The 48,124-nt window shown below is 36.3% G+C and carries 48 protein-coding genes, 1 riboswitch and 1 other annotated feature; of the genes, 18 read left to right on the forward strand and 30 right to left on the reverse strand.

Annotation, left to right across the window (positions count from 1 at the left end; all coding sequences use genetic code 11):
• Positions 1-141: 141 nt before the first annotated feature.
• The 3 genes from argS to speB all read right to left on the reverse strand — a co-directional run bounded on the left by argS (position 142) and on the right by speB (position 3,286).
• A complete protein-coding gene (gene argS / locus EC501_RS11365) occupies positions 142-1,809 on the reverse strand; it encodes an arginine--tRNA ligase (protein WP_122972418.1) in 1,668 nt (555 codons plus the stop codon).
• The gene (locus EC501_RS11370; protein ID WP_122972419.1) at positions 1,806-2,246 is read right to left on the reverse strand and encodes a YwiB family protein; all 441 of its coding nucleotides are present in this window, start codon (positions 2,244-2,246) and stop codon (positions 1,806-1,808) included. The genes argS and EC501_RS11370 overlap by 4 nt, the downstream gene beginning before the upstream one ends.
• A 167-nt stretch (positions 2,247-2,413) precedes the next feature.
• A complete protein-coding gene (gene speB / locus EC501_RS11375; protein ID WP_122972420.1) occupies positions 2,414-3,286 on the reverse strand; it encodes an agmatinase in 873 nt (290 codons plus the stop codon).
• A gap of 330 nt (positions 3,287-3,616) precedes the next feature.
• On the opposite strand from speB, the gene EC501_RS11380 reads away from it, so the two are divergent.
• Positions 3,617-5,674, forward strand: a complete 2,058-nt coding sequence (locus EC501_RS11380) for a transglycosylase domain-containing protein (protein WP_122972421.1) — start codon at positions 3,617-3,619, stop codon at positions 5,672-5,674.
• Between the two features lie 360 nt (positions 5,675-6,034).
• Here the strand turns inward: EC501_RS11380 and EC501_RS11385 are convergent, their stop codons facing one another.
• Positions 6,035-6,550, reverse strand: a complete 516-nt coding sequence (locus EC501_RS11385; protein WP_122972422.1) for a YwhD family protein — start codon at positions 6,548-6,550, stop codon at positions 6,035-6,037.
• Positions 6,551-6,619: 69 nt separating this feature from the next.
• Between EC501_RS11385 and EC501_RS11390 the strand changes: the two genes are divergently transcribed.
• Entirely contained in the window at positions 6,620-6,805 is a 186-nt protein-coding gene (locus EC501_RS11390; RefSeq protein WP_122972423.1) for a 2-hydroxymuconate tautomerase, read from the forward strand.
• Positions 6,806-6,868: 63 nt separating this feature from the next.
• On the opposite strand, the gene EC501_RS11395 is transcribed toward EC501_RS11390, so the two are convergent.
• Both EC501_RS11395 and EC501_RS11400 read right to left on the reverse strand, forming a co-directional pair.
• Positions 6,869-8,170 carry an HD domain-containing protein gene (locus EC501_RS11395; protein ID WP_122972424.1) on the reverse strand — a complete coding sequence of 434 codons (1,302 nt, stop codon included), beginning with the start codon at positions 8,168-8,170 and terminating at the stop codon, positions 6,869-6,871.
• Between the two features lie 138 nt (positions 8,171-8,308).
• A complete protein-coding gene (locus EC501_RS11400; protein ID WP_122972425.1) occupies positions 8,309-8,530 on the reverse strand; it encodes a YuzB family protein in 222 nt (73 codons plus the stop codon).
• 327 nt (positions 8,531-8,857) lie between these two features.
• Between EC501_RS11400 and EC501_RS11405 the strand changes: the two genes are divergently transcribed.
• On the forward strand, positions 8,858-9,520 hold the full coding sequence (locus EC501_RS11405) for an RsfA family transcriptional regulator (RefSeq protein ID WP_122972426.1): 663 nt from the start codon (positions 8,858-8,860) through the stop codon (positions 9,518-9,520).
• An 18-nt stretch (positions 9,521-9,538) separates the two neighbouring features.
• Here the strand turns inward: EC501_RS11405 and lipL are convergent, their stop codons facing one another.
• Positions 9,539-10,372 carry an octanoyl-[GcvH]:protein N-octanoyltransferase gene (gene lipL, locus EC501_RS11410; RefSeq protein WP_122972427.1) on the reverse strand — a complete coding sequence of 278 codons (834 nt, stop codon included), beginning with the start codon at positions 10,370-10,372 and terminating at the stop codon, positions 9,539-9,541.
• Positions 10,373-10,629: 257 nt separating this feature from the next.
• Here lipL and hemQ point away from each other — a divergent pair, with 257 nt between their 5' ends.
• On the forward strand, positions 10,630-11,385 hold the full coding sequence (gene hemQ, locus EC501_RS11415) for a hydrogen peroxide-dependent heme synthase (RefSeq protein WP_122972428.1): 756 nt from the start codon (positions 10,630-10,632) through the stop codon (positions 11,383-11,385).
• Between the two features lie 58 nt (positions 11,386-11,443).
• Here the strand turns inward: hemQ and EC501_RS11420 are convergent, their stop codons facing one another.
• On the reverse strand, positions 11,444-11,623 hold the full coding sequence (locus EC501_RS11420) for a hypothetical protein (protein ID WP_122972429.1): 180 nt from the start codon (positions 11,621-11,623) through the stop codon (positions 11,444-11,446).
• A 562-nt stretch (positions 11,624-12,185) separates the two neighbouring features.
• On the opposite strand from EC501_RS11420, the gene EC501_RS18485 reads away from it, so the two are divergent.
• Positions 12,186-12,644, forward strand: a complete 459-nt coding sequence (locus EC501_RS18485; protein WP_241559325.1) for a spore coat protein GerQ — start codon at positions 12,186-12,188, stop codon at positions 12,642-12,644.
• A 57-nt stretch (positions 12,645-12,701) separates the two neighbouring features.
• Here EC501_RS18485 and EC501_RS11430 read toward each other — a convergent pair whose 3' ends face one another.
• The 4 genes from EC501_RS11430 to EC501_RS11450 form a co-directional block, all read right to left on the reverse strand.
• Positions 12,702-13,880 carry a M20 family metallopeptidase gene (locus EC501_RS11430; RefSeq protein ID WP_122972430.1) on the reverse strand — a complete coding sequence of 393 codons (1,179 nt, stop codon included), beginning with the start codon at positions 13,878-13,880 and terminating at the stop codon, positions 12,702-12,704.
• 178 nt (positions 13,881-14,058) lie between these two features.
• Positions 14,059-14,442 (reverse strand): DUF423 domain-containing protein, encoded by a 384-nt coding sequence (locus tag EC501_RS11435; protein WP_122972431.1) that lies wholly within the window; start codon positions 14,440-14,442, stop codon positions 14,059-14,061.
• A 53-nt stretch (positions 14,443-14,495) separates the two neighbouring features.
• The gene (locus EC501_RS11440) at positions 14,496-14,792 is read right to left on the reverse strand and encodes a DUF5327 family protein (RefSeq protein ID WP_122972432.1); all 297 of its coding nucleotides are present in this window, start codon (positions 14,790-14,792) and stop codon (positions 14,496-14,498) included.
• Between the two features lie 307 nt (positions 14,793-15,099).
• Positions 15,100-15,780, reverse strand: a complete 681-nt coding sequence (locus EC501_RS11450) for a uracil-DNA glycosylase (RefSeq protein ID WP_421930390.1) — start codon at positions 15,778-15,780, stop codon at positions 15,100-15,102.
• A gap of 223 nt (positions 15,781-16,003) precedes the next feature.
• On the opposite strand from EC501_RS11450, the gene thiD reads away from it, so the two are divergent.
• The 5 genes from thiD (at position 16,004) to ilvA (ending at position 21,060) form a co-directional block, all read left to right on the forward strand.
• Positions 16,004-16,837, forward strand: a complete 834-nt coding sequence (gene thiD / locus EC501_RS11455) for a bifunctional hydroxymethylpyrimidine kinase/phosphomethylpyrimidine kinase (RefSeq protein WP_122972434.1) — start codon at positions 16,004-16,006, stop codon at positions 16,835-16,837.
• Between the two features lie 126 nt (positions 16,838-16,963).
• Positions 16,964-17,314, forward strand: coding sequence for a YojF family protein (locus EC501_RS11460; RefSeq protein WP_122972435.1), 351 nt, complete (start codon positions 16,964-16,966; stop codon positions 17,312-17,314).
• Positions 17,315-17,328: 14 nt separating this feature from the next.
• The gene (bshB2, locus tag EC501_RS11465; protein ID WP_122972436.1) at positions 17,329-17,994 is read left to right on the forward strand and encodes a bacillithiol biosynthesis deacetylase BshB2; all 666 of its coding nucleotides are present in this window, start codon (positions 17,329-17,331) and stop codon (positions 17,992-17,994) included.
• A gap of 254 nt (positions 17,995-18,248) precedes the next feature.
• Positions 18,249-19,601, forward strand: coding sequence for a YjiH family protein (locus EC501_RS11470; protein ID WP_122972437.1), 1,353 nt, complete (start codon positions 18,249-18,251; stop codon positions 19,599-19,601).
• 196 nt (positions 19,602-19,797) lie between these two features.
• On the forward strand, positions 19,798-21,060 hold the full coding sequence (gene ilvA, locus EC501_RS11475) for a threonine ammonia-lyase IlvA (RefSeq protein WP_122972438.1): 1,263 nt from the start codon (positions 19,798-19,800) through the stop codon (positions 21,058-21,060).
• Positions 21,061-21,163: 103 nt separating this feature from the next.
• On the opposite strand, the gene EC501_RS11480 is transcribed toward ilvA, so the two are convergent.
• From EC501_RS11480 to EC501_RS11490, 3 genes are read right to left on the reverse strand one after another with little or no spacing between them, the layout of a single operon-like run.
• Positions 21,164-21,958 carry an ABC transporter ATP-binding protein gene (locus EC501_RS11480; RefSeq protein ID WP_122972439.1) on the reverse strand — a complete coding sequence of 265 codons (795 nt, stop codon included), beginning with the start codon at positions 21,956-21,958 and terminating at the stop codon, positions 21,164-21,166.
• Positions 21,951-22,985, reverse strand: coding sequence for an ABC transporter permease (locus tag EC501_RS11485; protein WP_122972440.1), 1,035 nt, complete (start codon positions 22,983-22,985; stop codon positions 21,951-21,953). Before EC501_RS11485 ends, EC501_RS11480 begins: the two co-directional genes overlap by 8 nt.
• Positions 22,986-23,015: 30 nt before the next feature.
• Positions 23,016-24,023, reverse strand: coding sequence for an ABC transporter substrate-binding protein (locus EC501_RS11490; protein WP_122972441.1), 1,008 nt, complete (start codon positions 24,021-24,023; stop codon positions 23,016-23,018).
• Between the two features lie 364 nt (positions 24,024-24,387).
• Positions 24,388-24,431: riboswitch (PreQ1 riboswitch) on the forward strand.
• Positions 24,432-24,436: 5 nt separating this feature from the next.
• Here EC501_RS11490 and EC501_RS11495 point away from each other — a divergent pair.
• The 6 genes from EC501_RS11495 (at position 24,437) to trpA (ending at position 29,888) form a co-directional block, all read left to right on the forward strand.
• Complete coding sequence (locus EC501_RS11495; protein WP_122972442.1) at positions 24,437-24,919, forward strand: QueT transporter family protein; 483 nt, start codon at positions 24,437-24,439, stop codon at positions 24,917-24,919.
• Positions 24,920-25,107: 188 nt separating this feature from the next.
• Positions 25,108-25,346, forward strand: a binding site (T-box leader).
• Positions 25,347-25,422: 76 nt separating this feature from the next.
• Entirely contained in the window at positions 25,423-26,460 is a 1,038-nt protein-coding gene (gene trpD / locus EC501_RS11500) for an anthranilate phosphoribosyltransferase (protein WP_122972443.1), read from the forward strand.
• Positions 26,457-27,254: an indole-3-glycerol phosphate synthase TrpC gene (trpC, locus tag EC501_RS11505; protein ID WP_122972444.1), complete on the forward strand. Its 798-nt coding sequence runs from the start codon at positions 26,457-26,459 to the stop codon at positions 27,252-27,254. Before trpD ends, trpC begins: the two co-directional genes overlap by 4 nt.
• Positions 27,254-27,880: a phosphoribosylanthranilate isomerase gene (locus tag EC501_RS11510; protein WP_122972445.1), complete on the forward strand. Its 627-nt coding sequence runs from the start codon at positions 27,254-27,256 to the stop codon at positions 27,878-27,880. The genes trpC and EC501_RS11510 overlap by 1 nt, the downstream gene beginning before the upstream one ends.
• Before the next feature lie 38 nt (positions 27,881-27,918).
• The gene (gene trpB / locus EC501_RS11515) at positions 27,919-29,109 is read left to right on the forward strand and encodes a tryptophan synthase subunit beta (RefSeq protein ID WP_122972446.1); all 1,191 of its coding nucleotides are present in this window, start codon (positions 27,919-27,921) and stop codon (positions 29,107-29,109) included.
• The gene (gene trpA, locus EC501_RS11520) at positions 29,106-29,888 is read left to right on the forward strand and encodes a tryptophan synthase subunit alpha (protein WP_122972447.1); all 783 of its coding nucleotides are present in this window, start codon (positions 29,106-29,108) and stop codon (positions 29,886-29,888) included. The genes trpB and trpA overlap by 4 nt, the downstream gene beginning before the upstream one ends.
• 105 nt (positions 29,889-29,993) lie before the next feature.
• Here the strand turns inward: trpA and EC501_RS11525 are convergent, their stop codons facing one another.
• From EC501_RS11525 to EC501_RS11545, 5 genes are all read right to left on the reverse strand, one after another.
• Entirely contained in the window at positions 29,994-30,203 is a 210-nt protein-coding gene (locus tag EC501_RS11525; RefSeq protein ID WP_122972448.1) for a hypothetical protein, read from the reverse strand.
• Between the two features lie 86 nt (positions 30,204-30,289).
• Positions 30,290-30,667: an SET domain-containing protein gene (locus EC501_RS11530; protein WP_122972449.1), complete on the reverse strand. Its 378-nt coding sequence runs from the start codon at positions 30,665-30,667 to the stop codon at positions 30,290-30,292.
• A 248-nt stretch (positions 30,668-30,915) separates the two neighbouring features.
• A complete protein-coding gene (locus EC501_RS11535) occupies positions 30,916-31,863 on the reverse strand; it encodes an L-threonine 3-dehydrogenase (RefSeq protein WP_122972450.1) in 948 nt (315 codons plus the stop codon).
• A 263-nt stretch (positions 31,864-32,126) separates the two neighbouring features.
• Positions 32,127-32,453: a YolD-like family protein gene (locus EC501_RS11540; protein ID WP_122972451.1), complete on the reverse strand. Its 327-nt coding sequence runs from the start codon at positions 32,451-32,453 to the stop codon at positions 32,127-32,129.
• A gap of 51 nt (positions 32,454-32,504) precedes the next feature.
• Positions 32,505-33,806: a Y-family DNA polymerase gene (locus EC501_RS11545; protein WP_122972452.1), complete on the reverse strand. Its 1,302-nt coding sequence runs from the start codon at positions 33,804-33,806 to the stop codon at positions 32,505-32,507.
• Between the two features lie 630 nt (positions 33,807-34,436).
• On the opposite strand from EC501_RS11545, the gene EC501_RS11550 reads away from it, so the two are divergent.
• On the forward strand, positions 34,437-35,969 hold the full coding sequence (locus EC501_RS11550) for a glycine betaine uptake BCCT transporter (RefSeq protein WP_122972453.1): 1,533 nt from the start codon (positions 34,437-34,439) through the stop codon (positions 35,967-35,969).
• Between the two features lie 182 nt (positions 35,970-36,151).
• Here the strand turns inward: EC501_RS11550 and EC501_RS11555 are convergent, their stop codons facing one another.
• The 3 genes from EC501_RS11555 to EC501_RS11565 form a co-directional block, all read right to left on the reverse strand.
• Entirely contained in the window at positions 36,152-36,691 is a 540-nt protein-coding gene (locus EC501_RS11555; protein WP_122972454.1) for a cysteine hydrolase family protein, read from the reverse strand.
• A gap of 136 nt (positions 36,692-36,827) precedes the next feature.
• Positions 36,828-38,825 (reverse strand): penicillin-binding protein PBP4(5), encoded by a 1,998-nt coding sequence (gene pbp4, locus EC501_RS11560; protein ID WP_122972455.1) that lies wholly within the window; start codon positions 38,823-38,825, stop codon positions 36,828-36,830.
• A gap of 249 nt (positions 38,826-39,074) precedes the next feature.
• Positions 39,075-39,866 carry a carbon-nitrogen family hydrolase gene (locus EC501_RS11565; protein WP_122972456.1) on the reverse strand — a complete coding sequence of 264 codons (792 nt, stop codon included), beginning with the start codon at positions 39,864-39,866 and terminating at the stop codon, positions 39,075-39,077.
• 151 nt (positions 39,867-40,017) lie between these two features.
• Here EC501_RS11565 and EC501_RS11570 point away from each other — a divergent pair, with 151 nt between their 5' ends.
• Positions 40,018-41,214 (forward strand): pyridoxal phosphate-dependent aminotransferase, encoded by a 1,197-nt coding sequence (locus EC501_RS11570; RefSeq protein ID WP_158599706.1) that lies wholly within the window; start codon positions 40,018-40,020, stop codon positions 41,212-41,214.
• 64 nt (positions 41,215-41,278) lie between these two features.
• Here EC501_RS11570 and EC501_RS11575 read toward each other — a convergent pair whose 3' ends face one another.
• The 7 genes from EC501_RS11575 to ybaK all read right to left on the reverse strand — a co-directional run bounded on the left by EC501_RS11575 (position 41,279) and on the right by ybaK (position 47,698).
• Positions 41,279-42,115: a MetQ/NlpA family ABC transporter substrate-binding protein gene (locus EC501_RS11575; protein WP_122972458.1), complete on the reverse strand. Its 837-nt coding sequence runs from the start codon at positions 42,113-42,115 to the stop codon at positions 41,279-41,281.
• Positions 42,116-42,127: 12 nt separating this feature from the next.
• Positions 42,128-42,796 carry a methionine ABC transporter permease gene (locus EC501_RS11580; RefSeq protein ID WP_122972459.1) on the reverse strand — a complete coding sequence of 223 codons (669 nt, stop codon included), beginning with the start codon at positions 42,794-42,796 and terminating at the stop codon, positions 42,128-42,130.
• Complete coding sequence (locus tag EC501_RS11585; protein ID WP_122972460.1) at positions 42,789-43,799, reverse strand: methionine ABC transporter ATP-binding protein; 1,011 nt, start codon at positions 43,797-43,799, stop codon at positions 42,789-42,791. The genes EC501_RS11580 and EC501_RS11585 overlap by 8 nt, the downstream gene beginning before the upstream one ends.
• Before the next feature lie 217 nt (positions 43,800-44,016).
• Positions 44,017-45,087 (reverse strand): nucleotide kinase, encoded by a 1,071-nt coding sequence (locus tag EC501_RS11590; RefSeq protein WP_241559326.1) that lies wholly within the window; start codon positions 45,085-45,087, stop codon positions 44,017-44,019.
• A 91-nt stretch (positions 45,088-45,178) separates the two neighbouring features.
• Positions 45,179-46,366 (reverse strand): glycine C-acetyltransferase, encoded by a 1,188-nt coding sequence (locus EC501_RS11595; RefSeq protein WP_122972461.1) that lies wholly within the window; start codon positions 46,364-46,366, stop codon positions 45,179-45,181.
• Positions 46,367-46,514: 148 nt separating this feature from the next.
• The gene (locus EC501_RS11600; protein WP_122972462.1) at positions 46,515-47,183 is read right to left on the reverse strand and encodes a YczE/YyaS/YitT family protein; all 669 of its coding nucleotides are present in this window, start codon (positions 47,181-47,183) and stop codon (positions 46,515-46,517) included.
• Positions 47,184-47,212: 29 nt separating this feature from the next.
• Positions 47,213-47,698: a Cys-tRNA(Pro) deacylase gene (gene ybaK, locus EC501_RS11605; RefSeq protein WP_122972463.1), complete on the reverse strand. Its 486-nt coding sequence runs from the start codon at positions 47,696-47,698 to the stop codon at positions 47,213-47,215.
• Between the last annotated feature and the right edge of the window lie 426 nt (positions 47,699-48,124).

Raw genomic sequence — 48,124 nt, forward strand, 5'->3', positions numbered from 1 at the left:
CACTTTCTTGTCCATTTACATAACGTAATAATATTCGTATTTTTTCATCTTTTGTAATTTTAGTCATAAAAAACACCCCGTAAAAGTTAGATTGGTGTCTAACTTTTACGGGGCATATCATTTTGAGACTGGTTAATGATTTTACATTTTTTCAGGAGCGGCTACACCAATTAATTTTAATGCATTAGCCAATGTTACACGAACAGTGTTAATTAAAGAAAGACGTGCTTCTGTTAATTCTTTATTATCTGGATTTAGAACTTTTTCCGCATTATAGAAGCTGTGGAATGAAGCCGCTAAATCTTGTATAAAGTTTGCAATACGGTGAGGAGTACGATGTTTCGCAGCCTCTGCTACGATTTGTGGGAATGACCCAACTTTTTTCAATACCTCTTCTTCTTTTTCAGCAGTTAATAAGTTTAAGTAATCCAATGATGCAGCAAATCCTTGTTCTTGTGCAGAACGAAGAATCGAACAAATTCGAGCATGGGCATATTGAGCATAGTAAACTGGATTTTCATTTGATTGGGAAACAGCTAAATCTAAGTCAAAGTCCATATGGGAATCGCAGGCAGTTTTTACAAAGTAGTAACGTACTGCATCGATTCCTACTTCTTCAACTAATTCACGCATCGTTACTGCGTTACCTGTACGTTTACTCATTTTATATTTTTCGCCATTTTTATAAAGTTGAACCATTTGAATAACTTCAACTTCTAATTTCTCACGGTCATATCCAAGGGCTTGAATAGCTGCTTTCATACGTGGGATATAACCATGATGATCAGCACCCCAAATGTTTATTAATTTTTCGAAACCACGTTGAATTTTATCTTCATGATAAGCAATATCCGGCGTTAAATAAGTATAAGAACCATCTGATTTAATTAAAACACGGTCTTTATCATCTCCGAATGTTGTAGAACGGAACCAAGTAGCCCCTTCTTCTTCAAATACATGGCCGTTTTCTTTTAATTTATTTAATGCCACATCGATTTTGCCATTTTTGTATAAAGAAGTTTCAGAATACCAAACGTCAAAGTTTACACGGAAGTTTGCTAAATCATTTTTTAATTTATCTAATTCTAGTTTTAAGCCGTGCTCACGGAAAAATTCAAAACGTTCTTCATCGGATTTATCTAAAATAGTACGACCGAATTCATTTACTAATTTACCTGCAATATCAATAATATCTTGGCCATGGTAACCATCTTCTGGCATTTGAGCATCCATGCCTAACGCTTGTTTATAGCGAGCTTCTAAAGAATAGGCCAAGTTGTTAATTTGATTCCCTGCATCATTAATATAGTACTCACGGGAAACATCGTAGCCTGCAAAATCTAACACATTACATAATGAGTCACCAAATGCTGCTCCGCGGGCATGACCTAAATGAAGATCTCCTGTTGGGTTAGCAGATACAAACTCTACTTGAATTTTTTGTCCGTTTCCAGTGGTAGTGCGACCGTAATTTTCCCCTTGCTCTTTTACGGCTTTTACTACATCTGCAAGAAAATCTTTACGAACTGTAATGTTGATAAACCCTGGTCCAGCAATTTCCACCTTTTCAATGTCTGTACCTTCTGTTACAAGGTTTTCTAAAATCGCTTCAGCAATAGCGCGAGGTGGTTTTTTTGCTAATTTTGTTAATTGCATCGCTAAGTTAGTGGCAAAATCACCATTTGCCTTATCTTTAGGCGTCTCAAGATGAATAGCATATTGTGCCCCTTCTTCAACTAAGCCTGATTTTTCCACAGCTACTTTTAAAACTTCTTTAATTGACTGTTGCAATTGTTCTACTGCATTCATTTTTGTCCCTCCGAATATTGAATTTCCAACGTATATTTTCCAACGGATTGCCCGCTAATGATGAGATCATATTGAACATTAAATGTTCCACTAATTAAACTTTCTTCATGATATTCATGGGCCAATTGATGGGTTCTAGTAATGATAGGTAATGTCCCAAATTGGGTATCATAATGGCCTCTTTCATCTTGACTAGCATTAAAGGGTAGTCTCATTTTTACTCCACCACTACGTAAAATAAGAGCTTGCTTATCGCCAAGTTTAACCGTTGTACGAATCTTTTTTTCTTCCAATTCTTCCACATAACGTAAATAGGTCTTACCTGATTTTTTTATAAAAGTTCCACTTAACCACATTTCATATTTTTCAGACTCTCCATCTGTCGGTATAATAGTGGAATTTAGTTTAATTTTAACATCTGTTTCTACTACACTCATTTCTGAGGTCAGCTCCTCGGGCTTTCATTTACTTATATAGATAACCTTTTTATTATAGGATGAATTAATGATTTTTATCAAGATGAAACTCGTGAATATGGAAAAAAGCATGGAAAACGTAATCGTCCCCCATGCCCTCTTCATAATTAGCATTTCCTAATTATTCCTTACTTTATCCAACCTAAAATCATTTCCCGCAATAGCTTCGAAGCAGTGTTAGCAGTCATTTCTGATGAATCGTAAATTGGTGCCACTTCAACTAAATCACAACCAACTACATTAACTTCACTACCAGCAATTGCATGAATGGAAGCTAACAATTCTTTTGATGTTATACCACCACAATCCACCGTTCCAGTACCTGGTGCGTGGGCCGGATCTAAAACATCAATATCAATCGTTACATATACGTTGCGTCCAGCTAAAGTAGGTAACACTTCTTTTAATGGCTCTAACACTTCAAATTTAGAAATGTGCATACCATTTTCTTTTGCCCACTCAAACTCTTCTTTTAAACCTGAGCGAATTCCAAAGGAATAAACATTTTTCGGACCAATTTGTTCTGCGATTTTTCGAATAGGTGTCGCATGGGAATAAGGCTCCCCTTCATAATCAGTACGAAGATCCGTATGGGCATCAAAATGAATAATTGCTAAATCGTTATATTTTTCATAAACAGCTTCCATAACCGGTAGAGATACTAAATGTTCCCCTCCCATACCGATTGGAACTTTTCCATCAGCTAACACTTTTCTTACGAAATCTTTAATTTCTTTTAAAGATTTTTCAGCATTTCCGAATGGTAAAGGAATGTCCCCAGCATCGAAGAATTTTACTTCATCTAACTCTCGATCTAAATATAAACTATACTCCTCTAATCCAATAGATACTTCTCGAATACGAGCCGGACCAAAACGCGAACCTGGACGATAACTTACAGTCCAGTCCATTGGCATTCCATAAAGGACTGCTTTCGACTCTTCATAATTTGGATGACTTTTAATAAATACATTTCCTGAATATGTTTCATCAAATCTCATTTATAATCACCTTCATATAGTTATTTTCAATGACAAAATTGAATTTATCATATTTTGTTTACTAATGTTAACTCTAGCTTCCTATTAAATCATTTTTACTATAAATTACCTTCATTAAACGAAGTTTTGATTTTTAAAAACTACCAGAAAATTCCGATTAACGTACTGTTCGAAACTTTATTCGACTTTTTTCGTATAATTTTTACATACAGAAAAAAAGTATAGATGTTTTTCGATAACTTGCAACAGTTTTTTTATGTATAAATTCGATTAAAGGTAAATAATCACGTCCATACTAACTTTAGCTAAAAGATTTGAGGTGAAATACGGATGAAAAGACAAAGCTATAGACGAAAGTTAAAACGTCAAAAATGGGTGAAGTATTCTGCTTTTTCTATTGTAGCGCTCATATGTGCGGTAGGTATATCTCTGCTTACATTACGAATTTATGCTCAAATCGCTGGTGCTCCCCCACTAACCGTTCCTAAAACATCCGTGTTTTTAGATAGTAATGGTAACAAAATTGGAGACTATTTAACTGCTGAAAGACGCTATTGGGTTGAATTAGATGAAATTTCACCCTATTTAATCGATGCGACCATAGCAGTTGAAGATAAAGATTTTTATGAACATAACGGGTTTGATTATTCTCGAATTGCTAGTGCGTTACTAAAAGATTTAAAGACCCAAAGTATGGCAGAAGGTGCTAGTACCCTTACAATGCAATTGGCCCGTAATTTATATTTAACCCTCGATAAGACATGGACAAGAAAACTACAAGAAGCTCTTTATGCATATAGATTAGAAATTTTCTATGACAAAGATGAAATTTTAGAGGGCTATTTAAATACCGTAAACTATGGCCACGGTATGTATGGCATAGAAGCAGCCAGCAAATATTATTTTGGAAAATCTGCAAGTGAATTAACTTTAGCTGAAGCTTCTTTATTAGCAGGTATTCCTAAAGGACCAAGCATTTACTCCCCAATTAATGATTATGAAAAAGCGATGGATCGCCAACAAATCATTTTAAAATTAATGGAAGATCAACAATACATTACAGCGGATGAAAGAAAACGGGCAAATTCAGAGGAAATTGTCTTAAAAAATGATCAATGGACTGCTTCTAATTCTGTCGCTCCTTACTTTTTGGATACGGTTTGGCAAGAAGCTAGTGAAATATTAGAAAAAGAAAATCTCAACATCGTTGAAGGCGGTTGGACTATTAAAACAACGTTGAATCAAGCCCACCAAAAGGCTGCTGAAGAAGCAATCGCCGACAACATGCCTGACAGTGATTTACAAGTTGGTTTTGTCAGCATGGATGTTGAGACAGGACACGTTACTGCTTTAGTAGGTGGAAGAAATTATGAAGAAAGTTCCTTTAATCGAGTTACTCAAGCAGTACGTCAGCCTGGTTCTTCCATTAAACCAATTTTATATGCAGCTGCATTAGAAAATGGATTTACTCCTTTAACCTTTTTAGATGTAGGAGAGACGGTTTTCACTTATGATAATGGTCGGGCAACTTATAAACCGCAAAATGTTAATGGTGAATTTGCAGATGGTGAAATGACGTTAGCCCAAGCTATTGCTATTTCTGATAATATTTACGCTGTTAAAACATTAGAGAAAATTGGCTATGAAAAGTACGAGGATATGTTAAAACGTTTCAATTTAAACTATTCCAATGCTAACAATCCATCCATTGCCCTTGGAACGATTGAAACATCTCTATATGATTTAACAAATGCCTATAACACGATTGCAAATCAAGGTAAACAAACGAAGCCTACAACGATCTTAGAAATTAAAAATTCAAAAGGTGAAACGGTTTATAAATATAAAAAACCAAAAGCGGAACAAGTCATTTCCGAAGAGGATGCTTATTTATTAACCGATATGATGACAGGGATTTTTGATCCTGTTTATAGTGACTACTCTCCAGCTACCGGTGTTTCTTTACGGCCGCGTATGACACATACTTACGCAGCAAAATCAGGTACAACTGTCAGCGATCAATGGTTAGTCGGTTATACACCAAGTTATACTGCAGGTGTATGGAATGGGTACGATCAAGGAAAAACCCTTTCTGTCCAACAAGATATGGCTGCTTCGAAGCAAGTTTGGATAGACTTTATGGAAACAATCAATAAAGATAAACAAAATGAAAATTTCGAAGCGCCAGAAGGTGTAGAAGGAGTTCTCATTGATATTGAGACTGGGAAATTAGCAACGGATGCTTGTCCAAAACAAAGAATGGTCTACTTAAAGAAAGAAGATGTGCCAACGGAAAAATGTTCATCGTCGGATTTCTTTGATGATGATTCTTGGAATAACTTTTTAGATCTATTCCCATTCGAAGCATTTAAAGATTTCTTTAACTAAAATATTATATTCAACAAAAAAGCTCTCTCTTATTCGGAATGATTTCCGACACTAAGAGAGAGCTTTTTTTTTGGCAAATCGAAAGCTTGAGATTCATGGGGCATTCGGCTTGGGATTGTACAAATGCCGCATAAGTCTCAAGCAAATCGGGTTGCCAAGTGTCCTAGCTTACTATTGCAAGCTTAGTTTCAGTGTACTTTTTTTCAAACTTACTTTCAATAACGGATTAAAACAGAAAACTATTTTTCACAAATTGTTCAAATTCTTTTATGGCGTATTTCAAAAAAGTATTGACATTTTAAATGATTCGTTTTAATTCTGAAATATTTTCTCAAAAAAATATACTATATAAAATTATTCTTAAACCGTTAAATCCTTTCGAAGTTGTTCTTCACTATTTTCCCACATTTCAATGTTATGGGACTTTAAAAATTCAGCAAGAACTTTTTTCGATTCATCATCCATATGATCCACAATAATTTTACGTTTCATCGATTTATCCATTTTATTTACGTGATCAGCTAATATTTTATAACCTCGTCTTTTTTCACGGTTTACAACCATTTCACAGGCAGTTACTCCTGCAAAATAAGGGCCAACTTCTCTAAAATCAATCGTTACCCAAACTAACCAATAAGGTTTACCGCCAGCAGAGTCCTCACGATTCGTTGTGAATTTAATACCACGCTCTACATCGCTCTTCGCATGCATCGCACCAATATCAATAAATGCTTGTTTTTCTTCTATATCAATAATCACTGGCGATACATTTTCTAAAGACAACGATCCGATACCAAACCCTTTATGACCGTCTGTTGGATCATTTTTAATAATTGTAAAGCCTAATTTTTGCTTTGGTGTTTCTCCATTTGCCATTGTAAATCCCTCCGTATAAGCCTATTATAATGAATATACACTACTTTTATCCACTTGGGAGGATGTAATATGCCAATTGTAACTGTAAAATTATTAGAAGGTCGTACTGACGAACAAAAAAAAGCTTTAGTAGAAAAAGTAACGGAAGCTATTGTTGAAACAGTAAACGCGAAACCAGAAGCTGTCACAATCGTGCTTGAAGAAATGTCTAAAAACCACTACGCTACTGGTGGCGTAAGAGCTATTGATAAATAAAATAAACGAACAAAAAGCATCTTAAAGTCATTAGGAACCTCAACTTTAAGATGCTTTTCATTTTTAACTAAATAACACTTTCTGCAACTCTTTTTTAAGCTCCGAATCAACCGATGGGTTCTGTAAAATTTCTTTTGGATAGTACACTTTATGATCCGTTTTAATACGACCAGCAATTGAATCCACGATTAAAGACTCTTGAGATAACTCACGAATCTCACCATTAGGCATCAATAAGAAAATTGGAAGTCTTGTAGTTTCTTTACCTGGACGATAGAAATCATAAGGTAAATCTGATGTACAGTCATGGTAAAAATAATACTCTGTATTAACTCCTGCCGCCTCTAGTAGCTCTTTCAAACGACGAAAACGTTCAGGTTCTTCCTCTGGATTTAAATTAACATATCCCAACAGTTTACGATTCATAAAACGAGTGCACAAATCGCTTAAAATCGAATCTTGTTCCTTTGTCCAATATTGGAAGTAGGTTAATAAAATATATTCATCTAATGCTAAATAATCGTCTAAGTTTATATTATTCTCGAAAAATGCTTTAAAATGAACTGGCTCTACTATAAAAGGATAGTTTTCCTCATTTAATTGCTTCACTCTTTTTAATATATTATTCAATAAAACTTCTGCACTTCTTGAAACTGGATGGAAATAGACTTGTAGATACATTTGATAACGAGACATAATATAATCTTCCACTGCATGCATCCCACTCGATTTAATTAAAACTTGTCCATTCCGTGGTCTCATCACCCTTAAAATACGTTCCATATCAAAATGACCATAACTTACACCTGTATAATAAGCATCCCGCTGTAAATAATCCATCCGGTCCGCATCGATTTGACTAGAAATTAGACTCACTACAAGTTCATTTGGATACTTTTTCTCGATTACTTGGGCGACCATTTCAGGGAATTGTTCTGAAACTCTTTTTAGTACGCCATTTACCTCTGTTTCTCCAAGTAAAATTTGTCTTGTGAAATATTCATGATCTGTCTGGAATACATTTTCAAAAGCATGAGAAAACGGCCCATGTCCTAAATCATGCAATAATGCCGCACAAAGAATGAGTAATCGTTCCCCTTCATCCCATTCAGGTCGTCCACGGAATATATCATCCGTAATACGCCGTACAATTTCGTAAACTCCAAGGGAATGATTAAAACGACTATGCTCAGCTCCATGGAACACTAAATAGGTCGTTCCTAATTGTCGTATTCTACGCAACCTTTGAAATTCCTTTGTACCGATTAAATCCCAAATAACCTGATCACGTACATGAACGTAACGGTGCACAGGATCTTTGAATACTTTTTCTTCTAGCAATTTAGCATTTGCATAATTTTCCATAGACCGCACCTCACTCCCAGTTTTGTTAATACTATTATATGTGAGTTTTGAAGGAAATACATCAAACTCCTGTTAAAATGACTCGTAAATAGTAAAAAAGCTATCTTCTATTCGTTAGAAGATAGCACCCTATTATGCTCATTTAAGTTTTGCTTTCACTTTTTCCATCAATTCTTCTTCAGTAAGTGCTGCAACCGGTCTACCATTTACAAAAGTAAAGGTTTTTTTTCGACCAGGACCACAATATGAATGACAGCCAATTTCAATCGTTGCATCTGGATCAATATCTTTTAATTTAGGAATTAACGTTTTTAAATTAACGGCCTGACATTCATCGCAAACACGAAATTCGTTTGCCATCTTGTCTACAACCCTTTCTTTTTGTATGTTTTATATACTTACACTATTCGTTTTTCGAAAAAAATAATCTAACAGATATTTTAGCCTAACAAATCATACCTGTTCAAGTCAAAACTTTACATATCAGTCAAAGGTCTTAAAATACCATTGGCTATCAAAATCTTTTTTCCCCATTCTAGCCAAACTCTACCTTCAAAATCCTATTGTTCGATAGGCCAATACATATTATTTCCTATAAATATAAAAATAATTGAATAAAATTGGAACATCTTGGACACGATAAGTTTTGAACTAACAAAACTATGAACTTTACAGGAGGTTAAAAAAATGGTGAAAGTTAGACAGGATGCTTGGCTAAAAGAAAATGATGAACTATTAGCTGAAGCAGTATTACGACATGTAAAAGAAGGTAGTACACAATTAAACGCCTTCGAGGAAGCAGGTGATGCATTAAATCGAACAGCAGCTGCATGTGGTTTCCGTTGGAATGCTGTCGTTCGTCGTCTATATGAAAAAGAACTTGCTGAAGCAAAAAAAGAAAGAAAAGAGAGAATGCGAGTATTAGGAATGAATGGTAGACGCCGTTCACAAGGTGTTTATTTACTACCAAATTCTCAAAATAGCGAAGAAGTAAAATCAATTCCGTTATCCGCATTAAATCTCGATATTGTCATTGCCTATTTATTGCGTTTACAGCATCAAACTGGGAATGACAATGAAGCTACTAAATGGCGTCATATTGCCAATACAGCAACCGAAAAAATTAAAGAATTAGAAAATCAATTAAAACGACTAGAACAAGAGAATAAAGAAATTCGTGAAGATTACGAGCAATTCGTTCAAATCATGAATCGCGCTCGTAGATTAGTAACACTAGAAGAAGATGAACCACGTGTTGCTCCAGTATTTAAAATGGAGAAAAACGGAAATTTAGTTGCAAACTATTCAAATAGTAGTAGTGAAAAAGAAAATGTGGACGTGCCAAATTAACGGCGCATCCACGTTTTTTTATTTTTTATTTAACATTTTTTCATTCCGTTCAAAAACTCGTTTCAAATAAAAGGAATATAGTTCCATTTCTTCTTCATTTAAAGAGGATAAGTGAGTTTCATTGCTTAGTTGCTGCAACACATTTTGAATACGGAAAACCGTATCTTGAACTGTGATTCTTTTATTTAATAATTCACTTAAACTAGCCATTACTTCTGGTTGTATCGTTGGATAAGCAAATTTTGTTTTTTCCCTTTTTAAACTGATATCATAAAAATCTTTAATCAATTTTGCCCGATTACTGCCACTACCTTCGATACATAAATAAATTTGCACAGCAACTCCTTGTCTTAATCGACGTTGGGAAATACCTGCAAATTTCTTTCCATCTATACTTAAATCATAGGATCCTGGACAGTAAGAACCGATAATTTCATAAGCTTCTATTTTTTCAGCGGCTTCAGGAAATAGTAATTTGATGAAGTCTACCATCATGTCATATCCAGAATTAATATGGATTGTTCCAGCCTGTTCTGACATAATAATAGAAATGTTTAATACTCCACTATCTAATAAAACTGCAAGACCACCAGAGTTGCGGACAATTGCTCGATATCCATTATTATTTAATAATTGAATACCTTCTTGAATGAATGGTAATCGATGATCTTGAATACCAAGAACAACTGTCTGATCATGAACCCATGTACGAACTGTTGGACTTGATTGTAATTGTCCTACAAGTTGACAAAGGGTATCATCCATCGCAAAGGATTCGAGGGGTGTTCGATTTTTCATTATAAGAGACTGGTCTATAAACCGCCATGTTTGTTGTTGTAATAACGGATGCATATTCAATTACTCCTTAAGAAAAACAATTTACTGTAAATTAAGCATACATGAAAACATCTCTTAATCAATGTTTTCTTCTTGTTTTTATTTCATTAATAAGAAAGATGAATGATTTAAACGTCTTTTGAACGTGTCTGATTGTTTATACTAATGACGAATTGGTGACATCCAACAAAATCCCTTTCTTCTAACAAGGAATTATTTTAAATTTATGCTAAGATAATTGTGAATGATTATCAATTAAGGAGTGTTTACTAATGAACGAAGCAGCAATTACATTAGATGGCTGGTATTGCCTACATGATTTTCGTGCGATTGATTGGGCATCTTGGAAATTAGTTTCTGCAGAAGAACGTACAAAAGCAGTAGATGAATTTGTACAATATTTAGAAAAACTAAACGAAGCCCATGTAGCAAAAACTGGCTCCCATGCATTTTATTCAATTATCGGGCAAAAAGCAGATTTTATGTTAATGATTCTTCGCGAAACACCTGAAGAACTTCAAGAATTGGAAGCAGAATTTAATAAATTAGCAATCGCTGATTTTACGATTCCAACTTATTCTTATGTTTCTGTAGTGGAACTTTCTAACTATTTAGCTAAGGATTCTGACGAAGATCCTTATCAAAATCCACATGTTCGTGCCCGTTTATACCCTGAGCTTCCACGTACTAAGTATGTTTGCTTCTACCCAATGGACAAACGTCGTGAGGGTAATGATAACTGGTATATGCTAAACATGGAAGAACGTCGTGAATTAATGCGTTCCCACGGTTTAATTGGCCGTAGCTATGCAGGAAAAGTTAAACAATACATTACTGGTTCAGTTGGTTTAGATGACCACGAATGGGGTGTCACTTTATTCTCTGATGACATGCTTCAATTTAAAAAGATCGTTTACGAAATGCGTTTCGATGAAGTATCAGCACGTTATGGAGAATTTGGTGAATTCTTAGTCGGCAACTTGTTAGATAACGATAAATTAGTTCAATTTTTAACAGTTAACAAGTAATTAGTAAGCGTATACTTTTCAATCATAAAAAACGAGACGTGGTCGAATTCCTTCGACATTACGTCTCGTTTTTTTCATCTTCCTTTGTCTTCAAAATAAGAATAATTGTATTAATTAAAAATCCGATAAATAAAATTAATACAAACAAATACCAATGCAATGGTTGTTCGTAAAAAAATGCGACTAGAAATGAAATAATCGCACTGATGACAATTCCAACCCAAATACCAATCTGCATAGGTTGAGCTCCTTTATCTTCACATAATTTCACTACGTCATCATTTATTATTCCCGGATTTATTCAAATTCAATCTTTTATCGAAACTCTTCCTTTGTACTATTTTATTAATCATTTAATCGTTTCATTCAATTTTTACGAACCAATTAGTACTCCAATCATAAATTAATGTCATAGGCATTTTTTTATCATTTATTTATTCTTAAATGGTAGTAAAAGCATACATTAATATAGGGAGCTTTGGAAAAACGGCGTAAAACTATCTACTGAAGCCCAATTCCCCTGCTTAGCCTATGAAACTCCTGTGGCAAAAAGGAGACAGAAATTTAGAAATGCTATTGTCGGAAGTATCGTGTGAATAGGGTCAGTGTAGACGGTCTGGTTTTTTGGAGAGAAACATATTGTAGGGATAGTTGCCCCTAGAGTTGAAAAGATTCATAACAAAATTTTGCCTGCCTAGTAGACACTATTATGGACTTTTTATCGTTCTCTTTCCTTCCTGCCCAGGCGAATATCTAAGTTAATGAGTACTTAAATATTTTAAATGAAAGGATGTTTTTGGTTGGTTTATTATTGGAGTCCAAGTGGTCAAAGACAACAACAAGGTTTCCCTCAATCTCAATTCGGACAGCAACAATTTTATCCACAAACAGGTCAACAATATTTCCCTCAAACTCAAACACCTCCACCTGTTTCCGTTCCAAGTGGAACAACTTTGCCACAAACAGGTACAACAGGAGCTGGAATGAGAGGCGAAGAATCTTATATTGAAAACATTTTAAGATTAAACAGAGGAAAGCCTGCTACTTTCCATTTTACTGTTCCTACAGCTACAGGCGGTGGTAATGGAAATACTGTATCAGTTCGAGGTGTAGTTGAGGCAGCTGGGCGCGACCATGCGATTATTCGTGAATTGCAAACAAACCATCGTTATTTATTCCCAATGATTTATTTCGACTATGCAGAATTTGATGAAGAAGTTGCTTATTTCAACCAAACACCAGGTGTAACAGATCGATAAAACAAAAAAACATCCACCTCAGGGCCATTATTGGTTCGAAGTGGATGTTTTTTTCGTTTATTTACTAGTGTTTAAATAGTTTAATGTAGCCATCCCTAATGTTTTAGCTGCTACTAACATCGCCCTTTCATCAAAATTAAAGCGCGCATGATGATGAGGATAAGCAACTTCCCAATTCGGATTCTTTGCTCCTGTAATGAAAAACGTACCAGGAACCCTTTCTAAATAATAAGAAAAATCTTCACCAATCATAAAAGGAGGACATTCGATCACATTTTTTACTTCAGGAACGTTGCAAGCAATATCAGCAATAAATTGAGTTGCCTTTTTATGATTGACAACTGGCGGATACCCTCTCTTAAACGAATATTCATAAGTAGCATGGGATCCTTCACATACCGACTTAAGAAGAAGTTCAATCTCTTTTTCTATTAATCCTTGAACCTCTTTATCAAAAGTACGAACAGTACCCTTCAGTTCAACTTTATCCGCAATGACATTGAAAGGATTGATGGCTTCAAAATGACCTACAGAAATAACTGCAGATTTTAAAGGATCTAACCTACGGGATACAATGTTTTGCAGCTGTGTGACAAACTGGGACGCGATTACAATCGCATCAACTGAATGATGAGGTTCAGCTCCGTGACCACCTTTACCTTGAATCGTTATTTCAAATCGATCAGCAGCTGCCATAATCGCACCATTACGCACTAATATATCCCCTAATGGTGTCGGTGCCCATAAATGGGTACCAAAAATGATATCGACTCCTTCTAAGCATCCATCATCAATCATTGGCTTTGCCCCACCAGGCGCTACTTCTTCTGCAAATTGATGAATCAATACGACGTTACCTTGAAGTTGATCTCTCATTTCAGTTAACACTTTTGCAAGTACTAAAAGTGTAGCAGTATGTCCATCGTGACCACAAGCATGCATAACGCCATCTACCTTCGATTTATAAGGAAGATCATTTTCTTCTTGAATGGCAAGGGCATCAAAATCGGCCCGTAAAGCTACGGTTTTTCCAGGTCTTGAGCCACGGATTGTAGCTACTACACCCCTTCCACCAACCCTTTCTCGAACCTCTAAACCTAATTTTCTATGATAGTTTGCTATAAAAGCAGGTGTATGTACTTCATGAAATGATAATTCCGGATTTTCGTGTAAATAACGTCGAATCGATATCATCTCTTCATAATATTGATGTAATGACGAAAATAATTGCTTCATCATTTAAGCCCCTTTCACACATTATTTTAATATACATATGTTTTTTAAAGGTATGTTCATTCCCTTTTACATTAACATCATTTTAAAGGATAAAAGCATAAATTGTTAGTTTATTCTAAAAATTTGAAGATAAAAAGAAGGAGTAGCCCTAAAAAACTCGGACTACTCCTTCCAACAATTATACGTTTTTATATTTTGATACCGAAACGATGAGAAGAATCCAACCAGCTAAAAATAATACGCCACCTATTGGAGTTATCGCTCCTAAAATGCGAATTCCTGAAAGGGCTAGCACATATAAACTTCCAGCAAAGAAAATAATTCCTGCATTCATAAAAATAGCTGCCATTTTAAGCTGTTTAACCGACCCTAATAACTTGGAACTCATCAATATACCAATTACTAAAATGGCCGCTGCATGAAACATTTGATATTGAACCGCCGTATCCCAAATACCTGTACTATAGTCATCTAATATTCCTTCTAATGCATGGGCACCGAAAGCACCTAATGCTACTGCTAAAAAACCATGAATAGCCCCTGATATAATAGAACCTTTCATTTATAAACCTCTTCTCTTTAATACAGTCTTTTTTATGTAACCAATTTTAAAAACTAAAAATCAAAAATCGAATCTCCATTTGCATCTTTTTCTTGTAACTTATGTTCATTAATTGAAGAACGATGAATAACGTTTGATGAAGTGTCACTAATTTGCTGATGAACTTGATAAAAACTAGTTGCTAACGTTTGATTGGGTAATGCTTGCTGATTATTACTTCTTGTTAAAGCAACGTTGCATAATGCACGAATAGCACTTAATTGTTCTCTTATTTGTTGTTCATCTTGGACACCTTTTGCATCTGCTACAAGTTGCTCGATTTCATCTAACAATTGATGATAAGAAATCATACGACTACCGTTCCTCCATTTTTAGTTTAGGGGTAAATTGCATACAATCTAAACCAGAAGATTGCTTCACAACAAGTGAGGGTAATTGTTTGGATTTAAATTGATATGCTGTACATCCCCTAGGGTTATGCTGATCCCACGTTACGCGGAAGTATCGGCATTTAAAGCAATCCACTTTCATTTACAGCAACTCACTTTCTATTTCAATTTATCATGATTCGATTCGAGAGAAAAGTTTTCCGATTTCTTCTGTTCACCTTCTTAGCCTAGAAAGGCAAAACAAATTCTATAAAATGCGAATCCGATTTTATTCATCTAAACGCCAATCAATTGGTTGTTTCCCCCACTCCTTAAGCTTTTCGTTTATTTTTGAAAATGGTTTACTACCGAAAAATCCTCTATAGGCACTTAACGGGCTTGGATGAGGAGCTTGGATGAGGAAATGATGATTCCCCTTCTTATCAATAATCGTTTTCTTCTTTTGTGCCGGTTTTCCCCATAACACGAAAATAATCGGATCTGGTCGCTCTGCTAATTTTTCAATAACCTTATCCGTAAATTGTTCCCACCCTTGTCCTTTATGGGAATTGGCTTCACCTTGTCGAACCGTTAACACTGTATTTAATAAAAAAACACCTTGGTGTGCCCATTTTATTAAATATCCATCTTTTGGTATAGGGTAGCCTAGATCACTTTGCAACTCCTGGAATATGTTTCGTAAGCTTGGAGGATGGGGTACTCCTTTTTTTACCGAAAAACACATTCCATGGGCTTGACCAGGACCATGATATGGATCCTGCCCTAAAATAACAACTTTTATATCTTTATAGGCAACTGTTTGAAAAGCACTCATGACTTCTTCCTTTGGTGGATACACTGTGGATAGACGATATTGTTCATCTAAAAAATTTTTTAAACTTATGTAATAAGGTTTATTCATTTCATCTGCGAGTACTTCTTGCCAATCATTTTGTATCGACATATTCATTTAATCAACACCTCTCTTTTTAAACTACTTGAACTATTCAGCAGTTGCAATGATTGATTAATATGTTCACTAAATTTATACAGAATCCATATGAGGGATTTAGCCATGATGAAAAAAACTGACATTATACTTTTTATAATATCTGACTATTTTTATAAAGTCAGAGTTGCTTTATACTTTAGAACCATATATATAATGACATAATTAAAGGAGTATGAGATAGATGGCATTGAAAAAAACATTAACAATTGCTGGCTCTGACGCTTCAGGTGGAGCTGGATTAGAAGCGGATTTAAAAGCCTTTGAAGAACATAATACTTACGGAATGGCTGCTGTAACGGTAATCGCTACAATGGATCCTGATAACAATTGGAGCCACGGCGTTCACACATTACCAATCAATGTATTACAAGCCCAATTAAAAACTGCCTTTTCTACTGGCATCGATGCATTAAAAACAGGCATGTTATCTACAGAAGAAGTTATTCAAACTACTGGTGAAGCAATTTCTGCTTCTGGAGTTGAAAAAGTAGTCATTGACCCAGTTATGGTATGTAAAGGAGAAGATGAAGTATTAAATCCTGGTACAGTTGATGCAATGATTCAATACTTATTACCAAATGCTCTTGTAACAACACCGAATCTTTTCGAAGCTGGTCAACTAGCTGGAACGGGAACTCCAAAAACAATTGAAGAAATGAAAGTAGCTGCTCAAAAAATTAACGCCCTCGGTGCAAAAAACATCGTTATTAAAGGCGGACGAGCATTAAATAGTGACAAAGCAGTAGACTTATTCTACGATGGACAAACTTTCTATTTATTAGAAACTCCTAAAGTAGATACTACTTACAATCATGGTGCCGGCTGTACTTTCGCCGCTAGTGTTACTGCAAACCTAGCAAACGGTTTATCTGTAAAAGAATCAGTTATTGAAGCAAAAGAATTCGTAGCAGCTGGTATATTACATGGATGGAAGTTAAATGAATTTGTTGGTCCAGTATACCACGGTGCAAAACCTCGCCTTGGTGCACCAGAAGTAACAGTAACGGAAATATAATTTTTTATTAAGTTAGCAGTGTGAACATCTTCACACTGCCTTTTTTCATCTAGAAACCTTTTTCTTTTCATAAAGTAACATTTTTTACTATACTTATTAATAAATAGATGTGAAAGGAGAATTAAGATGAAGGAAGTACAAATTGACGAGCTCCAAGAATTGCTTAATTCTTTTGCGAACAAAGACGTCTATATTCATCTAGAAACAACAAATGGAGCTTATGCTACACATTTTGATGAAAAAGTGTTCAATGCAGGGGCTTTCATTCGCAATGCTAAAATCCGATATGAACTAGCAAAAATCATTGAAGATACCCCACACCGAGTAGGACTAAAAATGGAGCATGGTTGGGTCTATGCCCAAGGTATTACTCATTATGAAATGGATGAAAAAGGTCGTTTATTAATGGCTGGATTAGACTTTACAGGAAAACTTGCTGTTGCACTAGAAATTAGTGAAACACCATTTTCTTATTAAGGAGTGGATTTAATATGACTTTACAACCACAACGTCAAATTTTAGTTGTCTTTCCCCATCCAGATGATGAAGCCTTTTCTTCTGCAGGAACAATAAGACTTTACCGTAATATGGGTGTCCCAGTTACATATGCATGTTTAACTCTTGGTGAAATGGGCCGAAATCTTGGAAACCCTCCATTCGCCACACGGGAATCATTACCAGAAATTCGCCGTGAAGAATTAAAGGCTGCTTGTAAACATATGGGAATCGAAGATCTTCGAATGATGGGATTACGTGATAAAACAGTCGAATTTGAAGATGATGAAAAAATGGTTAATCTTGTAAAAGATTTAATTGATGAATTAAACCCTTCATTAATCATCACTTTCTTACCTGGCTATGCGGTTCACCCAGACCATGAAGCAACAGGTCGCGCAGTAGTGGAAGCCGTTAGACGTATGCCGAAAGAAGAGCGACCTACCCTTTACACAGTAGGCTTTGCTAATAATACAGTGGCAGAAAAAGGCGAACCAAATATTGAAATTGATATAACTAGTGTTAAAGAAGATAAAGTAAAAACTTTACAAGCCCATGCATCTCAAACAGCATGGATGATTGAAGATTATAAAAAGCGAATAGATGAAGGCGATAATTGGTTAGATAAAGAACGTTTTTATCTATTTAATTTTGAAGATTAATTATGATAATATAAAGGGGCAGGTAATTATTTCCTGCCCCTTTTTCCATTCATTATAAGTTATTTTTATTCAATACTATAAAGTCATTTACTTAAATAATTAGTCATTTTACAATCCTTTTATTTCCTGTATATTCATTTTTCATACATTTATAAATTTCGCAATATTTTTATTTTTATAAAACGTATTTACAACTGTATATAAAGACTTTATAGTGTATAAATATTCACCATACTATTTAAAGAGGTAAACAAATGACAAAAAAATTTCCTTCATATACATGGTTTCTTTTTATCTTTTTGTCCTTAGTGGGTATTTTCTTATTTATTACACCCGTTAATACAGCCGATGGATTAAAGGTACCTATCGCTCTATTAGCAAATGCCCTTTCTGCAAACGTTGTAAGCTTTATTCATTGGTTTGCTTGGATTGTCTTCATTATAGCTGCAATCGGCTCTGTCATTGCGCAATTCATTCCAGTAAAAGAACAACGTACTTTGTTCGATTCTTTATTCCGTGTTAACTGGTTCTGGACTATTATGCGCATATTAGCAGTGATTTTTGCAACAATGTATTTATTCCAAATAGGTCCTGAAATTTTTACTAGTGAAAATACGTCTGGTCTTTTACTGACTCCAGATGGCGGTCTAGTAACAATGATGTTCTCACTGTTCCTATTTGCCGGCTTATTACTTCCATTATTAACAGACTTTGGTTTACTTGAATTTTTTGGTTCCATGATGGTAAAAATCATGCGTCCTTTATTCAAAATCCCCGGTCGCTCAGCTATTGACTGTTTAGCTTCATGGGTTGGAGACGGAACAATCGGTGTACTTTTAACGAGTAAACAATATGAAGAAGGCAACTATACAGCGCGGGAAGCAGCTACTATTGCAACAACGTTCTCAGTTGTATCTATTACTTTCTGTTTTGTCGTATTAGAAACGGTTGATTTAAACCATTATTTCCTCCAATTTTATGGATCAGTTATTTTAGTGGGACTTATTTTAGCACTTATTATGCCACGTATTTTCCCATTAAGCCGTAAACCCGATACGAATATCGATGGCTCTATTCCTGATGATAAACGGGAAGATGTTCCAAAAGGGTTTAACGCTTTTTCATTAGGTTTACACAACGCGTTATCAAAGGCAGATAGCAATAAAAATCTAGGTAAAGTAATTGGAGCAGGTTTTAAAAACGTACTAGAAATGTGGTTTGCTATAACACCTGTTATTATGGCATTCGGTACAATTGCTTTAGTTCTTGCTGAATATACCAGTTTCTTTAAAATTTTAGGTATGCCTTTTGAGCCAATTCTAGCCGCATTACAAATTCCATTTGCCGATCAAGCAGCTCAAACAATGATCGTTGGTTTTGCAGATATGTTATTACCATCCGTTTTAGGCTCTGGTATTGAGTCAGATTTAACTCGATTCTTCATCGCTACAGTTTCTGTTACTCAATTAATTTACATGTCAGAAGTCGGAGGATTAATTTTAGGTACGAAACTTCCTTTGAAAATTTGGGATTTATTCCTTATCTTCTTAATCCGAACGATTATTTCTATTCCAATTATTGCAGTCATTGCACATATTTTGTTTTAAATTTTAAAGACTGGCATTCGCCAGTCTTTTTTTATTTTCATGGAAATTAGAACTCTATTGAAAAATGTTTTTTATTTTGTCAAAAGGAAAACGCTTTCGTCTATTAAATTTTTTGAATTTAAAAATAATTTTAAAAAATTCCCCTTTTTTATGTTAGAATAAGTAAATGTTTTAGTTAAACGGAGGTTACAAAACGATGGAAGTTGCTAAATCAAAAGGAATTACGGTGGAAAATATTTTAATTGCCCATCATCATTTAAAGGATGTTGTTTTACATACCCCACTACAAAAAAATGACTATTTATCTGAAAAATATAGTGCCAACATTTATATTAAGCGAGAAGACTTACAACATGTAAGATCATTTAAGCTTCGAGGTGCCTACTATAAAATAAAAAAAATTGAAGATAAAGCACGGAATAGCGGAGTTGTTTGTGCCAGTGCAGGAAACCATGCACAGGGTGTTGCCTTTGCTTGTGCACAACTGAATATTAAAGGCACAATTTTCATGCCTTTAACGACACCAAAACAAAAAATTGATCAAGTTCGAATGTTTGGTCGCAATAATATCGACATTATTTTAGAAGGTGACACTTTCGATGATTCTGCTTCCGCAGCAAAAGAATATTGTGAAGAACATGAGATGATTTTCATTCACCCCTTTGATGATGTCGATATTATGGCAGGACAGGGAACGGTGGCTGTTGAAGTGTTGAACGACATTGAAGAACCCCTTGATTTCATTTTCGGAGGAATTGGTGGCGGTGGTTTAATGGCTGGTATCGGTACGTACGTAAAAAATATTTCACCAAACAGTCGAGTAATTGGTGTTGAGCCGGCTGGAGCTGCTAGTATGAAAGCTGCCTTTGAAAACGGCGGACCGATCTCCCTTGATAAAATTGATAAATTTTGCGATGGAACGGCTGTACAATGTGTCGGATTCAATACGTATGAGATTTGTCATGAATATTTAGATGACATTGTACTCGTCCCAGAAGGAAAAGTAAGTACAACCATTTTAGACTTATATAATAAACACGCCATTGTAGCTGAACCATCCGGTGCCCTTCCAGTAGCTGCCCTTGATTTTTATGCGGATGAAATTAAAGGTAAATCGGTTGTTGTTGTCATTACTGGTGGCAACAACGACATTAGTCGTATGCAGGAAATTCGAGAGAAATCTTTATTATACGAAGGCTTATTATATTACTTTATCGTCAATTTCCCACAACGGGCTGGGGCACTCCGTCAATTTTTAACGGTTGTTCTTGGACCTAATGATGATATTACCCACTTTGAATATACGAAGAAAAACAATAAAGAAAGCGGTCCAGCATTAGTCGGAATCGAAGTGAGCAGTCCAGACGATTATCACGGCCTTATCAATCGCATGCGCATGAATGGCTTTGAATTTACCGAAGTTAATAAAGATAGCCAACTGTTCGGATTGTTAGTTTAATTTTTGAAGGAAACACTCAGTAAAAGCTGGGTGTTTCTTTTTGAATATAAAAAAGAAGAAACGACATTTTTCCGTCATTTCCCCTTCGTTTTCTTCCTATTTTTCAACCTAACAATGCTCTATCCGAATTCATTTTTTCACCGCGGATATTTTCAAATTCAGCCATTAAATCTGGAATTGATAATTGTTGCTTTTTCCTTTCATCGATCGATAATATAATTTGCCCTTTATCCATCATAATAAGGCGATTTCCTAAATCAATGGCTTGTTGCATATTGTGGGTAACCATTAAAGTTGTTAAGTTCCCTTCTTCTACTAGTTGCTTCGTTAATCGGGTAATTAACTCTGCTCTTGAAGGATCAAGGGCAGCCGTATGTTCATCCAATAATAAAATGGCAGGCTTCGTAAAGGTAGCCATTAATAATGATAACGCTTGTCGTTCTCCACCCGATAGTAAACCTACCTTCGCATTAAACCGATTCTCAAGGCCTAACCCTAACTTCTCTAAAGAAGAACGAAAGAACTCTCGACGTTTACTATTAACTCCTCTACGTAATCCCCTTTTTGCATTGCGTGAATAAGCAATGGCTAAGTTTTCTTCGATTGTCATCGATGGTGCGGTACCGGCCATTGGATCTTGAAACACACGACCAATAAATTGAGAACGTTTATATTCTGGCAGCTTCGTTACTTCTTTCCCATCAATCGTAACCACTCCAAAATCAGGGGTTAATGCTCCGGAAATCATATTCATCATCGTTGACTTCCCTGCCCCATTACTTCCGATGACCGTTACAAAGTCACCTGGAGATAAATGGAGGTTAATATTATCTAAAGCAATTTTTTCATCTGGTGTACCTTCATTAAAAATTTTATTTATTCCTTCTAATTTAAGCAAGGTGGTTCCCTCCTTGCGTAAGTTCTCGTTGTTGTTCGAGACGTTGTATTCGCCTTTTTTCTTTTCTTATTTTTTCACGTCGCTTTTCGACTAGCTGCGGAATGACTAAAGCTAAAATGACAATGATAGCTGTAATGAGCTTCATATCCGACGTATCTAACCAGTCAATTTGTAAAGCTACTGCATAAATAATTCGATAAATAATAGCCCCTGCTACTACTGCTAATGTTGTACGGAAAATCGTCTTCGTTCCAAAGATTGCTTCTCCGATAATAACAGATGCTAAACCAATAACAATCATCCCAATCCCCATATTGGCATCGGCAAATTTCGAATATTGGGCAATTAAAGCTCCTGACAGGGCTACTAAAGCATTAGAAACCCCTAATCCGAGTACGATTAACCCATCCGTATTGGCTGAAAAACTTCGAATCATTCTTTTGTTATCACCCGTTGCACGAATCGCAAGGCCTACTTCCGTCTTCAAAAACCAATCTACTATACTTTTAATAATTAGTGTAAGAATGAGAACAATTAAAATTGTCCCCCAAGTAGATGGAGCCGTTTGAAATCCTAACGTATTTTTTAAGAAACTCGTTAATGCTTGATCAATACCGATATTTCCCCATAAGCTTTGAAACTGTGAAAATATCGAATCTGAACTCATCAATGGAATATTTGGCTTTACGACTGCATTTTCATCGGATAATCCCATAATGCGGAGATTAATCGAGTACAAAGCAATCATCATTAATATCCCCGAAAGAAGTGGATTTATTTTTCCTTTCGTGTGTAAAAGCCCCGTCATACATCCTGCAATAAATCCAGCAACAAGTGCCGCTAATGTAGCCAGTATTGGGTTGTAGCCTAGTACAATCATCATCGCTGCTGTAGCTGCCCCTGTTACAAAGCTGCCATCCACGGTTAAATCCGGAAAATCTAACACTCGGAATGTTAAATACACTCCGAGTGCCATAATTGCATAGATGATTCCTTGCTCAACTGAACCAAACATCGCTGTAAACATATTGAATCATCCCCTATCTTTCCTTTTAATCTATTCGTAAATTTCTGCGTTCCAAGAATCTTTAATTTCTAGATTTAAAGTTTCAGCAGTTGATTTATTGATTAATAATTTTAAATTTCCTGGATATGCAGCAGGAATTTCAGATGGTGTTGCTTCCCCATTTAAGATTTTCACTGCCATTTCACCAGCTTCATAGCCGATATCATAATATTCAAAACCGTAAGCACCTAAACCACCACGGGCAACCGAATCTAATTCTCCTACCATAGCTGGAAGTTGATTCGAATTCGCTACGTCAATAACTGACTCCAAAGCAGAGACAACGGTATTATCCGTAATGATATATAGAGAATCTACTTTCCCTACTAATGATTCCGTTGCTTGTTTTACTTCTGCTGAAGTGGAAACTGCTGCTTCGACCAACTCAAGACCAGCTTCTTCTAGTAACGTTTTCATTTGTTCAACTTGGGCAACGGAATTTTGTTCACCAGTGTTATAGACGGTACCTACTTTTTTAGCACCTAGTTCAGCCTTAAGGAAAGCTACTGTATTCGCAATCGTATCTGGATGTAAGTCAACTGTACCCGTCACATTACCACCTGGACTTTCCATTGAGTCAATTAATTCTGCACCTACTGCATCTGTAACAGAGGTAAATATAATCGGGATATCAGATGTTGCTCCTTTTACAGCTTGAGCTGATGGGGTAGAGTTAGCAAAAATCAAATCAACACCGTCATTCACTAAATTTTGCGCAATCGTTGTATTCATACTCGGATCGTTTTGGGCGTTTTCTTCGACAAATTCGACTTCTAATCCCGCCTCTTTTAAAGCTGCTTTAAACCCTTCTGTTGCCTCATCTAATGAAGGATGCTCTACGATTTGCGTAATCCCTACTTTGAAAGTTTTCTCCCCTTCTGATGTTCCAGCATTTGTACCATCTTTTGTATCAGTAGTTGTTTCCCCTCCGCCACAAGCGGCCAATAGTATTACTAATCCTAACGATAACAATGAGCGCTTTTTTGGACCCTTTTTCATTCTTTCTCCCCCTACTTCCCTTTCAAATTCCACTCAACATATGAATTTTCTAATATATTTAATTATTCTAAAAATTTTAAGTTTAACGATTATATTACATTGCTAACCTATGGGAGTCAACAGCATTAAATAGGCTCTTACTTACAATTTTCATAATTACTACTACAAGAAAAATAATTTGTCGCTTTAAACCGTTAAAGTACATAGTTTTTATGAAGAATTCATTATTTTAAAAAAATATAAAAAATGTGACTAGTTTTCGACATTTTCCTATTTTGTGGACAACTAATCTACCTGTCCTCCAAATTTTATAGTTCATTTGACATATGGAACAAAATATAATAGTATATTTTCTTGTGATATTTTCACCGTGGTTCGAAAACTCCCACGAAAAAAAACTAAGGAGAATGAATATGAAAGTTAAATTTATTGCCACAACTGGGATTATTGCGGCTCTTTATATGGCTGTTACCCTTTTAGTTGCACCCTTTGGATTTACAGAAATCCAATTTAGAGTTTCAGAGATGTTTAATCACCTAGTTGCCTTTAACCCTCGTTATATGCTTGGGATTATTATTGGTGTATTTATTGCCAATTTATTTTCCCCCCTCGGCATTTACGATTTAATTTTTGGCGTCGGTCAATCGGTTATTACACTAGCCATTTTTATTTTCATTTGTAAGTTCGTAAAAAACATTTGGCTACGTTTAATGATTAATACATTTTTATTTACTTGTACAATGTTCATCATTGCCTTTGAATTAAACATCGCCCTTAAACTTCCATTTTTATGGACTTGGTTTACATGTGCCGTTGGTGAATTCGTTGTACTTGCTGTAGGTGCCCCTATTATGTACCTATTAAATAAACGATTAAATTTCAAAGATTTAATATAACGTCTAAACCGAGAATTATCTTTCTCGGTTTTTTTCATACAATTTTCCTCTTCGATTTTTCTGAAAATATTGACAAGGATTAAATTTAAGTCTACAATTCTACTTAATTAATTGTTCGGATACGGTAGTAGGTCGCGGGAGCGTGACCACCGTTTGAGCAAAGCAGAGTTTAGATGAGAATAGCTGAGAAAAAATTGATGAATAAGAATAGTAGCGATTTCAGGCGCTTTAGAGAGCTAGTGGTTGGTGTGAACTAGTGCGTACATTTCGTGAATGGGCCTTATGAGAGCAACTAGCGTTAGTTAGTTGACGTCTTTCCTACGTTACAAGGAAGTGTTGGAAGTGCTTTTTTACTTCTTAACACACCAAGGTGGAAGTATTTTTATGCTTCAACAGAGGTGGCAACGCGGTATATATCGTCCTCTACAAAAGGAATTCCTTTTGTAGAGGACTTTTTTATTTCTCTAACCTGCTAATTTTAATTTTTAGGAGGATGAAAAATAATGGGGATTCAATCATTTACAAACCAAGTCAAGGAAATGAACAATTTATCCTTTGAAGAAATGCTTCAAGCTGCTGAATGCATATTTAATGAAGAAACTCCAAAAGAGGATATTGCAGATCTTTTAATCGCATTAAGTAACAAAGGTGAAACAACGGAGGAAGTAGCAGCCCTTGCGACTGTTATGAAATCGAATGCCCTTCCTTTACCATTGCCTGAAGGAAACTATCTTGATAACTGTGGTACAGGTGGGGATGGTTTAAAAAGCTTCAATATTAGTACTACGTCTGCCTTCGTATTAGCCGCAAATGGTGTATCTGTCGTGAAACATGGTAATCGTAAAATATCTAGTGCATCTGGAAGTTCTGATGTACTACAAGCTTTAGGAATTCATACAGAGTTTTCTATAGAAGATTCCATTGATTTATTACAACGAGAAGGAATTACTTTTCTCCATGCGCCAAACGTTCATCCAAAACTAAAACGAATAGGTGAGATTCGACGAACTATTGGAAAACCAACGATTTTTAATATGGTGGGCCCTTTAACAAATCCCGCAAATTTAACAACGCAGCTCGTCGGCATTAACCGTCCTGAATTTGTTAGCCAGTATGCAGAAGCCCTTCGTATTTTAGGTCGTCAACGGGCAATTGTCGTTTCTGGTTCACAAGGGATGGATGAAGCATCGTTAGATTCCAATAATACGTTCGCCTTATTAGAAAAGGGAGAAATTAAACCATTTTCAATCGACATACAATCCCTTGGCTTAACCCCCGTTTCCATCACGGCATTACGCGGTGGTACACCAGAAGAAAATGCCGTTATTTTAACAGAGTTATTGCAAGGGAAACAAAGTGTTTATTTTGATGTAGTCGTTTTTAATTCAGCCCTCGGTTTGTTTGCCCACGGTACCGTTGACTCGGTAAAAGATGGGGTCGAACTTGCACGGGATAGCATTTTATCTGGAAAAGCATTACGTAAACTTGAGGCTGTTGTGGAATATAGTCAAGGAATTGTAAAGGAGCGTGCGGTACAATGACGATTTTACAAACGATTTTAGATCATAAATCAACCATTCTTTCATCCCTTTTAGAAAATGAACCACAATTTGAAGTAAAGAGAAAAACACGCCCTTCTCTATATAATGATTTAAGAAAAGCAGAAACGCTTCAAATTATTTCCGAGATGAAGCGGGCTTCTCCATCTAAGGGTCTTATCGCTGAAGGGGCAAACCCAATCGAGCAAGCGAAAACATATGAACAGGCAGGAGCTGCTTGCATTTCTGTTTTAACAGAAGAAAAGTTTTTCAAAGGCTCCTTTCAAGATTTAGTTGATATCGCCAATCATGTGGATATTCCTATTTTAAATAAAGATTTTATTATTCATGAAGTACAAATAGATTATGCGAAAGCTGCCGGTGCTTCCGTCATTTTATTAATTGTTGCTGCCCTTTCCGATGAAAAGCTAAAAGCGTTTTACACTTACGCCAGCATGTTAGGTTTAGACGTTTTAGTGGAAGTACACAACGAAGAGGAACTTGATCGGGCATTAGCTATACATCCAAAAATTATTGGTGTAAACAATCGGGATTTAAAAACCTTCACCGTCGATCTTGCCCAGAGTGAAAAATTAGCCAATAAACTAAATGATTATGATGACATTGTCTTTATTAGTGAAAGTGGCATTTGGAATGCAGAAGATGCAACCCGGGTTGCTAAAGCTGGTGCTCACGGTGTTTTAGTCGGTGAATCATTAATGCGTAGTGGAGATGTGGGAGAAGCATTAACCTCCTTACAAGTTCCCCTCCCCTTTGTCGCAAAGGAAGTGAAGTAATGGCAAAAGTAAAAATTTGTGGACTTAAAGAAGAAGAACATGTGAAAGCCGCTGTTGAGGCTGGTGCCACATGGATTGGTTTTATGTTTGCCCAGAGCAAACGACAAATATCCTTTGAACAGGCCCGTAAGTTAGCTCAAAGTATTCCCGCACATGTGAAAAAAGTTGGTGTTTTTGTCAATCCAACCGCCCAACAAGTACGAGAAGCTGTTGAACTAGTTGATCTTGATTATGTTCAATACCATGGAAATGAAGAAGCCCAATTTATTAAACAGTTAGGCTATCCTTCCATCAAAGCATTTTCCATTAAAAATGCGGATGATGTAAAAAGGGCTAGTCAGTATGAAGTGGACTATTATTTATTTGACGCGCCTGGTACGAACTATGCTGGAGGGAGCGGTCACATTTTTGATTGGACTTTACTAGACCAACTTTCCATTCCTAAGAGCAAGGTCATTTTAGCTGGTGGACTCAATAGTGAAAATGTTCTTCATGCTATTGCCCAAGTGAATCCTTTTGGTGTAGATGTCTCAAGTGGCGTTGAAAAAAAAGGGATAAAGGACAGTCACTTGATTAAACAATTTATCGAAACAGCATCACAGAAATTAACTAGTGTAGCGAAATAAATAGGATGGATGAATGAATGAAAAAGGAGCGGATATAAATGACAACAGAATTAAAAGGTCGATTCGGTCGATTTGGTGGACAGTTCGTACCTGAAACATTAATGACAGCTTTACAAGAATTGGATGCTGCTTATGACAAAGTCAAAAGCGACGAATCTTTCCAAGACGAACTTCGCTACTACTTAAAAAATTACGTAGGGCGTCAAACCCCCCTCTATTTTGCTGAACGTTTAACCGAATATTGTGGTGGAGCAAAAATTTACTTGAAACGGGAAGATTTAAATCATACAGGAGCTCATAAAATTAATAATGCCCTTGGGCAAACACTTCTTGCGAAACGTATGGGGAAAAATAAAATTGTTGCTGAAACTGGTGCTGGTCAACATGGTGTTGCTACTGCCACTGCCTGTGCCCTTCTCAATTTAGACTGTATTGTTTACATGGGAGCAGAAGATGTTAAACGGCAAGCTTTAAACGTCTTCCGCATGGAGCTTCTTGGCACAAAAGTAGTCGCCGTTGATAAAGGTTCTGCCACATTAAAAGATGCGGTAAACGAAGCATTACGCCACTGGGTAACAAACATTGAAGATACCCACTATATTTTAGGTTCTGCTATGGGTCCCCATCCATTTCCTACAATTGTTCGTGATTTTCAACGGGTGATTGGTGATGAAACTCGGGAACAAATATTAGAATTGGAAGACCGTCTACCTAACGCTGTTGTGGCTTGTGTTGGTGGTGGTAGTAACTCTATCGGCATGTTCTATCCATTTGTTGAAGACGAAGATGTCGCTTTATATGGTGTAGAAGCTGCAGGGAAAGGAATTGAAACAGGGATGCATGCTGCTGCTATTCAAGGTGGTCAAACTGGTGTTTTACACGGAGCATTTATGTACTTATTACAAGATAACAACGGCTTTGTTCAAGAAGCCCATTCCATCTCTGCCGGTCTGGATTATCCTGGGGTCGGACCAGAACATTGTCACCTTCACGAAATCGGGCGAGCATCTTACGGTACCGTTACAGATGATGAGGCGTTGGAAGGAGTTAAGTTACTTTGTCGCACGGAAGGTATCCTTCCCGCCTTGGAAAGTGCCCATGCCATCTATTTTGCAGCCAATCTCGCAAAAACAATGGCACCCGATGAAATTCTTGTCATTTGCCTATCTGGTCGTGGTGACAAAGACGTTCATACAATTTCTGCTGCCCTTGGAGGTGACCTTTCATGAGTTTGTTAAAGAAAACGATTTTATCTATCACAGCTCAAGGCCATAAAGCATTTGTACCGTATATAATGGCTGGCGACGGTGGTTTAAATAAATTACAACCGACGATTTTAAAATTACAACAGCTGGGAGTTACAGCAATTGAAGTTGGGATTCCCTTTACAGATCCAGTTGCAGATGGACCTACGATTGAACGGGCTGGTGAACGGGCTTTAGCAAATGGGACCACTTTACACACTGTCCTTGAAACATTAACTTCCTTTGCGAGTGAATTGACGGTACCCCTTGTAGCTATGACCTATTTAAATCCTATACTAGCCTATGGAACGGAGAAATTTGCTAAAGATGCCCGGGCTGCCGGTATTCGTGGAGTCATTATTCCAGATATGCCCCTCGAGGAAAGTGAAATTGTTCAGCCTGCTTTAAAGAATGCATCGATTGATCTTGTCCAGCTTGTATCTTTAACGAGTACTCCAGAACGGATTGAACGTTTAACAAAAAGAAGTGAAGGGTTCATTTATGCTGTCACTGTAAATGGGATTACTGGTGCCCGGTCCTCCTTTGCAACCCAATTGGATGAACACTTTAAAAAAATTCAAACGTATACGGATACACCTGTTTTAGCAGGCTTTGGTATTTCAACACCTGATCACGTAAAAAGTTTCGGATCATTTTGTAGCGGGGTAATTGTTGGTAGTAAGATTGTTGACTGTCTAGTTCAAGATGATTGGACTACCATTGAAAACTTAGTGAAAGCTTCAAAAACAGTTGCTATGAAGTAATCCTTTAAGGCCATTGAATCTTTATATTCAATGGCTCTTTTTTATAAATATAAAAAAATAGTGCCGACTTTAATAGAAGCCAGCACGTTTTATATCGTAATAAATTTAACGGGATGCTTTTGGTGGTTGGCAAACATCACATTTACGTTGGTTATTATTTTTAAATTTCGTAAACGTTTTTTCAAAATGACTACCACAGGCACATTGGAATAATAATTTTTGAGAAAACCCATGGAATTCCGTTGTTAGTAACTTACTATCTGAATTATTTTCAACAAATTGTTTAATTTTATCAATCGTCCATCGTTTGTTCATTTTTTTACTCCTTATATCGTTTAAATATCTTTCGTTGTTTCTTTAATCGTCATCTAAAATAGAATCCTTTTATATCAATATTCATTTTATTCCTGATTAAACCACAGTGGTTCTTTGTCATCAACATCGCCATTATAATTAATTAAAATTTCTTCTCCAGCTTTTATATCTTTAAATGCATAAAAATCAAAAGTATGATTGTTAAAATTAATTTCGTAAATAGCATTCGGTTCATAGGAATGATTAAATAACATTCCATACCCTAAAAGGATTGCAGTATGATTAATTCCATACTCAAAAGCGTAATCAGCGAGGAGGGTTTGTTCAATATGTTGATGTTGGTCATTTGGATAGGAAATGACTGGTGCTTCGTGTAATAGCTCCCCTTTTTTAATATCACATGTTGCAAATACCCCTCTATTGAATTCTCCATCACTTAGCGGAGATGTTTTTACTTCAATCATGTTGTTCGCCTACTCACTTTTAAATTTTCTTTCTAACTGTAACATTAATTTGCATATTAGTAACGAATTTTTCATTTTAAAACTTCTTTATAAACTTTTTTGTTGCATTAAACTTCCCAACAGACGAATAGGCACATTCCCCTTTTTTATTGTTACACGCCTTCTTTTTAGAATATTCCTTTCAGTCAATATTATTTATTTTTCTAACAAAAAAGTGCAAATCCCTTTGATTTGCACTTCTGTCTTATTTATGAAATTGCTTTTAATTTTCTGTTTAATTTTTCTAGCATATCAATTGTCATTTTTTCTAAATTATACTGAGCTTTAAAGCCCCATTCTTCTACTGCCGCTGAAGAATCAATGGAGTTTGGCCAGCTATCTGCAATCGCTTGACGAGTAGGATCTACGTCATAGTCCATTTCAAATGTTGGAATATGCTTTTTAATCTCCGCTGCAATTTGCGAAGGCTCGAAGCTCATTGCAGTTATGTTAAAGGCGTTACGATGTTTTAATTTTGAGCCGTCTGCTTCCATTAAATCTACAATCGCTTGCAATGCATCTGGCATATACATCATGTCCATATAGGTACCCTCTGCAATGTATGAGGTGTAGCGACCATTCTCAACCGCTTTATAATAAATATCTACTGCATAATCCGTTGTACCGCCACCAGGAGGAGTTGCATATGAAATTAACCCTGGGAATCGAACGCCACGCGTATCTACTCCATAACGAGTAAAGTAATAATCACATAATAGCTCCCCGGCTACTTTGTTTACGCCATACATCGTCGTAGGGCGTTGGAGCGTATCTTGCGGAGTATTATCCTTAGGTGTTGATGGACCAAACGCTCCAATGGAACTTGGTGTGAAAAATTGCAAATTTAACTCCCGTGCTACTTCAAGGGCGTTCATTAACCCACCCATATTTAAATTCCATGCAAACTGGGGATTTTTCTCTGCTGTTGCAGAAAGTAATGCAGCCATATGAATCATCGTATCCGCACCGAATTGTTTTGAAAGCTCATACATTCGGTTCTCATCAGTTACATCTAACACTTCAAAAGGACCATTAACGTCCTTTTCTTTACGGATATCCGTAGCTAAAACGTTGTCTTTTCCATATATATCTCGTAATTTTACAATAAGTTCTGATCCAATTTGACCCAATGCACCCGTGACAATAATTTTTTTCATATATATGCACCCTCCTCTGATGATAAACAAATGTACACTCCGAAAATACAATAAAACGTTGTTATATCAATGTTTTTGGCGATTTTTATTATAACCCGTTCACTTATAAAAGACAATACTTAATTGTTTGTCTTTTTTAAATATTTGTTCTCCATAGCATATGCAACTTCTTTAAGAGATGTAAAAAAGCTAACCAAATCCATACGAGTCCTACCTAACGAATGATTTCGGTAAGATTCTGAATCGGTTAGCTTTTATTTTATTTAATCAACAGAAGAATAGGTAATCGAAAAAATCGAATAAAAGGGAAATTTACGACCATCCTCAAAAGACAACGTCCCTTTCGTTACATTAAAAGCGGAAATAATGCCTGTTGCTTTAAAAATATGATTGTCTTCCCAAAGGCCTAATTCCACTTCCGCTTTATTATGATAGGCAATTTGCAGTTGCTCACTAAGTTCCTGCAATGCCCATTCGTCTAATTCGGGTTTTTTAACGTAATCATCCTTCTCATGCCATTCTCGTAATAATTCCACGTGTTCTGGCAGCATCATTGCGTTCCATTTAATATTTCCACGGTCTCGAATCATCATCTTCACCTCTTGTCATAAAATGTTCGTGACCTACTCTCTAACACCACTTTATTTTTTATGACCACCTACTAACTGGGCCCGTTTAACGGCTGTTCCTGCTTCTGTATAAGAAACGGCACGTAGAACTGCTGTAGAGCCATGCTTTGACCGTAAATAGTCCATTGTTGCACCTAGTTTTCGTTTTCTCCATTTCCTATCATCAAACAAACTTAGCTGCATGGAGTTTTCGGATTCTAACTTCGAAATGCTTAAAGAAATTTGCCTTACCGGGCGTTCTGCATAATGTTCATCGAGCAATTGCTCACATACTTTATAAATTTTCATCGTGTCGTTCGTTGGCTCGTCAATCGTCCGTGCTCGATGAAAACCACCTCCGAAAGCATCTTTACTATAACTAACCCCAAGGGAAATCGTTCTTCCAACTTGATACGCTTCCCTTGCTCTTCTTGCCACGTCCTCACACATTTCGAGAATGACAGCAAGAATTTCACTACGACTTCGATAATCCCGCATTAGCACTTGCCCTTTCCCAAAACTAATTTGCCCTTGTGCTAACGGTGCACCAAGCGGGGATAAATCAATTCCCCATGCATGATAGTAAAGCTGATTACCCATAATACCAAAACAATCTTCTAATGTTTTTAAATCGGTATTAGCTAAATCACCTACTGTAAAAATTCCCATATTATTTAACGTACGTTCTGTTCTGCGACCGATTCCCCACATTTCTGAAAGGGGGGATAAGGGCCAAAGTTTTGTAGGAACGTCTTCGTATGTCCATTTGGCAAAATCTTTCTTTTTCCCTTCTAAATCTAGTGCAAGTTTTGCCATTAACATATTAGGTCCCATTCCAACGGCGCTTGGTATTTGAAATTGTCGATAAATACTTTCTTGAATAAATTTAGCTGTTTCTTCTGGTGGTCCCCACAGTTTTTCAGTGCCACTAAGATCAACAAAGCTTTCATCGATGCTATAAACGTGAATTGCTTCCTTTGGAACAAATTGATTAATTAAATTCGTAATTTCCATCGACATTTGCACGAAAAATTCCATTTTCGGTTCAAATAATCGAATATCAGGATGTTTTGGAATTTCAAAAAGACGAGAGCCTGTTTTAATACCAAACCGTTTCTTCATCGGTGGTGATGCAGCAAGCACAATACTTCCCTTTTGCTGGAAGTTCCCTATAACCGCAATCGGTACTTTAAGGGGATCAAGATTTTCAAGCATCGCCATACAACTGGCATAAAAGCATCGCATATCGATACAAATAATCGGTCGATTCGGTGCATGTTCGTACTTTTCCAATGAATTTGTCTCATCCGCTTCTCTATCCTTCAACCCATGCATCACTACACCTCCAATTTATCTATTATTAATATATACGAACATTCGTTCTTATATTCATTTTAAAATGAGATAATTGAGACGACAAGAGGAAGTATATGGAAGATACTGAAAGGCGCTAGTGGAATATATTTCTTTCACCTTAAAGCGAGAGTGCTGAAACACGGTTTACTACAAAGATGCTAAGTTACTATTTTTATCCCACAAGTCACTCCCCTCTCCCCATCACTTATTGAAATGAAGATGATTGAAATGCAATGATTATATATAATAGAAATATATATAAGGGAGAAATGCATAATCAGCAAGTGAAAGAATAAAACTTAGAATAAAAGAGATACCTGAAAAAAATCGGATATTCTATTTGCAAACATTGAAAATACATAACGGTATCCACTTTAAGAAATGACCATTATCGCTAGTCAACTTCCTAATTAGTTACACGAGTTATAGAGGAATATACTAAGGGAAGGAATAGAATAAATATTTTTTGAAAATTAATTGTATCGACAATAACTGATAAAATCCCCTCTTTATTGGAAAAAAACGAATAAATTTGATAGGCTTAAAGAGTTGTCAACTTTTTTAATCATATTAAAAATCGTGAAAACTTTTTGAAGAAAGGAATTTAGGATGAAGAAAATTTCAAATGTTTTTTGGATTTCCGTTGCGATTGTTCTCGCAGCAGTTATATTCGGTGTTGCCGCCCCAAAGAGTTTTGAAGAAGCAACAGGAAATTTACAAGCATTTCTTACGTCGGCATTTGGATGGTATTATTTAATTTTGGTTACAATCATTGTAATTTTTTGTGTTTTTCTTATATTCAGCCCTGTTGGAGCGATAAAATTAGGAAAACCTGATGAGAAACCTGAATTTTCAAGACCCTCCTGGTTTGCCATGTTATTTAGTGCAGGTATGGGGATTGGCCTTGTCTTCTGGGGAGCAGCAGAACCGCTTTCCCATTTTATGGACCCCCCACTAGCTGAACCAGAAACAAATTCAGCATATAAAGAAGCGATGAGATACACATTTTTCCATTGGGGGATTCATGCATGGGGAATATATGCAATAGTGGCGTTAGCATTAGCTTACTTCAATTTCCGTAAGGGAGAACCCGGTCTCATTTCCGCTACATTAAAACCAGTCTTAGGAAAAAAAGCAATGGAAGGCACTTTTGGAACAGTAGTAGACGTTTTAGCTGTTGTCGCAACTGTTGTTGGTGTTGCAACAACTCTAGGATTTGGTGCAACACAAATTAATGGAGGGTTATCTTATTTATTAGGGATACCTAATAATTTTACCATTCAATTTATTATCATAGCTGTTGTTACCGTTCTATTCATCATCTCAGCATCAACTGGATTAGGTAAAGGAATCAAGATTTTAAGTAACACAAATATGTTTGTGGCAATTGCATTATTAGTTTTAATGTTTATCGCGGGACCTACAATCCTCATCTTAAACATGTTTACTGATTCACTCGGTGGCTATATACAAAACATAATTCAAATGAGCTTCCGTATCGCACCACTTAATGAAGAGCATCGTTCTTGGATTAATGACTGGACAATCTTCTATTGGGCATGGTGGATTTCATGGGCGCCATTTGTTGGTATTTTTATCGCCCGTGTATCAAGAGGTAGAACGATACGAGAATTTGTCGTAGGGGTTTTATTACTTCCAGCTCTCGTAAGCTTTATATGGTTCTCTGTGTTTGGAACATCAGCAATTGAGGTTCAAAAAGCTGTAAATATAGACATCTCTCAATTGGCTACTGAAGAAGTTTTATTTGCCATTTTTAATGAATCATCTTGGTCGTTCATTCTATCTGTCGTAGCAATTGTACTTGTTAGTACATTTTTCATTACATCTGCTGATTCCGCAACATTTGTACTTGGCATGCAAACAACGTACGGATCACTTATACCACCTACTAGCGTAAAATTAACGTGGGGTATTGCACAGTCGACTGTAGCTATAGTTCTTTTATATAGTGGAGGACTACAAGCACTACAAAATACATTGGTTATAGCAGCCTTTCCATTTTCCATAATTATTATTTTAATGATGGTTTCACTTTATCGATCTTTAGCAAAAGATAAAAAAGAACTCGGATTGTTTCACAAACCAAAACCACGGAAAAAACCGGAAAAATTAGAACAATAATATGTAAAAAGCTGTCCGAAAAGGGCTGTGCTAGAGAATGTAGTACCAGGTAATACTAAACAATTGCACGAACATACACTACTTAAGTAACAATGAAACACTTTGGTAAACTGAAGAGTAGATTAAACAATAAATTTAAAAAGGATGCCCCTAGTGCGTAAACTTAAGGGCATCCTTTTTGATTAAATAATTTCTGTAAAGAAACATGTTTTCATATGCTGAATAAATGTTTCACCTAAATCTGTAAATGTTGCAACCCCTTGTTTATGAATGGCTGTTTTAAATCCTTCTGCATCGGCTCCTGCTACTGTTAAAAAATCACAAATATCTGTGCAAACGCCTACGACATGGACTTTTTCAACATTGAGAGCTTTTAGCTTTTCAGCTAAGCCCGTTTTAAAGAAAGCGTTGTAATTTGTTTTTGGTTGATAAATAACATTTGGATGGGATTCATGTTCTTTAAACCATGTCATTAAATCCCCATAAAGTTCCTGTCCTTTTGTTCCAATTACATTATGCGGAGACCATAGTTCAAAATGCGGATCATTTTCCTCATGGGCATCCATAGCTACTACCACAACTTGGTCATTATGTAAAAATTCCGTTGCCTTATTAATAATATAAGGTACTATTTCTTGAGCCGGTTTTCCAGCTGTTAAACTCCCGTCGTCCGAAACAAAGTCGTTGCTCATATCTACTATAATGAGTGCTTCTTTTGACATTTCTCTTCCCCCTAAACCATCCTTATTATTATAAATAATTATAATTTAAAAAGAAGAAAAAGGAAAAAGTTTCTATACCGATTCCCTGCCAAAATAAAAAAGAACCTAACAAAAGTTAGACTCTTTCATTAAAAAATTATTGAACTTTTTCTAAAAATTGAATGACTGGTTTAATGAGTTCCGTTGCTGTTTTTTCTACTTCCCGATGATTTTCTACAATCGAAACCGTTAAGTAACTTGAATCATTCGCATCAAAGGCAAATATTAAGCTATTTTCTACTCCACGTTCTCCTTGCGAACCTTTTAACTCTGCTGTACCAGTTTTAGCAGCAAGATTACCTACACCTTTTAGACTATTTGCCGTCCCTTCAGAAGATGTAACGACTTTCATAAGCATTGGTTTAATTGTATCTACGGTTTCTTTTGCAAAAACTTCCTTCGTTTTACTTTCAGCATCTACTAATAGCTTCGGATAAGTTAATACGCCATCATTAGCAAAAACGGAATAGTTTGCTGCCATTTGAATAGGAGACATTAATAATTGACCTTGTCCATAAGCAGTATCCGCAAGTAAAATTTCGGAACCAAACGACTTTTCGTTGGAAATTTGAGCAGGTTCCATTGTTAACGGAAGGTCATAATTTTCACCAAAAGTAAGCTTATTTAACCCTTCACGGAACGTGTCTTCTCCCATTTCCAATACTTCTTGGGCAAAGTAAATATTATCTGATTTCACAAGTGCTGTTTCTAAATTGACTACATCTGTTTCCGTCACACGGGAAATTTTATAGTTCCCCCATGAGTCATCTTTTTGCCATTGCAAACCAGATATTTCGCGAGTTTTATCAACAGTAGTAACACCAGCCTCTAACCCAATAGAAGCAGTAATTGGTTTAAAGGTTGAACCAGGTGCATAACGTGTTGAAAAACGGCTAATAAACGGTTTATTTTCATCATTGTTGTACACATCGTATTGATCTTGCGTAATACCTACGACAAATAAATTCGGATCAAAAGAAGGTTTACTAACAAGGGCTAATAAGTTACCGGATTTCGGCTCCATTACAACTGTAGAACCGGCCGCGTTTTCCAACGAATCAAAAGCTACTTGTTGCACTTGTGCATCAACAGTTACTTGAATGTCTTGTCCATCCTTTTTTTCCACTTGTTGAATCGTTGCGCGTTTTTCACCATTTGCTGTTTCAATATAAATTTCTCCACCGTTTTCTCCACGGAGTTCATCGTTAAATGTTAGCTCGAGACCGCTTCTTCCGATAATATCACCCGATTGTAATGTCGGGTCCTTTTCAATATCTTCCGCAGTTACTTCACCAACATAGCCCGTTAATTGGGCTGCAGCATCCGCTAGTGGATATGCACGGGTTTGTACTTCTTGATATGATACGCCATCAATAACTGTCGCTTCCGTTCCATAGGCTAATGTTTTGAGTGGAACAAAATAGTCCGGCTGTACCCAACTTTGGGATAACTGTTCTTCGATAAATTCAGCCGATATGCCTAACTGTTTCGCAATATTAGCAATTTTAGAAGTCCTTGCTTGTCCTTCGCCTAAATTTTGAGGTACAACTCCAGCCTGATAAGTTGTTGTATTAAAGGCAAGAGGTTTTCCATTGCGGTCAATAATACTTCCTCGTTGGGCTTCATCCACTGTGTAGCGAATTTTATCGTCTGAAAGCATGCCAGGGAAAATTAATTCTGCAGTCCAGTCAATTTTATAAGTATCCCCATCTTCAACCAGCTTTGTTTTATAAGGAATCGATGAAATAGTACCTAGGACAGTATCAAAAGTAGCAGTATAACTTAATGTATGATCTTCTGATATTTCATAATCAATCTTCATATTGGAAACACCAATACCACCATAAATAGCATCATATTTCTCAACAACGGTTTCCTTTGTATAACCTGCAGCTTTAAGAGAATCGGATGTCACAAGACTCGGTATTTTATCAAAGGATTGTTTCTCAATGGCTGAAACCCAAGCCTTTGCCGCATCCTTTAATCGTTCTTCCTTTTTGGCCGATTGCCATTGGGAATAACCAAAGACGGAACCACCTGCTAGTAAAACAACAAGTACAATAGATAATATGACAATCCATTTTTTATTTTTCATATAATCCCCCCTACAATTACTTCTATAGTATATTTCTACATATTTTAAAAAGCTTTTGAACGAATCTATTACCACCTTACCATATTACCGAAATTTATAAAATTCAATATAAATTGGAAATCAAAAAATATGGTCAATAGAATGTATAAAACCCCCCAAAGCTCGAAAGCCCCGAGAGGTCTGCTATAGCTTATGTAAAATCTTAAAATTGTTGCATAAATGAAAGTTAAGAATTTGTAAATGTTAAATTTACTCCTCTACTACTCCACTATACAGACCAGGACGGCGATCGTCATAAACAGGAATGCGACTACGAACTTCATCTACTTTTGAAAAATCTACATCAATAATAGCAAGTTCTTCATCCTCTGCCCCTGTCCATAATACTTCTCCCCACGGTTCGATGATCATCGATTGTCCGTTATAATTTTCAACTTTATGGGAGATACGATTTACTGCAACGACAAAACATTGGTTTTCAATTGCTCTCGCCTGTAATAGTGTTTTCCAATGATCAATACGAGGGGTTGGCCATTGGGCAGAAACAAATAACACTTTTGCCCCCGCTAATGCATGGGCACGCAACCATTCAGGGAATCGAATATCATAGCAAATGACACCACCAGCTTCTAATTCTCCTAAACTAAAAAGATTCATTTCATTACCTGATTCTAAATATTTTTCTTCATTCATCAATCTAAATAAATGGGCTTTATTATATTCGCTCACAAGCTCGCCATTATGGTTATAAACATACATCGTATTATAAAACTTACCGTCACGCTCTGTTGCTACTGAACCACCAACAATATGCATGCCTAGTTCCGTTGATAAGCTTTGTAAAAACGCCTTTGTACGAATACCTTCGTGATCAGCTATTTCACCTAATTTTTCTAATGCATAACCTGTATTCCACATTTCAGGTAAAATAACAATTTCCGCACCTTTACTTGCTGCTTCGCGAATAAATTTTTCAGCACGTTCGAAATTTTCATCTACTTTTCCAAATCTAACATTTAGCTGAATACATCCGATTTTCATTGCGATAACCCCCTAGACATTTTTACTTAAAAGTACTATTATTCCTACATATCTAATAGTAATTATATTCTGAATTTGATACAAAGTATAGCGATTATACTATGTAGTTAGTTTAAGAAAAAGAATAAAATGGGAAGAAGAGGAATGAATAATGAAATTATCTAATAAACTGCAAAAACTCCCTACTCAATTTTTTGCATCCCTTGTACAAAAGGTTAATGCAGCGATTGCAGAAGGTCGAGATGTTATCAATTTAGGACAGGGAAATCCAGACCGCCCAACACCACCACATATTGTGAGTGCACTGCAATTGGCAGCAGAAGACCCTCAAACCCATAAGTACTCGCCTTTCCAAGGAATTCAACAATTAAAGGAAGCAGCTGCCAATTTTTATAAACGGGAATACGGTGTCGATATCGATCCAAACCGTGAAGTTGCCATACTAGGTGGTTCTAAAATTGGCTTAGTTGAGTTGCCGATCGCTGTTCTAAATCCTGGAGATTATATGCTTCTTCCTGATCCGGGTTATCCCGATTATTTATCAGGAGTTGTCCTTGGTGATGTCCATTACGATACGCTTCCGCTGACCGAGGATAACGACTTTTTACCAGATTATGAATCATTATCTGATGAAATAAAACAAAGAGCAAAATTAATGTATTTAAATTATCCAAATAATCCAACTGGCGCCACTGCCACTCTTGAGTTTTTCCAACAAACGGTTGACTTTGCAAAGCAAAATGATGTAGCCGTTGTTCACGATTTTGCTTACGGTGCCCTTGGATTTGATGGTGAACGTCCTCCGAGTTTCCTCCAAATAGAAGGAGCTAAAGAAGTTGGAGTTGAACTTTACACGCTATCTAAAACGTACAATATGGCCGGTTGGCGGGTTGGATTTGCAGTAGGTAACGCAGATATTATTGCCGCTTTAAACTTAATTCAAGATCATCTATTCTGTAGCATCTTCCCTGCTATTCAACATGCCGCAATTGCCGCTCTAAACGAAGATCAGCATTGTGTAGAAGAACAACTTGCCATTTACGAAAGAAGACGTAATGTTTTCATTGAAGAAGCCCATCGCATTGGTTGGGACGTAGTGGCGCCAAAAGGTTCATTTTTTGCATGGTTAAAAGTTCCTGAAGGCTATACGAGTGAACAATTTGCCGATCTTTTACTTGAAAAAGCAAACGTAGCAGTTGCGGCTGGTAACGGCTTCGGTGAGTATGGAGAAGGTTACATTCGAGTCGGCTTATTAGTAGATGAAAGTCGGTTAAAAGAAGCGATAAGTCGTATCGAAGCGTTAGGTTTATTTAAAGGCGAACCGATTTCAATAACGAAATCAAATTGAACTTAAAATAATAAAAAAGAAAAGGTTAAAGCGTTTATTCAAACGCCTTAACCTTTTTTATCTATTAGCGATTAACCATCCACTCTGGTTTACTAAAACCTTGGAAGTCTTTATCAATTACTTCTTCATATTCAACTGATTCAATAATTTCAACTAAATCTTTTGCTAACTGACTATCTTTATTTTCTGCTTTAATAGCAACAACATTACGATACTTTTCATTCATATCTTCTAAAAATACCGCATTCATTAAATCTAATCCTGCAGCTAGGGCAAAGTTACCAGGTACACCGGCTACGTCCGCATTTTCAATTTGACGCGGAAGGGAACCTGCCTCTACTGGTTGGAACACTAAGTTTTTATCATTTTTTACGATATCTTTTTCTGAAGCCGTTAACTCGTCAATATTGGGATCAATTTCAATAAGTCCCTGAGCCTGTAATGTTAAAAGGGTACGAGCAGCGTTAGATGGGTCGTTTGCAATCGCAACTGTTGCCCCGTCTTCAATTTCCTCCACAGAAGAATACTTTTCGGAGAAGAAGCCCATTGGTGCTGTAGGTACTGAAATTAATGCTTCTAAATCCATATCATTTTGCTGTTCAAAAGTTTCTAAGTAAATGGAATGTTGGAAAAGATTCGCATCAATATCCCCATTGTTTAAAGCATTATTTGGTTGAACATAATCACTAAATTCAACTCTATCCACTTTGTAACCTTTTTCCTCTAATTGGGGAATAATTGCTTTTGTTAACATGTCACTATAAGGACCTGCCGTAGCCCCTAATTTAATCTCTTTGCTTTCTCCACCTTCGTTCGATGAAGTCCCTTCATCGTTTCCACCACATGCCGCAAGTATTATCGCTAATGCAAGGGTTAAAAATGTTAATAAATACTTTTTCACATCTATCTCTCCTTATCGTTTATCGATTGATTTTGCAATCTGTTCGCCAATTAATTGAATGAGTTGTACGAAAATAATTAAAATGACCACAGTTGAAATCATAATTGTATCGTCATAACGGTAATAGCCGAACCGAATCGCTAAATCACCGATACCACCACCACCAATAGTTCCTGCCATCGCAGAGTAAGCAACTAAACTTATAACGGTTAATGTAATTCCTCGAATAATCGTTGACTTTGCCTCTGGAATAAGGACATCTTTTATAATCATCCAAGGGGTAGCCCCTACTGCGATTGTTGCTTCAATTACTCCTTTATCAATATCTCTTAAAGACGATTCGACAAGACGAGCAAAATAAGGAATTGCCGCCACAGAAAGGGATACACTCGCCGCAACAGGACCAATTGTACTTCCTACTAATAATTTTGTTAATGGGAATAACGCAACGAGTAATATTATAAAAGGGATAGACCTAATAATATTCACTGCAAATCCAAAAATACTTTTGATAAAACGGTTTTCCCAAAACAATCCTTTATCCGTAACAAACAATAATATACCAAGGGGTAACCCAATGATGAGGGAGATTGAAAGGGAAATTCCAATCATAATTAATGTTTCAGTAAAGGCTTTCCAAATATCTGGTAACATGCTAATGAAATAGGGAAAATCAAACATGTTCAATCACCTCCACTAGCGCGCCTCGTTGTTCCATATAATGCTTGGCCTCGTTTACAGCGGCTGGTTCACCTTGTAATTCCATGATGAAAATCCCAAGTGGACGTTCTTGTATGTATTCAATCGTGCCATGTAAAAAGTTCCCTTTCACATTAAACCGTTGCATCGTGTCCGAAATAACTCCCTCTCCTGCGACATCACCTTTAAATAATATTTTCATAACTTGTCCCTTTACCCCTTTTAAGATTTCATTAGGAATCTCAAAAGATACGACACTATTAATAAATTCCTTCGTTAAAAGTTCCTTTGGTTCTGCGAAGATATCATACACTTCTCCTTCTTCAATAACACGACCATCCTGCATAATCGCCATTCGATTACAAATTTCCTTTACAACATCCATTTCGTGGGTAATTAATACGATTGTAATACCAAGTCGTCGATTAATTTCCTTTAACAATTTTAATATGGAAAGAGTCGTTTTCGGATCCAGTGCAGAAGTTGCTTCATCGCAAAGTAAAATGGAAGGATTATTAGCAAGGGCACGGGCAATTCCAACTCGTTGCTTTTGACCACCACTAAGTTGCCCAGGATACACATCTCGTTTGTCCGTTAACCCTACCATTTCTAGTAATTCCGCAACTCGTCCTGGGATTTTATTTTTAGGGGTCTTTGCTGCACGTAAAGCAAATGCAATATTCTCTCCAACGGTCTTTTGACTAATTAAATAAAAGTGTTGAAAAATCATTCCAATTTTTAATCGGGCAACTCGCAGTTTACTACCGGATAGTTTTGTTAAATCGATACCATCAACGAGTATCTTCCCACTAGTCGGTCTTTCTAATAGATTGACACAACGAAGTAATGAACTTTTACCCGCTCCGGAATATCCGACTATTCCAAAAACGTCTCCTTTATTTATTTTTAAAGAGACATGATCTACCCCGACTACTTTTTTATTTTTAGATTCATATATTTTCGTAATATTTTGAAACTCTAACATGTACCTCTCCTAACTGGTCACTATTAATACCAACTAAATATCTATATTTTATCAAAATACATTGAAATCCCTGTATTGTCAATAAATACAGAGAAATTGTTTTATAAGGAACAAAATAGAATGGGGGCTGGGCCGTCCAGCAACTTTTACTTTTGGACGTCCCCACTTTAAATGTTATTAACCCCCATATGATTTAAGTTGAAAACCATTTACTCTCTCATAAAAATAATCCCTTTGTCCGCTTATCAAACTCTTCTAAATCGATTGCTTGATCTATTATTTCCCGTACCTTTCTCTCTTCCTGAGCATATAAATTGGCATTAACTGTCGCATCAGAAATAGCCGATTTATATTTTGCAACAATCTTTTGTATATTGTTTTCCTCAACCTCTGTTGGATGGCAATGCTGAGCAATGTCTAAGATTTCATCGCCAGCTCGGCTTTCATCTGGGAAGTAAACATGTGGTTCAGTGCTGTCAAAAATACAAAACTTTAGCTCTGGTAAAATCACCATATCTACTGAATTTGAATCAAGACCACACCATACCATTTGCACATCATATCCTCTTGATACTGCTTCATCAGCAATTTTTTTCATCATCGATGACTTTCCGGTGCCTGGGTAACCTTTTATAAACAACCTTCTTTCAAGATTTTGCGTAATGCTTTGAACCGTATCCCGCGCACCCCTTGGTGTTAATGTTCCAAGTAGACGGTGTGTTCTTTTTGCCATTTTAGCTTGTTTTGCGTCCCCAAAAAGAACGTTCTTTAGTTCATCAAATTGTTCATCTAATCCTTGCCAGTTCATATATCTTCTCGTTTCAACTTCCCAATCATCGTGAATTTTTATCGCATTAGCTAAAGCAGAAAAGCAATCTTGATAGTATTTCGCTTTTGTTTCATATAATTGTTCAAGTTGCTCACCATGTAAAATAAGCTTCTGCTCATCTAGACAATCGTATAATGAAATGACTTTATCTCTTTTTCCTAATACTATAGGTTCAACAGATGGGGTGTTAGCTTGGAGGTAAAGAATGTTGTATGGGTTTTTTACGAATATAGCCTCGAAGGTTTTTTCAAAAAGTGGATCAAGGAAGTATTCAACGTCTACTCCTTTGTTGATGTAATGAGTTGCAAGTTTTTCAAGCAGATCAGATATTTTAAAACTGTGGGCTCCTTTTAGAAGATATACTGTGTTTGCTTCCGTACTCATTAATTCTTTATATAAATGTTTCATGCCTTGCCCAGTCATTGCTTGCCCGAAAAAGTATGTTATTGTCCCAGTCAAAACTTCATCCTTCCATCGATTTGTTAACCTTATTTTTATGTCGATAGCCTAAAAAAGGTACCTAGTTTTCGTTCACTAGGTACCTCAATCTTTAGATTACTCCCAATTCGCGGCCTACTTTTTCATAAATTGCAAGTGCGTTATCAAGCATTTCTTTCGTGTGAGCTGCTGTTGGCATATTGCGCACACGTCCTGTTCCTTTTGGTACTGTAGGGAAGACAATCGCCTTTGCGTAAACCCCTTCTTCTACAAGGCGTTTCGAAAATTGTTGCGTTAGCTTTTCATCCCCAATGATACATGGAGTAATTGGTGTTTCTGACGCACCGATGTTAAATCCTAGCTTTTTCAAACCAGCTTTTAAATAATCACCATTTTCCCATAATTGATCATGTAATTCTGTGGAATCCATAATCATTTGCAATGCACGCGTAATTGCTGCTACATCGCCCGGAGTCACCGCAGTTGAAAATAGGAATGGACGGGAGCGAACTTTTAACCAGTCGATTAAGTTTTTCTTCCCTGCCACATAACCACCTACTACCCCAATCGCTTTCGAAAGGGTACCAATTTGGAAGTCGATTTCTTTTTCAAGTCCGAAATGTTTTACAGTTCCTTTTCCTTTACCTGTTACACCTGAACCATGAGCATCATCTACATAAGTAATTAAGTCGAACTCTTTTGCAATTTCCACAATTTCAGGAAGCTTTGCAATGTCGCCATCCATTGAGAAAACGCCATCTGTAATCACCATAATTTTATTGTATAAGCCTGACTCTTTCGCTTCTTTTGCCTTTGCACGAAGGTCGTCCATGTCCGAATGATTATACGCAATAATTTTTGCCTTTGAAAGCCTACAACCGTCAATAATGGATGCATGGTTTAATTGATCTGACAGAATCGCATCATTTTTATCCATAACTGCAGAGATGGCAGCCATATTACAGTTAAAGCCAGATTGATAAGAAATCGCTGCTTCCGTTCCTTTAAATTCGGCAAGCTTTTCTTCTAAAAGTACATGAAGGTCCATCGTTCCGTTAATCGTCCGGACCGCCCCTGCTCCTACACCATATTTATCAATAGCTTTCTTTGCTACTTGTTTTAATTCTTCATTTGTTGCTAAGCCTAAATAGTTGTTTGAAGATAAGTTAATTAATTGTTTCCCATTTACTTGAATCATTGGGCCATTAGCGCCTTCAACGGCATCGATTTCGTTATATAGCCCTTGATCTCGTAAAGCTTCTAAATTTTCATTCAGAAATGCATCTAAAATTTTAGACATGAATTTCATCCCCTTTTACTTCAGTTAGTTAGATTTTAGCATATTCAAAGGATTTTTCTACATGAAGGATTAATTTAAGCCATCCTCCCCTTTAGTGTAACTGTATCTGTTCAAAGATTCCATTCAATATCAAAAAAACTCGCAAAAGCTACGATTCTTTTGCGAGTTTATCTGTTTTCTGACTAGGGAAAACGTTGTTAGTAACCGATTCATTTAATTTAGTATGGAGCATGTTTCGGAAAAAAGGTAGCGCCGACTGCACAATATACCCTGTAAAAAAAGCTATAATAATCGTACCTAATCCGATAGGTCCGCCTAACAACCATCCGATACCAGCAATAAAGGCTTCCATCAACAATCGAGCATTTCCGATAGATAAAGAAAACTTCTCAGAAATAATGATCATCAATGTATCCCTTGGTCCAGCTCCAAGATTAGGTGAAATATAGAGGGCACAACCTATCCCTAAAACGATAACACCTAACATGAAATATATATAATCAACTATCAATCCAGTTGAATTTGGTAGTATCCAATTAAAAAAGTCAATAAAAGTTCCACATAGTAGCATGTTGATAATTGTAGCGAGTTTTGGCCACTCCTTTAAATAAAGAGAGGTCGATCCAACAATAACGACTCCCGTTAAAATGGACCAAGTCCCTACCGTTAATCCTATATGATGAAACAGAGCAACATGTAATACATCCCAGGCACTTACGCCTATTGCCTTTCCTTTAATAATCATGGAGACGCCAAGGGACATCACCATAAGTCCAATAAAGAAGAACAACCATTTCCACTTTAATTCTCTTCCCAATTTAAAGCCTTCTTTCTATTAAATAACAACTATAAAACTGTCAATTTCGCAACGCGTGCATTTGTTACGCTGATTAAATGTTGAGGATGTAATTTAATCTGCATACCAATTTTCCCTGCGCTGACTACGATATACTCCAATTGATGGACAGATTCATCTAGAAACGTTGGAAATAACTTTTTCATGCCAATAGGTGAACATCCTCCCCGAACATAACCAGTCGTTGCTAACAAATCCTTCACATGTAGCATTTCTAATTTTTTAACGCCTGAGATCTTTGCGCATCCTTTTAAATCGAGTTCTTCGGATACAGGAATGACAAAAACAAAAAACTTCCCACTTCCCGCTGTCGTAACTAAAGTTTTAAACACATGGGAAACTGGAAATCCAACTTTCTTTGCTACACTCACACCATCGATATGATCGTCTACATCATATTCAATTAAGTTATAAGAGATTTTTTGTTGATCCAATAAACGAACTGCGTTAGTTTTGACTAGTTTTCCTTTCGCCATTTTCATCACCGCTCCTATACATAATTAAAAAGCCTATATCTACTATAACAAAGTTGTCAAATTTCGTTTATAAATTTTTGTAGAAAAATAAAATGTCATAAAATTGCGGAATATCAAAAAGAGGCTGGGACAAAACCCTCCTCTAAATAAAAAAAGCCGGTGAAATTTTACGAAAAGTAAAATTTCACCGGCTTTGAATTTTTTACAATAAAATAAGGACCTCTTCTGATAAAATTAAGTTACCACACAAAACCATATCGAAAGAAGGATCCTTATGTTTAAAGATTATAACATGAATCAACTCATTTTGCCTTTAGATTTAGAAGTAAAATTACAAAATAATGATATTGCTTTCCATATCCATCATCTAGTTGAAAGTATCCCTCATGAAGCGTTCGAACCATTTCTACGAAATGAGGGGTGTCC

The sequence above is a fragment of the Lysinibacillus halotolerans genome, assembly GCF_003711845.1.
Taxonomy (GTDB): Bacteria; Bacillota; Bacilli; order Bacillales_A; family Planococcaceae; genus Ureibacillus; species Ureibacillus halotolerans.

What these genes read in the sequence shown, in the direction of transcription:
- argS (WP_122972418.1), bottom strand. Translation starts at nt 1,809, where the DNA reads ATGAATGCAGTAGAACAATTGCAACAGTCAATTAAAGAAGTTTTAAAA.
- EC501_RS11370 (WP_122972419.1), bottom strand. Translation starts at nt 2,246, where the DNA reads ATGAGTGTAGTAGAAACAGATGTTAAAATTAAACTAAATTCCACTATT.
- speB (WP_122972420.1), bottom strand. Translation starts at nt 3,286, where the DNA reads ATGAGATTTGATGAAACATATTCAGGAAATGTATTTATTAAAAGTCAT.
- EC501_RS11380 (WP_122972421.1), top strand. Translation starts at nt 3,617, where the DNA reads ATGAAAAGACAAAGCTATAGACGAAAGTTAAAACGTCAAAAATGGGTG.
- EC501_RS11385 (WP_122972422.1), bottom strand. Translation starts at nt 6,550, where the DNA reads ATGGCAAATGGAGAAACACCAAAGCAAAAATTAGGCTTTACAATTATT.
- EC501_RS11390 (WP_122972423.1), top strand. Translation starts at nt 6,620, where the DNA reads ATGCCAATTGTAACTGTAAAATTATTAGAAGGTCGTACTGACGAACAA.
- EC501_RS11395 (WP_122972424.1), bottom strand. Translation starts at nt 8,170, where the DNA reads ATGGAAAATTATGCAAATGCTAAATTGCTAGAAGAAAAAGTATTCAAA.
- EC501_RS11400 (WP_122972425.1), bottom strand. Translation starts at nt 8,530, where the DNA reads ATGGCAAACGAATTTCGTGTTTGCGATGAATGTCAGGCCGTTAATTTA.
- EC501_RS11405 (WP_122972426.1), top strand. Translation starts at nt 8,858, where the DNA reads ATGGTGAAAGTTAGACAGGATGCTTGGCTAAAAGAAAATGATGAACTA.
- lipL (WP_122972427.1), bottom strand. Translation starts at nt 10,372, where the DNA reads ATGCATCCGTTATTACAACAACAAACATGGCGGTTTATAGACCAGTCT.
- hemQ (WP_122972428.1), top strand. Translation starts at nt 10,630, where the DNA reads ATGAACGAAGCAGCAATTACATTAGATGGCTGGTATTGCCTACATGAT.
- EC501_RS11420 (WP_122972429.1), bottom strand. Translation starts at nt 11,623, where the DNA reads ATGCAGATTGGTATTTGGGTTGGAATTGTCATCAGTGCGATTATTTCA.
- EC501_RS11430 (WP_122972430.1), bottom strand. Translation starts at nt 13,880, where the DNA reads ATGAAGCAATTATTTTCGTCATTACATCAATATTATGAAGAGATGATA.
- EC501_RS11435 (WP_122972431.1), bottom strand. Translation starts at nt 14,442, where the DNA reads ATGAAAGGTTCTATTATATCAGGGGCTATTCATGGTTTTTTAGCAGTA.
- EC501_RS11440 (WP_122972432.1), bottom strand. Translation starts at nt 14,792, where the DNA reads ATGATTTCTTATCATCAATTGTTAGATGAAATCGAGCAACTTGTAGCA.
- EC501_RS11450 (WP_421930390.1), bottom strand. Translation starts at nt 15,780, where the DNA reads ATGAATATGTCGATACAAAATGATTGGCAAGAAGTACTCGCAGATGAA.
- thiD (WP_122972434.1), top strand. Translation starts at nt 16,004, where the DNA reads ATGGCATTGAAAAAAACATTAACAATTGCTGGCTCTGACGCTTCAGGT.
- EC501_RS11460 (WP_122972435.1), top strand. Translation starts at nt 16,964, where the DNA reads ATGAAGGAAGTACAAATTGACGAGCTCCAAGAATTGCTTAATTCTTTT.
- bshB2 (WP_122972436.1), top strand. Translation starts at nt 17,329, where the DNA reads ATGACTTTACAACCACAACGTCAAATTTTAGTTGTCTTTCCCCATCCA.
- EC501_RS11470 (WP_122972437.1), top strand. Translation starts at nt 18,249, where the DNA reads ATGACAAAAAAATTTCCTTCATATACATGGTTTCTTTTTATCTTTTTG.
- ilvA (WP_122972438.1), top strand. Translation starts at nt 19,798, where the DNA reads ATGGAAGTTGCTAAATCAAAAGGAATTACGGTGGAAAATATTTTAATT.
- EC501_RS11485 (WP_122972440.1), bottom strand. Translation starts at nt 22,985, where the DNA reads ATGTTTACAGCGATGTTTGGTTCAGTTGAGCAAGGAATCATCTATGCA.
- EC501_RS11490 (WP_122972441.1), bottom strand. Translation starts at nt 24,023, where the DNA reads ATGAAAAAGGGTCCAAAAAAGCGCTCATTGTTATCGTTAGGATTAGTA.
- EC501_RS11495 (WP_122972442.1), top strand. Translation starts at nt 24,437, where the DNA reads ATGAAAGTTAAATTTATTGCCACAACTGGGATTATTGCGGCTCTTTAT.
- trpD (WP_122972443.1), top strand. Translation starts at nt 25,423, where the DNA reads ATGGGGATTCAATCATTTACAAACCAAGTCAAGGAAATGAACAATTTA.
- trpC (WP_122972444.1), top strand. Translation starts at nt 26,457, where the DNA reads ATGACGATTTTACAAACGATTTTAGATCATAAATCAACCATTCTTTCA.
- EC501_RS11510 (WP_122972445.1), top strand. Translation starts at nt 27,254, where the DNA reads ATGGCAAAAGTAAAAATTTGTGGACTTAAAGAAGAAGAACATGTGAAA.
- trpB (WP_122972446.1), top strand. Translation starts at nt 27,919, where the DNA reads ATGACAACAGAATTAAAAGGTCGATTCGGTCGATTTGGTGGACAGTTC.
- trpA (WP_122972447.1), top strand. Translation starts at nt 29,106, where the DNA reads ATGAGTTTGTTAAAGAAAACGATTTTATCTATCACAGCTCAAGGCCAT.
- EC501_RS11525 (WP_122972448.1), bottom strand. Translation starts at nt 30,203, where the DNA reads ATGAACAAACGATGGACGATTGATAAAATTAAACAATTTGTTGAAAAT.
- EC501_RS11530 (WP_122972449.1), bottom strand. Translation starts at nt 30,667, where the DNA reads ATGATTGAAGTAAAAACATCTCCGCTAAGTGATGGAGAATTCAATAGA.
- EC501_RS11535 (WP_122972450.1), bottom strand. Translation starts at nt 31,863, where the DNA reads ATGAAAAAAATTATTGTCACGGGTGCATTGGGTCAAATTGGATCAGAA.
- EC501_RS11540 (WP_122972451.1), bottom strand. Translation starts at nt 32,453, where the DNA reads ATGATTCGAGACCGTGGAAATATTAAATGGAACGCAATGATGCTGCCA.
- EC501_RS11545 (WP_122972452.1), bottom strand. Translation starts at nt 33,806, where the DNA reads ATGCATGGGTTGAAGGATAGAGAAGCGGATGAGACAAATTCATTGGAA.
- EC501_RS11550 (WP_122972453.1), top strand. Translation starts at nt 34,437, where the DNA reads ATGAAGAAAATTTCAAATGTTTTTTGGATTTCCGTTGCGATTGTTCTC.
- EC501_RS11555 (WP_122972454.1), bottom strand. Translation starts at nt 36,691, where the DNA reads ATGTCAAAAGAAGCACTCATTATAGTAGATATGAGCAACGACTTTGTT.
- pbp4 (WP_122972455.1), bottom strand. Translation starts at nt 38,825, where the DNA reads ATGAAAAATAAAAAATGGATTGTCATATTATCTATTGTACTTGTTGTT.
- EC501_RS11565 (WP_122972456.1), bottom strand. Translation starts at nt 39,866, where the DNA reads ATGAAAATCGGATGTATTCAGCTAAATGTTAGATTTGGAAAAGTAGAT.
- EC501_RS11570 (WP_158599706.1), top strand. Translation starts at nt 40,018, where the DNA reads ATGAAATTATCTAATAAACTGCAAAAACTCCCTACTCAATTTTTTGCA.
- EC501_RS11580 (WP_122972459.1), bottom strand. Translation starts at nt 42,796, where the DNA reads ATGTTTGATTTTCCCTATTTCATTAGCATGTTACCAGATATTTGGAAA.
- EC501_RS11585 (WP_122972460.1), bottom strand. Translation starts at nt 43,799, where the DNA reads ATGTTAGAGTTTCAAAATATTACGAAAATATATGAATCTAAAAATAAA.
- EC501_RS11595 (WP_122972461.1), bottom strand. Translation starts at nt 46,366, where the DNA reads ATGTCTAAAATTTTAGATGCATTTCTGAATGAAAATTTAGAAGCTTTA.
- ybaK (WP_122972463.1), bottom strand. Translation starts at nt 47,698, where the DNA reads ATGGCGAAAGGAAAACTAGTCAAAACTAACGCAGTTCGTTTATTGGAT.